This is a genomic window from Paenibacillus sp. LC231 (assembly GCF_001860525.1).
In the GTDB taxonomy this organism is placed as follows: Bacteria; Bacillota; Bacilli; order Paenibacillales; family Paenibacillaceae; genus Paenibacillus_AQ.
The window spans coordinates 1-57,671 of the sequence record NZ_JFOM01000009.1; the positions used below are offsets into that span (position 1 = coordinate 1).

Below are 57,671 nucleotides of genomic sequence, written 5' to 3' on the forward strand. Positions count from 1 at the left end.
CTGTCTGAGATAGAAGATCAGAGTCATACCCTTGAATTAATGCCAATTTGCTATCCTTAGTAAATTTAGTCATAAAAAAACTGCACCTCCACCTGTTAGATGTGTCTAACAATTGGGGTGCAGTTCATAATCGCGGCTTTTTTTATAAAGGATCGCAATCTATTATCTAAATGGATAGAAAATATTCGAAAGTAGAAGCTTGGAATGGTAAACAAACTGGAATTCTGTTGTATGCCATAAATTCAGTTGCCATAACCAACTAAATTCAATTATAATGTATATAGTTGGTTAATAATACTATTGGGGTTGAATATGATGAAAAGGATTGAATTCCAGAACGAATCGTACGGAAAAGAAATAACCGCAATCAATCGACATTTGCATATGCTGCTTACTCCGCGTCTTGCCCCGCTTCGCTTGGGATTTGGGCAACACATGTTTTTGCTGATGCTCTCAATGAAAGAGGAGGTGAATCAGAAAACACTAAGCGAGCAATTGATGGTCGACAAGACAACGACGGCAAAGGCGATCCGCAAGCTTGAATCTGAGGGTTATATTCGCAAAGAAATTGACCCCATCGATCTACGGAACCAAAAGATATATCTAACCGATTCCGGAAGGGCTGTCGTTCCGAAGATTGAGGAAGCGCTAGCAGAAGTAATGGAGATTGGAACAGAAGGGATCTCAGCAGAAGAGTACCTGGAATTAATGAGGTTGTTAAAAATCATATTAAACAATTTGAACAAACATGTACAAACTTCAACTCGTCAGTGATTCTAATGAGCAGGGGAGATGGATATGAGAATAACCGTCATAGGTTCAACGAGTCCGACAGGACTGGAGGTTCTAAAGTACGGTAAGACGCGTGGGCACGAGCTTATTGCGTTTACAAGACGCCCGCAGTTGTTAAGTATGGATCAGAGCTTTGACAAGATCGTAGCTGGAGATGGACTTCATAAATCTGACGTTCTTCAAGCGATTGATGGTAGTGATGCAGTGATTGCGATTATCGGTGGCAAAACCGATATAGCCGGGGTTACGAAAACAATGATCAGCTCGATGCAGGAAAGCAAAATCCGGCGTCTCATTTTTGTCAGCTCTTATTTACTAGAAGCCAAAAGCCCCAAAATCTTCGCTTCGCTCGCAAGATGGATCTTTCGTCACGAATTGGTGGAACTTGAGAAAGCCGAGAAAGTCATCCGGGAGTGTGACCTTGATTGGAGTATCTACCGACCAGCTCAATTAAATAATGACCCTTCAACCGGAAAGATAAGGGTTCAGGAACAACGTCATGGTTTCCCTTCCGGTCCATATCAAATTTCTAGAGCAGACTTGGCTAAGGTATTAGTTGATGCGCTTGATAACAATGCGAACTTCAGGAAAATATATTGTGTTACTTGGAGCAAGGAATAGAGAGGGGGTGATGAGATGTATTACCTGTATACTTCACTGTTAGTGTTCCATATTCTATCCGCAATTTTTGGAGTTGGACCGGTGTTTCTGTTCAATATGATTTTGAAGAGGGCGAAGTCGGCGGAACAGTTGAAATATGCTCATCATATCGTTGAAAAATTGAACCGAAATGCCAATGTTTCCTTTGGTGTTATCCTCATATCAGGATTATTGATGGGCTGGATAAACCCTTACTTATTTCAAACGGAATGGTACATCGCTTCGCTAGTTTTGTTTTTTATCTCAGGCATGTATGCGATCTTTGCGGTTGAACCCATTCTGAAACAAATGCAAGGAATCGCGTCCAATCCGTCAGGGCCTGGCGAGATTTCCTCAGAATATAAGACGTTATTTCAGAGAAAGCAATCCCGAGATATGGTGGCAAACCTAATAGCAGTCATGATTATCCTTCTTATGGTGATTAAGCCCGCATTTTAAGGAATGAGTATATACCTGGGAGGGCCTGTCGATCCAATAGGCATACAAAGTCGCAGAAATCGCGCCAATATAAATAGTTGGTTTTATATGAATTAAGGATTGACCTAGAGTTAACTGTAGGTGATAGACTACATGTAAGGAGGGATCTTCATGGAATATGTGAAACTAGGGAATACCGGGCTCGACGTATCCCGCATCTGTCTTGGATGCATGGGATTTGGCGAAGCAGAGCGGTGGGTGCATCAATGGGTGCTTAATGAGGAAAACAGTCGTCCTATTATTAAAAAGTCTTTGGAGCTCGGCATCAACTTTTTCGATACGGCGAATGTGTACTCAGACGGTACAAGTGAGGAGATTGTGGGCCGCGCATTGAAGGATTATGCCAATCGGGATGAAATTGTCCTCGCGACCAAAGTTCACTTCCGTATGCACGAAGGTCCTAACGGTATGGGTCTGTCACGGAAGGCGATTATGAGTGAAATCGACAAAAGCCTCAAGCGCTTGGATACAGATTATGTCGATCTGTACCAGATCCATCGATGGGATTATAATACGCCTATCGAAGAAACGATGGAGGCTCTGCATGATGTGGTGAAAGCCGGAAAGGTCCGCTATATCGGAGCTTCAGCCATGTATGCATGGCAGTTTCTAAAAGCGCAGCATGTTGCCGAGATGAATGGCTGGACTCGGTTCGTCTCGATGCAGAACCATTATAACCTCATTTACCGCGAAGAAGAGCGCGAAATGATGCCGCTGTGCTTATCCGAAAAAATCGGTGTGATCCCCTACAGCCCGTTAGCATCGGGACGATTGACACGCGATTGGTCGGAAACGACGCACCGTTCCGAAACAGACATGGTTCAAAAATCCAAGTATGATGCTACTGCCGATGCCGATCGGGTAATTGTGGAGCGGGTTGCAGAGATTGCGGCAGAGCGAGGCATTCCCCGTGTTCAGGTTGCTCTTGCCTGGTTGCTGCAAAAACAACCGGTTACAGCACCTATCGTTGGTGCGACCAAAATTTCGCATCTCGAAGATGCAACAGCTGCTCTTTCGGTCAATCTCACACCGGAGGAGATTGCCTCCCTTGAAGAGCCGTATGTACCTCACCGGGTTGTGGGCGCGTTATAACCTGTCACGACCAAACCATCATAAAGAAAAACACGTAAACGCCAGCGGACTAACATTGGATAAAACCGGGTTGCGGGAACTCTTCCTACAACGCGGTTTTTTTTGATTTTACGGGAAAATAAAAAAAACTTGGCAGATGCGCCAAGGAGTACAAAAAACAATTGAACACAAAAAAGCGCTATGCTATAATCAGTAGCGCAATTGAAAAGTCATGATGAAATCGATATTATAATTTATTATCCTAATCTAATTGTACATCGGTGACCCTGATTTGTCAATGCACATTTTTCGGACCAGATTGAGAAGGAGTGTGTTCAGAAAAACATGGAAGAAGCTCAGGAATGGCAGTTAGAACAAGAACGGCTGGATCAGGTAAGGGGTAAGATGAAAGCGAGGATCGACCAGTTGGAACCTAGCGTTACCGGGATGCGCGATCAGGCTGCTGAGATTCGCAGGCGATTCTGGGAAGAGGTTACGGTCAACACGAGCTCGGACGAAGAGTTTGAAGAAACATTTTATACGATTAAACAACAGGCTGCGGTGTTATCCGAAAGGGAGCGTCGTCACCGGCTTCTGACGCAGCAATGGAGGAGCTTACATCGGCTGCTGCCGTCTCCTTATTTTGGGCGTGTTGATTTTCTAGAGGACGTCCTGAATGTGAGCGAGCAGATTTATATCGGCGTATCATCCTTCGTCGATGAAGATGAATTGAGCTTCCTGGTATATGATTGGCGCAGTCCCATCGCGAGTCTTTACTACGATCATTCCCCCGGTGCAGCCTCTTACGTCACGCCGGTCGGGCAGATCACGGGTATGATGGAGTTGAAACGGCAGTATCAGATTCACGATGGACAAATTCGTCATATGTTTGATGCGAACGTAACGATCGGCGACGAGCTGCTCCAGCAAATGCTGGCCAAAGGCGCGGACTCCCAAATGAAGAGTATCGTATCAACCATCCAGAAGGAACAAAACGCCATCATCCGAAACGATTTTAGCCGGCTGCTTATCGTGCAGGGGGCGGCTGGCAGTGGGAAGACCTCCGCAGCCTTGCAACGTGTGGCGTATTTGCTATACAAAAACCGCGATTCGCTTAAGGCAGACCAGATCGTACTTTTCTCGCCAAATCAAATGTTCAACAGTTATGTATCCACTGTCCTTCCCGAGCTCGGCGAGGAGAACATGCAGCAGACGACTTTTCAGGAATATCTCGAATATTGGCTGGGTTCATCCTTCCATGTCGAGGATCCCTTCAATCAGATCGAATATGTGCTGACCGCACAATCAACTCCGACTTACGAGGCTCGTCTTCAAGGGATGAAGTACAAGGCATCCGAAGCTTTCATGAGGGCCCTGCAGAATTATGCGAAGTGGCTGGGGCGGGAAGGCATGCTGTTCAAAGGCATTCGGTTTCGGGATCGTGTTCTGATAACGTCTGAGCAAATGAGAACCCAATTCTACAGCTACGATCCTTCCTTGAGCTTAGCCAATCGTGTTGATCTCTTACAAAAGTGGCTTCTGAAGGAACTTTCATTATTAGAGCGCAAAGAGCGGAGGGCGTCCTGGGTTGAGGAGGAGCTTCAATACCTCGACAACGAGCAATATGCGGAAGTTTTCAGCGAGCTGCATAAGGATAGGGAAGTGTTTGATATCGCCGAGCGTTATGCTGTTGTTTACGAGAAAATAAGCAATAAGCGCAGAGAAGATGAAGGTGACTTTGACTTCGCCGAGCGGGAGGAAGACATGCTCAGCCAAAGGATTGTGAAGATGAGCTTCAAACCGCTAAGGCAAGGCGTGAGGAGATTTTCGTTTATCGATGTCCAAAGCTTATACGTCCAATTGTTTGATGATGAAGCTGCTTATCAAGAGAAGACGAATGAGACCGAGATCCCCGTTCTATGGTCTGAAATTTGTAGGCAAACCAAAGAAAAGCTGGACCGGCTCGAATTATTCTATGAGGATGCGACTCCGTATTTGTATTTAAAAGAACTGATCGAAGGCGTTCGAACGAACACGGAGATTCGGCATGTGTTCGTCGATGAGGGGCAGGATTATTCGCCGTTTCAATATGAGTATCTCAAAAAACTATTTCCGCGTGCCCGCATGACGGTACTCGGTGATTTCGGGCAGGCGATCTTTACGCAGTCTACCAAGCTGCATGAGTCCGATTCGCCGCTGGTTCGACTTTATGGTGAAGCCGAAACCTGCTTGATCCGCCTTGTGCGCAGCTATCGTTCAACACGGGAGATTGTGGAATTTACGAAAACGCTGCTCTCTGCTGAGTTGGAAATCGTCCCCTTTGACAGGAGCGGACATAAGCCGCTTCTTGTGAAGTTAGATGACAAAGAAATGCGTGATGCACGAATACTGAAAGACATCGCGGCACTTAAAGCCGAGGGCTTAGACTCTATTGCCGTTGTTACGAAGACTGCGGCTGAAAGCCGCACAGCCTTTGAATCTTTAAGGGAGCAAGGAAGCGAAGCATTGCAACTCATTACGAAGGAGACGGTCACCTTTGAAAAAGGAGTTATGGTTATTCCCGTATATCTCGCCAAGGGTGTTGAGTTTGATGCTGTTCTGATTTATGAGGCATCACCTCAAGCTTACAGCCGGGATAACGATCGCAAACTTCTGTATACAGCATGTACGCGGGCCATGCACCGACTTCATGTATACACAACGGACGATTGGTCACCGTTCGTGCAGGCATTGCCTGCTGATTTATATGAGAAAGCAGCATATTGACGGATCGGTGATGATGCCCTCGAGGAGAAAAAAAGCAGGGATCATGTCAGCTCCTGTGCAAACAAAGGCGCTGATTCGCTCGTATGAAAACATGCAAACAGCCTTAGCCGTTAGTCGGCCAAGGCTGTTTTTTTGCGCTTATAAGGCTGAACCGTGCGTCATTCATTACAAGGGTAGGGGATTTTCCTTGCCGGCTCAGAATTGTGGAGCTTGTCGATAGACATGACCTTTTATCGTCTTAGTCGAAGTTAAACGCTGACTGTAGGTTCAACCGTAGTTATTCTATTATTGACGGAATCGAGTTGTACTGTTGCGCCAATTGGCAAAGCGGCTTTATACATCCCATGTCCTGTAGCAAGATTTGTTATAAGCGGCTTGCCGAGAGGTACAACAAATTCGTTGATTAAATCTTCATAGGATATGCCATAAGCCGCCTGGCAGCCTGAGCATTCTCCCATAATAATGCCGATGCAGTCATTAAATTTACCGGCAAGCTTTAAATCGTTCAAGTATCTGTAGACGGTATTGGTAGGTTCATGCGTTTCTTCAAGAACGAGAATTTTACCCCGTGTATCGATTTCGAATGGCGTGCCCAGTGTATCGACAAACGATGTGAGATTCCCCCCCACAAGCTGCCCCGTCACTTTGCCCGGAATACGACTTATCAGCGGCATCCCTGGCGGATTCAAGATTGGCCGGGTTAGTGAATATACGGATGTCGCGGAAAAAAACTGATCGAAATTATAAGCGGGCGTTTCGGGTTTGAAGTCAATAAGCATCAGACTATGGAATGTTATTAAATCTACATATTGATGCAGTACATTTAATAGTACCGTGATGTCGCTGTACCCCGTGACGATTTTTGGATTATTTCGTATCTCATTATAATCAAGGTACGGAAGAATTCCGGCCACGCCTGTACCGCCTCTGGTAGGCAGAATCATTTTTACCTGCTCATCTCGAAACATCCTCATTAAATCGGAGGCTCGCTGCTCGTCTGTGCCGGCAAGAAACCCGTTTTGCGCATATACATATTGACCCAATACAACATTAAGCTCCATTGCCCTCAAAAATTCGATTCGTGCATTAATGATGCCTGCAGCGAGCGGGCTGCCCAAGGTAACGATTCCAACGGTATCGCCCCTCTGCAATATTGGCGGAGGTATCGGCATATTCTTTTTTCCCTTCCTGAGAATAGAAGAAGCCATCGTGATCATGTCTTTAGAATATATTGACTAGATTCGCAATGCAGTACTAAAAAAGAATTTTGAAATGTTTGTATTCTTAGTTGAGATAGTGGAAGGGAGAAGGCTTGAGCAGGTTTGATACTGGTGGTGCTACCTTCTACGAAGACTTGGATTGATGAATAGCTGTGTCGATGTAGGCTCTCAAAGTCTTGATAAACGTGCGCATGGCGTATCCGACATACCTGTCGCTGCGGTAGATCAGACAAATGTCCTGTGAAGGCGTAGGGTTCCTGAGGTGCACGACCTTGATGTCCGGATTGTGAAGATTCTCCAATAGAAGTCGCGGCAGAACACAAGCGCCGACTCCGCTCTGTACCATCTGAAGGAGGGAAGATAACGTTGTCGTCACCAAATGCGACTGTAGTGTAAACCCGTTTTCCATGCAAAAGCGGTCAATCAGCTTGCGGCATTGGTGGTCTCCTGGGAACATGACCATCTTTAAGCCTTGCAGCCTGTTCAAGGGAATGAAATTCTCCGTGGCAAGGGGATCATTCATACTTACAGCCAATGAGAACTCCTCATGAAACAGGGGAATTGTCGTGAGACGTTCATCGATAACAGGTCCAATGGTTACGCCCACATCGATGCTTCGATCCAGGACTTGTTCGGTTACTTTCGTGGTTTCCAAAAGGGACAGTGAGAGGGTGGGGTAGGTCTGATGGAAGTTTAATAGCATGGCATTGAACATGAGATCCGCGTCACCGGGCAAGACCCCGATGGAAAGGGAGCCGCCTTGCATTTGCTTCAGATCTGCAATGGCGTCGCCCGCTTGCTGCAGATGTCTGAAAACGGCAGCACCGTGTTCACGAAGAATGGCTCCAGCGTCAGTAAGGACAATGGTTTTTCCCACACGATCGAACAACAGAACTCCGAGTTCTTCTTCCAATCTTCTTATCTGCTGGCTAATGTTGGGTGCGCTGACTCCTAATTTTTCGGCAGCTCTCGTGAAATGAAGCTCTTCACAAATGGCCATGAAATATTGCAGTTGTTTTAACTCCAATGCTCGCACCTGCTTTCTAATGCATCGTGTATCATGCTCAATCCTTATTGTTGCTCCGGCTTCTTCTTCTGTCAACGAATAATCGTTAACTGATACTTAACGTTCCGGTAACGCCCACTGCATTGATGGTTAGTTCCGTAAGACATAAAATGGGAACATATCAAGCGGTTCTCACGATAAAGGAGGAATTAGCATGTCGGAAATGATTATCAATACGGCAACAACCGCACGTCAAGTGCTGCGGCAGCAGGTGCAGGCGATCCCGGAGGAACTGTTCGATATCCAACCGGCTGGATTCAGCAATACGATCCGTTGGAATGTCGGACATATGATTTATTGGATGGATAAGTATTCTCCCTTGATCTTCGACTCCACGCCTATCGTACCGGGCTCTTATGAAACGCTGTTTAACTCTGGAACAAAGCCCTTGGATTGGACGGTTGCTCCTCCATCGAAGGAAGCGATGGTCGAGATGTTAACGGCGCAGCTTTCCCGTATCACTGAGTTGAAGCCTGAAATGCTGGGCGAGGAGCTTTCGGCTCCGTTTGACTTGGGACCGTTCCATTTCAACACCTCTGGTGAGCTGTTAAACTTTATCCTGATTCACGAAGCTTTTCACCTTGGAACGATTTCGAGCCAGTTAAAGGTTCTTTCGTCGAGTTAACCAATGTTAAGCAAGATTCCTATTTTATGACGTCGAACCATTCAAAACGATGCAATGAAATCTCAATATTTGGAGCGACCAATAAACCATAATGAGGAGGATTCTGTGATGGAGAAATCTCTAGACTCAGTCCAATCCCGAACATGTGAAGGGTTTGATGCCTTTAGGCATGCGTTGGAAACGGGGGATACGGCTGATTTTCTTAATAAGGTTACGGAAGATTTTCATTTCTCTGTTCCGCTCCCGCTAGATGGGTGGAATCATGAACAGCAAGGCAAAGAGCGGTTTGAGGAATTGGTCAGGTTCGAGCGCTTCGTATTTCAGATGCAGCTCACTCCGCTCATCGTTCTTGAGAATGAGGACAACGGGATGGTGGTATTTCGCTCGGAAGGCTTGTTGAATGGGCGGCCTTTTCGTAATGAGCTTGCAATCGTCTTCGAATTCGAAGCAGGGCGGATCCGCTCCTTCCGCGAATATGTAGGTATGCCGTTAAAAAACTACGAGAACCCATAATAGATACAATAGCTGCAGTGTATATTGGAAGCCAGACTCCATTCGGATCAGGCTTCCAATACATGTTCCAGACGTACACGCTCAATTAAACGCTTTCGGCCTTGTCAGTATGCTTTATGAGCTGCAATTCTACTTATCCTTCAGATTAATTCTAAAAACATCCCCCGCGTTACCACCAAAAACCATCATCCCGCCTTCAGGCAGTACTACCGAGTAATTGTTGCTTGCCTCCCGCGAAGAGCTCGTTGTCTCATTCATAACCGAAGTGTATCTATGCGTGTTAAGAATATATTATATTTATGGGCCGCCTTCGAATACAATGTACGTATAGCCAAGCACGAGATCAAGCCTGAAGCAGCGATCCGTCCCCAATGCCTTAGAGCGCGACTAGGGGCCGGTGTTCATGCGTGAATCAAACCAAATACGAGTATATCGGAGGGGATTCGATTGGGAAAACAGTTTCCGGCCATGCTCCCCGAGCATATGGCCTTCATCCGAAAGCAGCAGCTGTTCTTTGTCGGAACGGCGCCCATGTCGAGGGATGGGCATGTTAATCTGTCACCGAAGGGATATGACACGTTTCGGATATTGTCCGATCGTAAGGTTGCGTATTTGGATTTGACCGGAAGCGGCAATGAGACCAGCTCCCATCTCGAAGAGAATGGTCGTATCACGATGATGTTCTGCGCATTCCAGGGGCCGCCGAACATCCTGCGCCTATATGGAACTGGAACGGTGATTCTCCCAGAGGACAACGAGTGGGAGCAGCTATACGGAATGTTCGAGCCGCTGCCTGGAGTCCGGCAGATCATTATGGTCGATATACACAAAGTCCAGACGTCCTGCGGCTATGCGGTTCCATTCATGTCGTTCGAGAAAGAGCGAGAGACGCTCCAGCGGTGGGCGGAGCAAAAAGGAGAAGAAGGCTTGCACAGTTATTGGCAGGAAAAGAACTTGAGCAGCCTCGACGGATTGCCGACGTCTCTTGGGAAACGTATAAGGAGATAGCGGTTGGTATCTCGCGGCTGGACGATGGGACAAGAGTGACTTGAGGAGGTTGAAGATGGAACATGGAACATTCCCAAATCGTACATACAATCCTTGCTAAATTAGGTAATGAACGTTTGATTACGGAACTGACAACAAAATTGTCGCAATCGGAGATGACTACGCTTCTTCTCGCGCTTTCACAAGAAATGACGGCTCAAAGTTCTCCCGTCGACTTGTTAAACAAATATGCCACGAATCGTTTTGTGAAGCCTTCCGAGCTCAGTCCAATTAAACTGAAGAAAATAGAGCTTGATATGCTCGAATTGGCCGAAAATAGCGGATTTACCTCATTGGAGCTTTCTCCAGCTAGTCCGTTGGGAAGCTGTTCAGTGATTGCAAAGGTTGATCAAAACAAGGTGATATCAGCAACAAGAGGCGTTGAATTGATGTCGGACAGCACCAATATGCTTGCGATTTATCTGGCGAATGGCATAAAGAACAAATCAATAAACAACAGCATCAACGATGTGCATGTTTGCGCAGCCAGCAGAGTCACTCGAGGGCAATGGTATAAACAGGCCAACGTCCTGCCTCATTTCGGTTTATTTACCTTGGTTAGTTCAGGAAAAGATACCGGTTCATATCGCTTCGAGAAAGATACACTGACCCGGCACATCGCATTCTATCTCCATTATTATGGTGGGAAGCTTGGTCAGGAGACAAAGGTATTTCTTCATATGCGCAAGGGCTATACCGATTCAGAAGGTTTCCTGGACAGAATGGTCGATCATTTGAATGTAGAGTTTCCCTCCTGCTTATTTATCGAAGACAGGGTAGAGAGCAGCAACCAGTATTATAAAGGCCTGAACTTCGAAGTGAATGTGAATGGAGTGAATATAGTAGATGGTGGTTTCGTGGATTGGACTCAGCAATTGCTCGGGAACAAGAAGGAACGATTGTTGATTAGCGGGACGGGCATGGATTTACAGTTGATCACCGGAATGATTCAATGAACGAGGCAGTTACAATCAAAAAAAGGTAGGACAACAACATATACGAATACGAAGTCGCTGAAATCGCGGCTTTTTTGTTATAACATGCAAGTTAGAGAATGGGAGTTTTAATATACTTCTATACCCGCTTTTCGTTGTTTGTCTCGGATCGACTGCTTGATGTAAGGAATGTGTTTTCTGAAACAACATTTTTAGCATTATTTCCATTAATTGAGAGTCATGAATGATGTCCTTTTGTGAAAAAATAACAAAGAGTTTTAGTTTTCATCGTTTCCTCTGGCATATTATCTTTTATCTCTATTGTAAACTATACGAATGATACATCAAACGGAAAAGGTGAATTCTATGGATGACAATATCAATCTGAAAGTGATGTCCTACAGTATACGTCACGGAAAAGGATTAGATGGGAAAGCAAGCTTGAGCCGCATAGCGGAAGTGATCACAAAAGCTCAACCGGATATTGTTGCATTGCAAGGTGTGGACCGTTTTATGCCCCGAAGCGGCTTTCGAGATCAGCTGAAAAGGCTGGCTAAACTGCTCGGGATGCACGCTTGTTTCTCTCCTAGCGTAAATCTCATTTTTGTTCAATATGGAAACGCCATTTTAAGCCACTATCCGATAATTTCAAAAGAAATTCAGTATATTGGCGGGTCTAAAGAGAGAAGGAGCATCTTAGTGGTAAAACTGCAAATCAATGAAAATGTGGTTACAATAGTAAATACCCATTTGGGGGTACATATGAAAGAACGGATAAAACAGAACCCAATTCTTTGGAGTGCTTTAGAGAAACTGGAACAGCCGACGATCCTGGCAGGGGACTTTAATATGAGTATGGACGATCCTTTCATGAAACGGTTGAGCTCCCGGTGGACAAAAGTCACTCTTCAGAACAACCTGCCTACCATGGAAAATGGTATGGAGATCGATCACATCTTTGTAAACATGCCGACAGAACTGGCCACAGCCAAGGTTCTTCCTTATGGTGCTTCGGATCATTATCCGGTCATTGCAGAAATTCGCTGGCAGTAATCTAAAAGTAAGGCTGAGGTCGGCGAGAACTCTTCTAACCTGTTATAAAAAACAATGACAAGGGTCCAGTTTACCGTGTAAATAGCGGGCTTTTTTATTTTTAAGTCTAGTTTATATACGTTATTGACACGACACCAAAAATTGGCCTACAATTGAATCGTCACTAAATGGTGTCCTATTAGTGAATCAACACAATGCTTTGGATAAGGTCATCCTTAACTGAGAATGAGTTTAACATTATCATGGATTTACAATTCAAGACATAGATCGAGAAGCTTTAATTTCGCACGGAGCTGGCCGCCCCGGTGCTCGTAAACGGATTGGGATTGGCGCATCCCATTTAGATTATAGAAGTATCGGTTGAACAAAACAGGACCGTACGAAGCATGTGAAAACCACAGGCTTTTAGATTTATCGTAACGCAATCGAGCAAGTTAAAACAAAAAAACAGAAGGGGGTAGCTTATGGTAAAAGGTGAAAGGAATTCAAAGATTGATCCCTATTTTAACAAGCTTAAGAAGTGGAAGGAAGAATTTGAGCTGCTGAGGGAAATCGTTCTTGACTGCGGGTTGACCGAGGATTTTAAGTGGATGCATCCTTGTTACACGCTTGACGATAAAAACATCGTTTTGATTCATGGCTTTAAGGATTACTGTGCGCTTCTGTTTCACAAAGGAGCGTTGTTAAAAGATCCCCATGGGATCCTAATCCAACAAACGGCAAATGTTCAGGCAGCGCGCCAGATCCGGTTCACGAATGTTCAGGAGATAGATGAGATGCAACTTATCTTGAAGACATACATTGATGAAGCCATCGAGGTTGAGAAAGCCGGTTTGCAAGTGAACTATAAAAAGAATACGGAATACATCATACCGGCAGAATTAGAAAATAAATTCGTAGAAATGCCCGATTTAAAAACGGCTTTTGAAGCATTGACACCGGGACGACAAAGAGCGTACATTTTGCATTTTTCTTCACCCAAGCAATCCAAAACCCGTGAGTCAAGGGTTGAAAAATATATCTCGCATATCCTCAGTGGCAAGGGATTAAATGATTAGTATATGTTATCTTTTTTTGGAAGGAATAGAACATACATAGATTAAACTCCGCGTTAAACGCGGAGTTTTTTGTTTGCAATTAACCGTTATTAGGGGTGATTTCCCTATCCTATGGATCACTGCTTTAGATAAGAGAGCAATCCAAACAAATTTCAACAAAAAATAAATTTCGGTTGCACCTAACGTAACGTCATCTTTTATAATTAATCTACCGGTACATAGTTAGCGCTAACAAAGGAGCTCTTATGAAACGATATTGGAAAGTGGGGGAGCTTGCTAAACAAACGGGACTCACCGTGCGGACTTTGCGATTTTACGATCAAATCGGTTTGTTCTCGCCATCGGGCAAGACAGAGTCCGGTCATAGGCTGTACGACGAATCTGACCTGTCACGCCTGCAGCAGATTATATCGCTTAAAGAATTAGGCTTATCTTTGGAGGATGTAAAGCTCATCCTGAAGGACGAGCAGATCAGCCCACTAGAGATCGTCAAGCTGCAAATAGCCCGAATCAAGGAACAAATCAAGGTGCAGCAGCAGCTTCTTGAACAGCTTCATCATCTATCCAAGTCGATGCAGGGGATGGCGCCATTAGCGGTTGAAGACTTCACTGACCTCATGCAAGCGATTAAAAAAAGCCATGAGAAGTTAGTCATCGAGCGGAGAACGAGCTGGGAGCACCATTTGGATGTATTGGGTAATTTTATTGCCGAGGAAGAGAAAAAATCGAAATCTAGGGAGGATTAATTATGAACGAACGATTTGTTAAACATGCCACCTTCGTCGTCGAACGGACTTATGCAGCTTCGCCTGCGAAGGTCTATCAAGCTTGGGCCGATCCGGCTGCCAAAGCAAAGTGGTTTTCAAAACCCGATATTTTCGAGTTTCATGTCGGGGGACGCGAATATAGCAGCGGTGGCCCGCCAGAGGGGCCCGTCTTTACGTTTGACGCGTGCTACCAAGAGATTGTGCCGGAAGAGCGCATCGTCTACAGCTATACCCTGGATTCGGATGACAAACGTATCTCCGTTTCGCTCACAACGGTCGAGCTTATCCCGACCGAGGATGGCACAAAGCTGGTCTTCACGGAGCAGGGGGCATTCTTAGACGGGAATGATACGCCTGAAGTGCGTGAGCATGGGACGAATGAGATGCTTAATGCACTTGGAAAGACACTCGAATAGCGGCTTCCAGCATGTTAAACCCCACTGTTAAAAAAATCAGTGGGGTTTAACCACAACCTGGATAATAGAGGCTAGAGTGAAGAATTGTTAAATAGATATCTATTACTCTTTCCGACTTATAAACTCATTCGGAATATCTTCACCTTCCGGGTTATTGTTTTTAATTTGGCTAAGACGTCCATTGCGATACTCACCACCATGAACCTTGTTCTGGCGCTGACCATTATTATCCGTACGATCATGCTGATTATGATTATAGTTCTTGTTATTTGCCATTTCGCATACCACCCTTTTTTCTAAGATGTACAATATAGAATGTGTATTGAGATCAGATTTATGCAGATTGGCGGCTGCGAGGACTCTAATGTAGTTGCCTGGTTGGTTCCGCCGTGAAGTAAATCTCGTTATATACCATGCACTTTGTAAACTTCTTAAGTACCTCACATCGGTATTGCCCGTTTTGGAATAAATTTAGGTAGCTATTTTCGCTGCGGATATACTTTCCATCATCGTACCAGTTCATAAATCGATTGTTAAATCTTCTTTTCATACAAAAATACGGCTCCATGACGATAACCTTGCCACCTGGTTTCAAAATGCGTTCAAACTCGACCAAATATGAACGAATCTGCTCATCTGATATATGGTGAAGAACAGCAACGACAAAGATATAGTCAATGGAGTTGTTTTCTATAGGGATCTGGCGTTCATCAAATATTTCAAATGTATGGTTGGGGTACAGTCTTTTGGCCAGACGAACCCGATCCATATTGGGCTCAATGCCAAGATACCGATCTGAATGACAAATAGAGCAGTTGGCTCCAGTACCCGACCCAAAATCAAGGATGAACTTATTCTCCAATTGGAAGTGCTTCTGAATATGGTCATGGATATATTTTTTGGTAATCCATTGGGGACGGACAAACCAGTGATACAAACGCGGAGACAGAGGCATTTCTAACAAGTCACCACCCTTTTTATATAGCACAAAGGTTAATCTGACTCATCGTCCCATTCCTTATACGTAGAAAAATTAACCGGTTCCCATCGATAAAGACAAATAAACTATTTTTATAAATAAAGCAGCCGGAGTTTGTCATCCGACTGCTTTATTAAGTTTACTCTTCAGGAAAATTATCGAATAGACCTGAGCATACGACTCCATGCATTTCCGTTGAGCCTGCGTCTATATGCCATTCCAATCAGTGTAGCACCCACCCCAACAGCCAATAAAGATATAACGGTTTTCTGATTATTGATTTTGAAAGGGATCATCCGCTGCATTTCATTCACTCCTTTATCTGAAATATTTGTTCGAGCTCCGAACCATCGTATTATGGGTACGTTATGAACTCTTCATTCAGAAAAAGGATGGGTATAATGATGCTCTGCAATTTGTTTCCTTGTATGATTAAACGTTCCCCTTACAATCGTTTACGAAACATGCGATTTCGTTTGATATCCGCTTGACCTTTATGCTTTAGGATTTTAGAGGATAAAAGCATAAAGGAGGAGCACATGAAGCGAAAATGGATCGCCGGTTTATTATCCGGCATACTGATCGGCAGCAGCTTATTTGAGCTTGCACTTGCAAGCACCCCGGCCTATGCTGCGCCTTCGGGAGCGATGCCCGTATTTATCTCGGAAGTTTATCCCGATGACCGGTCGAATCAGCAAACAATCGATGGCGCGGGCGGGGCTGATCTATTCGAATATGTTGAGCTTTACAATCATTCGGGAGCACCGATCTCGCTTAATGACGAGTTCAACATTCGTTACGACTATAATACGGGCGTGAAGACGTTGACGGTGACGGACACGGTTTACGGCAGTCCGGATGGGGTGGTCATCCCGGCAGACAGCCCGGCTGTGCTCTGGGTGGAACGGACAAGCTCGTCCATAACCGGGGCGGCCGCCGCCCTGACCGAATCCGATTTTCGCCAGTATCACTCGGTTCCCGGCCATGTGCCGGTATTCAAGCTTCGGGGGCAGGACGGCCTTAACAACACGGACCGCGGTTTATACATAACCCGAAAAGGCGATGACGCCGCCGTGATCAGCGGCTTCTATTATACCGCCGAGGATGTCGGTGACGGCAAGAGCGTGCATCTTCAGCCGCCTGCCGGCGGTACAGGAATGATTCCTTACGCCCGGGAAGCTGCGCCTTCCGCCGGATTCATCGATCCGGGGCAGCTATCGCCGCCTGACAATCGCGTGCCTGATATCAGCCACACGCCGGTCGCTTCGGCCGATCGGACGCAGCCGCTGACCGTAAGCGCAAGTGTCTATGACGCAGATGGAGATGCGCTAAAGGTAAAGCTGTATTACAAAGCGGACGTCAGCAGCCCTTACAGCATGATCGACATGGTCGGTCGCGGGGGTGATCAATTTGATGCGACCATTCCGGCCGATCAGTTGATCGGGGAGAAGCTGCAGTATTATATCGAGGCAGCGGATGGAATTCAGCAGGCGAGATCCGTCGATTATGAAACGGCTTTAACCGGAGGAGCTGCCGGCGGGACCGTTCCGCGCATCCTGATTACTGAGCTTCTGCCGAATCCGGCCGGGGATTACCGGTGGGGAAGCGGCAACCAGTACGAATACGTTGAAATCTACAATAATTTGAATCAGGTATTGGACCTTAAGGATTACACGCTCTGGTACCTGTACCCGAGTCAGACGGCACCTAAGAGTTGGATGATCCCGGATCATACCGCAATCGAGCCTTACAGCTCGGCCGTCATCTGGTTCGCGAAGGAAGCCGTGGCCAACGGCAAAGGATACACAACGACGGCCGACTTCAACCTGCACTTTAACAGCACACTGAACGATAACGACATTATTTTCTACGATAATTCGAAAGCTTCGGATTTCAATCTTCCGAATTCCCTGCATCGCGGGCTTGCCTTGTCCGCGCCGGGACAAGCCCATTCGTACATCGTACAGGCCTGGTATGATCCCAGCACGCCGGACAGCCCGGACAGGCTGGTCAACGACGTACGTAATGCAGTCGTTCGATATGCCTATCCGGATGCAGGAACGACCATGAGAAGATTGGATAACCGGATGTACGCCAATCCAGGCAGCATTGATCCGGGTCAGGTGCCGCCTGTAACAGGCGTCGACATGATAGCCCCGACGCTCGAGCATGAGCAGACCGCCTATAATTTGGGCAAGGGTCAGGCATATGCAGTTACCGTCACTAGCGACGAGCCACTTGCTTCCGCCGAGGTGTTAATTGGAGAAGCCTCCGAGGAGCTAACGGCTTTTACGGATAAACACGCGCTGACGCTTGCGTCCCAGGATAATGGACGTTATGTCTACCAAGGCTCGATCACGCTGAATGAGACCGGGGCCTATCGTTATATCATCGATGCCGTCGACGGCAGCGGCAACCGCACGCGGGTCCCATATAACTCCAGAGGCGGGCTTTTGACAGTTAACGAAGAAAGCACGGGGACGGAGCTGCCGGATCCGGGGTTATCCTTAGCAAAAGGCAGCATGCTGAACGGGAAGGCATCTTTCTACGCTTACGGCTCCCATGCCGAGGACGATATCGAAGTTCGCTTCGACGGCAATCCGCTGCCGCTTCGCAAGGCGCTGCCGGGCAAGGTAAACCTGGGCATGCAGACCCGGGGGATCGATCAGATTTATCAAGCGTCGGCAAGCGCACTCAATGCAAGCGGAGAGACGGAGTTTTTCGGGCGCATACTGCCCAAATATATCGACGGCGCATGGTCGATGTTCGATATGGCTCCCGACCTCTTCGTGACCGGAACGACTGTTTCCGTCCATACCGGGAATGAGAATGCGCCGTATCAACTCAAAGATCATGACAAGGTATTCGGCAAGAACAATCATGACGATTTCGAAGTGATGAATCTCCATCTCGTGCTCCCGGACGGTTCGGTAGTCAAACCGGATAAGGTGCTGAACTACCTGGGCAATCTCGGACAGTCGACCGTGAATTACCGGGAGGATACGTATTACGGTTTCGGCGATGCGGATTACGGCAGCAACCCACACAAGCCGATGATCAGCGATTTCCATTTTCCGATTCCGCAGGACAAGTTCACGGCAAGATATGCAGAGCTCGACACCGCTTCCGTAAAGGATGGGGTGTATCCTCTAAGCATGTCAATGAACGGACAAGTCTTCCAGTCCATCGACGTGACTGTGGACAATACCGCTCCCGAGATTGAAGGAATATCGTATGGGGAAGGGCAGTTGTTGACCGACGCCATGCAGCTCAAAGGGCTGATCATGCTGGATGTGGTCGCATCGGACCGTTTAAGCGGTGTAACCGACATTACGGCGGAGCTTGATGGTGAGCCAATCTCACTTCCTTACGAAACGTCTTCCGCGCTGCTTGCACCGGGCGAGCATAATCTAAAAGTGACCGTACACGACGGAGCCGGCAATTCGGCGGACATCTCCCGTACCTTCATGATTGAAGAGGAGAAACCTCTTCTTCCTGGCGAAGTTTCTCCAGCCGATTTCGCGGAGAACACAGGGTTGAATCCGAGCCTGAGAGCGCGACTCAGCGATCCGAGCGGGGACTCGATGGACGTCCGCTTCTTGGAAGGGGATAAATACGATTTTGCCCGTGAAGACGGGATCGACGGCCATATCAACGTTGCAGACCGGGAGCCGCCGCTTGTACTGACGCCGGACGGCGAAAAGGGAATCGGCACGGAGGAGGCCGACAAAGTTGCTTACCCTGACGGGGAGTTTCTTGTTACGGATACGGATTCCGGCTTCCCATATCATCGATTCGAAGTCCAGCTGGACGAAGCATGGTCGGAACAGGATACGGTAGAGCTGCACTGGCAAGGACGTACGCTTCCTGGACGCATCGTGACGCTGTATGCATGGGATTATGAGACGGGCAAGTGGACCGCGCTGAAGTCGGCCACCGGTGACGAAGCCGAATCCGACATTGCCTTGACAGCAGAAGTGGATCCTAAGCGTTACGTGCGAAACGGTAAAATTCAGGCCATGGTTCAGGATGAAGTGAAGAGCGCGAACGCGCCGTTCAACATTTTGTGGTTTACGGACACGCAGTATTACGCAGAATCGTACCCGGACATTTTCGATAAACTGGGCGATTGGATCGCAGAAGAATATAAGAAGGGCTTGTTCAGTTATGTGATCCATACCGGCGATATCGTGAATGTGGCCGACGACGAGAAGCAGTGGGTGGTAGCCGACCGCAACTTGAAGAAGCTGGATGAAGCGGGCGTACCGTATGGCGTCCTCGCGGGCAATCACGACGTCATCATTGACGGTGTGGATTACTCCTACTACGGTAAGTATGTCGGGGCCGACCGGTACAAGAACAATCCTTGGTATGGCGGCGAAATGGATAACAACCGCAATCATTACGACCTTGTGTCGTTTGGAGGTCATGACTTTATTTTCCTGTATATCGGCTTTGGACTAGAGGACACACCAGAGACGATCGCTTGGGCCAACGAGGCGCTGAAGAAGCATGCGGACCGCATCGCGATCGTCGGTATGCACGCTTATCTGGAGAGCAACGGCACCTTGTCCAATATGGCGCAGAGCGTTTATGACCAGGTCATCGCGCCGAATAAAAACGTGCAGCTGGTGCTAAGCGGACATTATCATGCTGCGAACCGGGTCGTGAAGACGGTGACGCATCCGGACGGATCGACAAGGCAGGTCATCGAAATGCTGGCGGACTATCAGGGAGGACCGAACGGAGGCAACGGGTATCTGCGCCTGCTGAAATTCGATCCAACCTCCGGTACGCTGGACGTGGATACGTATTCACCTTACTTAGACGATTATAATTTCTTTGATGATGCCATCGAGGATTTTACCGAGCCGTTTGCGTTCAGGGACATTCAAAAACGGGTGGCAACCGATTATTTTGCGGTTAACGTGTACAAAGATACACTGATTGGCGAGCAAAAGGACGTGAAGTCCGGGGAAATCGCCTCTACCGTATGGAATGGACGCGAAGCCGGTGAGACGTATTACTGGTATATGGATATTACCGATGAATTCGGCGCCAAGCAGCTTAGCCCAATCTATCGCTTTACGACCTCGAAGAAAACGTCTCCTCCGGGCGGCGGGAATGACGGAGGCGGAAACAATGGGGGCGGCGGCAACAACGGAAATAACGGAAATAACGGCAACAATGGCAACAACGGAAACAACGGCAATAACGGAGGCAGCAGTAATCATCCGGGTCAAAGCAAGCCAGGAGGAACGCCGCCGACCACCGGACCTTCCAGACCGGGAATGATTACGGCGAAAGTTGCCATCAATGGTCAGAGGGCTCAGGCAGCGATTAGCGAAGCAGAGCTCAGCCGTGCCTTCGACAGCGTCGCAGCAAACGTGCGCGGAATCAAGACCGTGACAATTCAACTGGACGAAAGTGCCCAGTCGTTCAACGGCGAAATCGTCATCCAGGTTCCGTCAGCTTACTTGAACCGCAATCACGCGCGGGAACGGATCGAGATTGCTACTCCGCAGGCAACTATGAAGCTGCCATCCGATATGCTGAACCGTCTACCAGAAGCAGGGAAGTTGACGAGCCTCGTAATTCGGCCGGGTAATCGAAGCGGGCTTTCGGCGGACCGACTTGTCGAGATTGGGAACAGACCGGTCGTCGAGTTGCTGCTGCAAATCGATGGCAAGACGGTGGAAGGGTCGGGAAGCGGCACCCCTGTAACGGTATCGCTCCATTATGAAGCCAAGGCTGACGAACGAGTGGATCAGTTAGTCACGTGGGAAGTCGATGCGATGGGCTCCGTATCTGCTGTGCTGAACGGATATTACAATGCCAATACTCGTACCTTGACTTTCGAGACGGACAAGCTTGGCACGTATGCAGTCGCATATAAGCAAGTATACTATCGGGATGTAGAACCGGGCAGCTGGTATGCAGACGCCGTACATTTCCTCTCTGCCCGAGACATAGTTAAGGGGACAGGGGGAGGTCTGTATCTCCCGCAGAAGGAGATCAGCCGGGCCGATTTTCTGGTCATGGCCATGAACGCCTTCGGCATCAAACCGGAGAATACGGATGATGACAGTAATTTTGCCGACGCGGGCAGCCGGTACTATACGCCGTATTTATCCGCAGCGAAGAAGCTGGGACTGGTCCATGGAACGGGAGATAACCGGTTCAGACCGGAGGACTCGATCACGCGTCAGGATATTGTCGTCATGCTCCATGCGATCATGGAATCGGCCGGTAGCGAGTTGCCGGGCGGAGATGATAACATCGAACGCTATACCGATGCGAAAGACGTATCCGGTTATGCGAAGGAAGCGATGGACTTCATGCTGGATGCCGAATTGATTCAAGGCACAGGTGGAGGCAAGCTGTCACCGAAGTCCGTTACCGATCGGGCAATGGCAGCAGAGCTGATGTACAACTACCTGGTCAAAAGCCGGGAAGCTTCTTAAGAATGAGAGTAAAGACGAGTTAGTATCATGTTAATGGATTAACGTAATTAGAGCGGGAGGAGCCTCCCGCTCTTTTTGTTGCCGTTCGGTTGCGACTGTGGTTTCAGGCTGTTGTTAAACTAACTGGCAGATTAGTTCAATTAAGTTACTATACTTTAGGCACATCAACCATAAGATTTGGTATAAAGTAGAATGAGTCGAGGGGGGGCGAAATGATGAAAGTGGTCAAAGTTGCTTTTGTATTTGTACTGTTGTTTGCTGGATGTAGTTCAAGTGACTCAAGGGAAATTATCTCCGATTCCATAACCACACCAGCGATTCATACAGTAACCAATAATGAGTTGAATTCCCGGCACATCATCTATAATCACAACTATGACAATATGGATCGAGGAAATCATGATTTAGAAGGACAGGTTGTGATTGATTTGCAGTATTATAATGAGCACGCGATTAGCCGAGGTGATATCGTATACTTCAAAAATCCTGAAACTAAAAAGAATCTTGGTGAGTACAGTATTTCTAGAGTAATCGGGCTACCTGGCGAGAAAGTAAAGATTGAAAAGGGACAAATCTTTATTAACGGAAAATTGCTTGATACTTTTTACGGAAGAGCACATCGACTGGGTTCTGATCTCGAAAGTTTGAAAAAGGCTTTAGAGCGTAATGACTTAGAAGAGAACATCCGAAAAAACATTGAAAATGTTGTGGATTATTTTCAACAATATAGTATGAAGGAAATCGAGATCCCCGATAGCAGCGTATATCTTGTAGGTGATGATTGGTTCCGCAGTAATGATAGCCGATTGTTCGGTCCATTACCCAAAGATAACATTGTGGGGAAACTGGTGGGTGTACTTGGTAGTTGAGGCATGTAGCCTTGCTCGCTTATAATCCGAATAGTCGATGTAATTGAGCGGCAAATGAGGTTGAGTTCCCTTTAAAATATCTTCCTTGACATGTTCTGGTTATATTTTGTAATCTGTTTTTGGAGATGAAGGAAAGGGGACTCGTATTCAAATGTGGACTTCCTTGTAATGGTTTGATTGTAAGTGATCGCGTGATTCGACCTTGGCTAATTGCCATAGGTTTGGTGAATCATGCCATCCTCAACCATTTCAAGGGATGCGAGAGACCGTTTATTTCACCCGCTGCGCGAATACTGGATGTATCCGCTTTTTTTGGTTAGGCAGCGGAAGCAATTCATCTCCGAAGATGAACGATTCTCTTGTCTTCTCTTAATAGTAGGAGGTATTTCTAATCATGAAGAGACTGCAAGGGAAAATTGCCATCGTCACTGGCGTAAGCCGTCCTGGGGGGATCGGAGCCGCGATATGCCGGACATTGGCTCGCGAAGGTGCCGATCTATTCTATACTCATCTATATGACTATGATAAAACAATATATCCGAATGATGCAGACAAGGGTTGGCCAAATTTATTTGCCGACGAGCTTCGCCAGTTGGGCGTTCAAGCCGCACATGTGAATTTGGACTTAGCCGATTCCGGTTCGGCTGTCAAACTGCTGCAAGATGTCCGAACTACGCTCGGGCTTCCGACAATCCTTGTCAATAATGCTACGTATAGCGTCGATGCCGATTTTCGTCAATTAAATGAGGCTCTTATCGATGCCCATTGTGCTGTCAACATTAGGGGGACTTTCATGCTATGTGCCGAATTCGCTCGTATGCTTGAGTCAGAGCAACGTGCACATACCGACGGGTTACCCGGCGGAAGAATCATTAATCTTACTTCTGGCCAAGGAAAAGGCCCAATGCCTGGTAATCTCATCTATGCTGCAACGAAAGGAGCCATCTCCGTTTTCACCGAATCATTGGCTGCAGAGCTGGCTCCGCTTCATATCACTGTGAACGCTATCGATCCCGGCCCTACCGATTCGGGCTGGATGTCCGAAGAGGTGAAGACAGCCCTGCTTCCGAGATTTCCGATGGGGAGGATCGGTCTTCCCGAAGATGCGGCCCGTCTGATCGCTTTTCTAGCAAGTGAAGATTCAGAGTGGATTACCGGACAAATTATTCATTCCAGAGGCGGTTTCTAAAGTGGATTTCTTTTACTGTCTAGCATTGTAACGTACGAGTTACGAGTTCTCATTGTATTATCAGAGAAACATAGTTTAATCAGACAGAAGAAGGCAGCCGATCATTGTGATCGGTTGTCTTTTTTAAGCTAACGGGCGGCATGGACTGATAAAATACTTTTATGAAATAAGACATAAGATGACATAATTATAATTTACAATGAGTGATATATCCCGAAAGGAGCTACAAATCGTGAAACGTAAAATCATTTTAGATTTAGCCGTTACTTTGGATGGTTTTATTGAAGGGAAGAATGGGGAAGTAGATTGGTGCATTATGGACGCTGAGATGGGGTTTGCGGATTTTTTAAATCAAATCGATACGATTATGTATGGAAGAAAAAGTTATGATTTATGGGGGCAGTTCACGCCGGATATGGATCCGTCGGATGCTGAGCAAGAATTATGGTCAAACTATCACAGTAAAGAAAAATATGTGTTCTCTAGGACGCAAACAGGGCGCGATCATAAAGCGACATACATCAATGATCATATCCTTGAAGAAGTACATGCATTAAAGAATAAGCCGGGTAAAGACATCTGGTTATATGGGGGAGCAAGCCTAATTACAACCTTTATTCAGTTAGGGCTGGTTGATGAATTCAGATTATCGGTTCACCCTGTCATCTTGGGAGAAGGAAAACCGTTGTTTATGGATATCAAGCAAAGGTTGAATTTAAAGATGGTGAATACAAAAACATTCTCCTCCGGGGTCGTGCAGCTCATTTATCATTTGGATAGGAATGCAGTTAACCATGTTAACTTCGAGAAGACGCCTTAGTTAAAACATAGCTCTGTCTGATCATTTCACGGATTTCTTCTTCAGGTACGGTGCCGTCAAGAATAATCGAATTCCAATGGTCTTTATTAAGATGAAAGGCCGGGACTACTGCAGTGTATGCCTGCCGTAAGAACTCCAGCATGCCGGATTCACACTTAACATTGATCCAGATATGATCCTCTTTTTCAAAAATCCACGCAAAAACTTTATTTGTATCTTTATGTCGAATCACGGTCCAATTCTTATCACGAAATGGTTGATCCTCATACGAATGGTCCAAACTCAAGCAGTAATCGATGGCTTCCTGTCTACTTCTCATCCCTAAATCCCCCAACCTATAACATATAAAAATGCCGTGAGTTTAACGGCATTTTTGTGCTCTCCTAATCAACAGCAAGCGTAGGACTATTTATAACATAACAAATATGATTGTCGGAGGACAAGCCGTAACTGAGGTGAAATTTCATGGGCATCAAACAAATTCAACGCACACAAGCCTTAGAAACAAACATTCAAGTACATTGCTAAGCTATTATAAATTGATATGGGAAGGATCAACGGTGTGCCGATTTTAACTTAGCACTTGCATCCATGTTGTACAATCCAACTAGATACGTAAAGGAGGAGATCTTTTTGGGAATGGATTATCTTGCTTCCGCGCCGTTCCGAAGCGCAAAGCCCGGCGACATCATTACTTTCGGCACTTACCCGCAGTCTTCTGACGGTGCAGACAGATCCCCGATCCTGTGGAGGGTGCTGCAAAATTCAGGAAGAGAGCTGTTCCTGTTGAGCGAGTACATTTTAGACTGCAGGCGGTATCACGGCGAAAGCGTGGATATGAAATGGCGTGATAGCGTGGATATTACGTGGCATGACTGTGATTTGCGCAAGTGGCTGAATAATGAATTCTACAACACCGCATTTAGTGCGACAGAAAAGGAATTCATAAAGACGACGCATTGTGCGGACAACGGAGAAGGCAGCCCGGACACGGAGGATAAAGTTTTTTTGCTTAGCGTTACGGAGATCAAGGAGTTATCTGAGATTCACGGAAAGGAGTTACGGCGCGCCGTTGGAACGGATTTTGCCAAATCGAAAAAAAACGATGGATGCAGCTTATATGTATACGATAAAGCAAATCAGGATAACTACATCATCAGAAACGGCGAAGAAGTCGGCTGTTCCTGGTGGTGGCTGCGAACGCAAGGAAACAAGCCCTCGCGTGCGTTTTTTATCGGTCCAAGATGCAGTATTCGCAGCTATGCGAATGTAAGTCTCTCCCGTGACGGCGTGCGTCCCGCTTTAAAACTTACTCTGAAATAGAACGGGGCTTTTCCAGATTGGGGAGGCGCTCTAACCCGGCTCTTAAAGAATCGCCGTCGGAAATGTCACAAATCAGCGCCCTATATTGTTTTATGTGCAAAATGCAAAGGAGCTGAGGAATGATGAACGACTTGACATGCATCATTATTGGAGGCGGCCATGCAGGGCTTTCAGCGCTTAAAGCGATAAAAGAAACAACCCGGAACATGACGAATGGACGGCGGATTCGGTTTGTTCTGTTTGACAAGCAGCCCGGTCATGTGCGCAAAATACTGTTGTTCCGTCCGGCCGTAGGTGAGGAAGAGATTATGATTCCTTGGACGCATTATAGTTTTTCAGAAGGAGTCGAATTCGTGCAAGGAACGGTTACGTCTGTGGATAGCGGGGGGAAGCAGATTCAATATAAGGATGCGCAAGGAGATGAGGCCTGGATTCGTTATGATCTTTTAGTCGTAGCGGTCGGCAGCGTCGTGCGGCGCCCTGATCCTGATCGGGGAGGCATTTCTTTAACCGATCAGCAAACCGCAGCAGTCATCCGGGAGCGCTGGCGCGCCAATCTACGGCAAGCTGTTCACGAGACAGATGTTAAGGAACGTAAGCGACTGATGAGCGTCGCAGTTGCGGGAGCGGGTATCAGTGGCATTGAGACATCGGCTGAGCTGGCGCTAGAGATGCAGAAGGAAGCAGCTTTACTTGGAATTCGTCCGAAGTCTCTGTCTATTTAATGAATGCGCAGGAGCGGTTATTCCCAGAAGCACCCGAGAAAGTGGGACATAAGCTGGAATTGACGCTTAACAAATGCGGAGTGACCGTGCTTCATAATCGCAAGGCGATAAGAGAGGAAGCAGGCGTGGTGACGGTCAGCAATGGTGATCGTCTGCCGGTTGGCCTGTGTATATGGACGATTGGGCTGATTCCGAATCCTGACCTTCGCAGTATGGGCTTGCCGCTTTCTCCGGACGGTCAAGTACTGGTGGATGGATCCTATCGCGTGCAAGGGGCAACGGGTGTGTACAGCATCGGCGACTGTACGAGAATCGTCGATCCGAGAAACGACATCGCAGATCAAATGACGTGCAAAGAAGGCGGCCTGCAGGGAGAACGATTGGGGAAAATCGTTATGGCCGATTTGGAGGGACGCCCCGCTCCGGTTCACAAGAAGGTTCCCTTAGATTTTTTCTGCATTGGACTTGGGAAGAACCGCGGGTTGGTGTGGGGACGCAAACGGGGGATCAACCTGATTATAACCGGAAAACTTGCATGGAAATTTAGGAATATTGCATGGAAAGCAGGCAGTAAACTTCTTTAGAAAGAAGAGATCTAGCTTGCAGATAAGAGAAGGTGAGAAGACGAAGTGGAAGAACTGTACGATCAATATAAAGCGCTCCTGTTCACGCTGGCCTATCAATTAACAGGTTCTGCGGCAGACGCGGAAGATGCGGTGCAGGACGTGTTTGTTAAGGCGCACGACGTACATCCCGAGCGTTTGGAGGAGCCGAAGGCATATTTGTGCAGAATGGTAACCAACCACTGCCTTAATCAGCAAAAATCAGCACGGAAGAGACGCGAAATTTACGTTGGTCCCTGGCTCCCTGAACCGATTCGGACGCCTGAGGCGGATACCGTCGAAACAACCGTTGTCCGCTTCGATCTGCTATCTTACGCCATGCTCGTACTACTCGAGCGGCTGTCCCCGACAGAGCGGGCGGTTTTCGTTTTGCGTGAAGCGCTTGGCTTCGAATATGCCGAAATTGCCGATCTGATCGGGAAGCGAGAGGCGAATTGCCGCAAGATGATGAGCCGGGCAAGAAGCAAGATGGGGGTTTCCGAGAAGGAGCCCGTAAAGAACGACGCAGATGAAAAGGAATGGATAAACCGTTTCCTCGTGTCCCTCGAGCAAGGGAATATCGATCATTTGTTGTCCCTGCTTACCGAAGACGTCATGTTCGTTGCCGACGGAGGCGGCAAAGCCCTGGCGTACAAGCGCCCAATTCAAACGCGCGATTACGTGGCCCGAGTCTTGCTCGACGGGTTCCAGAGCATACAGGGGAAACTTCACCTCGAACCCGTACCTCTTAACGGTGAGACCGGCTTCGTCATCCGTTCGGGGAATGAAATTTTGGCGGCGATATGCATACAACTCCGGCACGGAAAGCTGGCCAGAATGTATGCCGTGCGGAACCCGGATAAGCTTGCTCGGGTTTAGGTCGTCGAGTGCAGCTTCAATCTAATGACCATTTCGATGAATCAGGACATTTCATTGAAGTGGTCGTTTTTTTTTTATTGCAAATACAACATTTTTATATTAAAATAAACATGCGTTTTATTGCATTTACAACATAATTGAAAACGAGGGAGTCAATGGATGAAAGGAATTCTTCGTGAAATTGGAATGATCGCAAGGGCATTAGATTCGATAAGCAATATAGAATTTAAAGAATATGACCTGACGAAAGGGCAGTATCTGTACCTTGTGCGAGTATGTGAAAACCCAGGAATCATTCAAGAGAAGTTAGCTGAGATGATAAAAGTAGATCGAACAACTGCGGCCCGGGCTATCAAAAAGCTTGAACTTCATGGCTTTATTGAAAAGAAAGAAGATCAACATAATAGAAAAATCAAAAAACTCTTTCCAACGGAGAAAGGGAAACATGTTTATCCTTTTATACAAAGAGAACATGATTACTCCAATACGGTTGCATTAGAGGGATTTTCCGAAAGTGAAGCAGAAGCCATGTTTAATCTGCTACAAAGAGTCAGAAAGAACGTTGAAAAAGACTGGGAGTTTGTAAAAAAGGGCAACAAGAGATTGTATTGAATTACTAAATGGAGGAGAAACCCATTGACTTTAAAAATAAGAAAATGCACGTTAGAGGACCTAGGATTACTTCAAGACATTAGTGTTGAGACGTTTTATGAGACATTTAAAGATCAAAATTCACCTGAAAATATGAAAGCCTATTTAGAAAGAGCATTTAACTTAAACCAATTAGAAAAAGAGATATGCAATAGCTCTTCGGAGTTCTATTTTATTTATTCTAATGGGGAGATCGCCGGGTATTTAAAGGTCAACACCCATGATGCCCAAACTGAAATCATGGGCAATGATTCGCTTGAAATCGAGAGGATATATATTAAGGGCATATATCAAAAGCATGGGCTTGGCAAGTTTCTGCTGAATAAAGCCGTGGAGATCGCGATGGAACGAAATAAAAAGAGTGTCTGGCTAGGCGTATGGGAACGAAATGAAAATGCCATTGCTTTTTATAAAAAAAGGGGGTTTGTTCAAACAGGAACCCATACTTTCTATATGGGGGATGAAGAACAGAAGGATTTTATCATGACCAAAACATGCATAGAGCACTGAAAAGAATTTTAGCTAAAAACGGGTATTGGGCTCGTGATATCGGATGTGGGTTCAAGGCAAACCTAAAGGCAGCTAATCTGCGGATTAGCTGCCTTTGTTTTTGTTCAAGCAACGTTCTTGGATGTGCATATGGCGATATAGAGAGGATTAACCCAAATCCACGAAACTATCGTGCAATCTGCGGAGGCGATAAGCGTTCATGGCGGATTCGCGCAGCTCCTCGAGAATGGTGTAATTGGCCCACGCGCCTGCGACAGCCCCGATCCCAGGGACCATCTGCAGCATCTTCCGAAAGTCCATGGCGTCGCGATACTCGATCTGAAATGTCTCCCAGTCCATATTCTGGGCGTAATCGGCGTCAGAGAGCCATTGTTCCTTTTCCATATGCCAATGTTTGATGGAATGGAGCAACCTCGCACGGTTTTCCTGCCCTGAAAAGGTCATTTGAAATACCTTGAGAATGAACACCCGTTCGGAGAAGTGTTTTGTGTCGTAACCGTAAACGTGGGACAGCTCAAACAAAAATTTCATTTTGATCGCAATTAAAGCTGGAAAATCCACCATGCTGAACATAATGCCGCCAGCACCCGTTCCAGCGCCTTCGGCAACCGCAACTTTCTGGTACAGGGCAAACAACTCTTTCGCTTCTTGATCGGCATTCTCCAATTCCAGAGTATGCTGAACCGGACGGTTAGGCGTATATTCCGCACCGAACAGGGATGTGCGCACGATCGATCGTATGGTGGTCGTAATGATGCTGTGCACCTTCGGGGGAATCAAATGATTGATTCGATTACCGATGGTTTTCGATGTCTTTTCCAGCCATCCCGGCGGTTTGAACATTTTTTGTTCCCAGTCGGCAATTTCCCTCTGTACTTTATGTTCGTAATTCATGATCAATCGCTCCTCAAAAATACTTAGCTATATTGTAACGAATATCTCCGTGAATCGAAACAGACTGCGGAAGGGAGGGGACCTCGACTAAAGTCCAGTTTCACATTGATTTTATGATTTATCAAATGTTATTCCTGATGATTTCGGTATCCAGCAGCTTGTTAGAAGACAACTTTTTTGATATTTCTAATTGGCAGTAAATAGAAATCTATGATAAAATATGAATATGTATTATTGATTTAAGTAACTCAATTCAATGGGGTGACTTGGCAGTGGAGGATGAACAATTCAAGATCGGTCTTTCTAAAAAAGACGGTCAGCTCGGCTTCGTCTTTGATCGTGGAGGGCCTCGCGAGGGGGCGGGAAGAAAGGGAATCGGCATAACAAAGAAGATATCCTTGACTCTGACAAAAGATATTTGGGAAGAAATTGATCGGGAGTGTGAAGAACGAGCGATCTCTCGGTCTTCATTCTTTAGAAATATTATGGAGTCCTATTACGCCGCCGCTAATAAGAAAGACAGGTGAATAAGTTGTTAGTGCACATATCAAGGGATCTACTTGCTAAGGCTGTTCAACATGTCTATAACTATACTTCGCGAAGTTTAAAAAAGGAGATACTAGATGGAAAATAATCAAGCTGTTCGTTTGGCCATTGAAGAATCTATTCAGTTTCTTGAATTTGCACCGCATTTTACGATGGCTCACGGCGAGTACACTCGTCGAAAATGGGATGGAGCTTGGTGGCATATGGCTGCTCTTTATGAAATGGGAGAAGTGAAACGAATCCCCCAGTCCGCTATTGAAAGAGCGATACACCTTCTCAAAACCCAAGTCTGGCCAACTTTTATTATATCCGCCGATGATCATCCAACAATTGAAAGTGATAAGATAAAGTTGGATTGCTGCCATTGTGAACTTGCCGTATTCTATATGATTCTTATGGCGTATGGCTGTGATTTGGACAAGGAACTGCCTTGGATTCGTGAATGGCTCTTAAAGCATCAGCTTCCTGATGGCGGACTGAATTGCGATCCTGATGCTTATACTCATTCTAAAAAAAGCTCGATTGTCTCAACATTGCCTCCGCTTGAAGCTATTTTATGGCATACTGACCGGGAATTCACCGAACAGGAAGCTGTTTTCTTAGACGAAGGTGCACGTTATTTAATTGAGCATCGACTTGTATGTTCTAAACAAAATGGGAATGTCATCGATACCGATTGGCTGAAACCTTGCTTTCCGAGGTTTTTTGAATATGATATATTGCGCGGCATGTCCTTCTTAGCAGAATGGTCTCGGCGTAGGAACAAACTGCTTCCGGTTGGGTTAATTCATGAAGGATTGGAACGCTTGAATACATCAATGGCAGCAGAGGGTTTGCGAATCGGTAGACAAGTCTTTGATCCACAAGGCCCGTGGGGTGGGCAAACTTTTTCCTTGTTAGAAGCAACGGCCGGCATTGGTGTCGTTTCGCCTTATCTAACCAAACAATTGGATCGAGTAATCGAACGCTTGGGACCGGAATATACCTTACGATCAAAGACAATGGGAAGAGTACCACAGTAATGGATGTTTCCAAAGGCATAACTTACGGACAGTAGTGGCTTAATCGCTCTTTTAAACCTGAAACGACTTCATCCGGTATCTCCCTGATCTTAATATCTCGACCTAGGAAAAGCAGCCAATTGGTCATTTCGTTTAATTCTTCTGTATGAAGAACATTGATATAAGTCTTTAGAGTTGCGGTGGTTTGGTACGGATTCGTATAAGAAATCGAAACTTTTAAAGGATGGTACTTTTTGAACTGAGCAATTGCCTTCGGGCCAAGATCAAGGACAAGATTGATGATCTCTTCCTGCTTACTTAGTAGCTCTAGAATCTTTTTCTTGCTTATTCTTTTTTTCTCAGGGTATGGGTGTACATCAGTGAGATTGTCGACAGGAACAATCCGCCTCTTTCCTTCCTCTAAGTCAAAACCTTCGATTTGCCAGAGGCTTTTTTCACGATAAAGATGCAAGAGATAAAGGGGATAAGACTTTATGATCTTCTCTTCCTTAATGGAAACCAATAAACACCTGTCCACCAGAAGGATCTGGATGAGTTTTTCTAACATCGGGTGGGGCAGGTCAGACAAATCAAGCAGGTCTGGATTATGAGGGTTGGTCCCTTCAAAAAGCAATATTTGATTTAACAGAACAAGGTCATCTTGCTGGTTTTCCGAGATGAGACCCAACAATTTTTCTGCTAAAGATTGACGACTCTTCAGATAAGGGAGTTGTTGATTTCTTGTGGCCATAAAGGCTATAAACAGAGCTTTAATTTCATTATCGGTAAAGCGGACCGTGGGCAGGACAGAGTTGTTCATGACAAAATAACCCCCATCCCTCCCAACTTCAGCGACAAGCGGCATCCCCATGGCTTCAATCTCTTTAATATCTCGAATCGCTGTCGAACGAGAAATGTTAAATTCCTGCATGATTTCAGAAATGGTAAAGTGGGCACGGTTGTTGATATAGCGCATAATGATATTGATCCGTTCAACTTTTTTCATCGGTGCTCCTCTAAACAGTATCATTTTTTGACATGATTTAAGGTTATTATAAACCCATCAAGTGAAAAGACAAATCATTTGATAAAAATAAAAAAAGAGGTAGGGATTGAATATGACAAATTATACGCTTGAGGAAAAAGACAGCTTTATCGTTTTGGGAATTGGGACTGAGCTTCAGAGCGATTACACAGACTATGCTGGCATAAACAAGGAGAAGGCAGACTTTTGGGAAGCAGTGAAACAAGATGGAAGCCTTGATACGTTAAAGGCTGTCGCCGCAAATGACTACATTTTTGCCGTAAACGAAGCGGTCAATAACAAGATGATGTATTATGCTGGCGTCATGACAGAGACATCTCTACCCGAAGCAACGAGGGTTATTCAGTTTCCTAAAGGGGAATACCTCGTAGTAAAAGGGGAAGGGAACACGGCAGATGAGTTGAGTAATAAACTTACTGGCATTGCCTTCGGACAAGTCTTGCCGGAAGCTCAGAATTTTGCCTATGTAGGCGGGCCAAACGCAACGGTAGAGATGGGGCAGCGAGACGGGTTGGTATTTGGTGAGCTGTGGATTCCTGTTGTCAGGAAATAAGTGCATGTTTCGATGCAAGCTTTGCTCGAAGTAGGTCCATGAACCTACGCTCACCAAACTTTTAGGAGGGATGAACATGTCCAATATCGTTGATTTTAACGATGTGTCTACGGCGGGTTTAGAATCTTCACCCGTAGTAGAAGCGCTTGCTGGTTTACGAGCGAATGAAGCCCGTTATTTTATGAACAAATATAAGCATGAATTTACGGTTGTACCAGCAAGCGAAAGCCAGGAGACCCTTGATTATGTAAACCGAATTCTAAAAGAAGAACGTGATATCGAGTTTGCGGCCAAACCGCTAGAAACGTCGCGTTTTCAGGTGGAAAATATCAAATGGGCTTTCGTATTTTATGAGGATGGTCTTGCGGTCAATGTCATGTATACGATTGATGATCCGAAGAAGCGTGCTGTCGGTTTTAAGCTTTCTGAGGGGATGGAGGTACCGCAGGAGTTAGAAGGGAAATTTAAATTTGCTAGGCAGAAGTCTAAACTAGCTGGAACCATTCGGGGTTCGTTCTTTGTGATAAAAGGAGAATACTGAAGTAAGCAAAAGTGCAAGTGGAGGATTCCAGCCATTTTGAATAATAGTAGTGAAACTAAAAAAAAGAACCTGGCAGTTTTATCAGGTTCTTTTTTATTGCATATAAACAGACGCGATGATATAATCGGATCACGACTGAGATTTTATGTATGGACATAATTATCTTATCTTACAATCTAAGTGTATCATGCAGAAAAACTCTTGTCAAATGTTTTTTCTCAAATTAATGGTTAGGAGAGATGTTGAATGCGTTCGTTGGTTCTCGATTTTCAGGAAATGGACAAAAAGCAGCTTGGGCTCGTTGGTGGAAAAGGGCTCCATTTAGGGGAATTATCAAAAATTGAGGGAATACGAGTTCCCGAAGGATTTTGCGTGACAACCATAGGATATCAAAGAGCCATCGAACAAAACGAAACGTATCAAGCTATGCTCAATCGACTAACCATGCTATCAGCAGAGGATCGAGATCAAATGGTTGAAATCAGCAGGAAGATCAGACAAACCATTATGGAGGTAGAAATTCCATCCGATGTAGTGACAGCAGTAACTCGCTATCTCTCCCGGTTTGGCGAGGAACAGGCTTATGCCGTACGATCCAGTGCAACTGCTGAAGATTTACCGCATGCCTCTTTTGCGGGTCAACAAGACACCTATCTAAACATCATCGGCGTCGATGCCATCTTGCAGCATATCAGCAAATGCTGGGCTTCCTTGTTTACAGATCGCGCGGTGATCTATCGCATGCAAAATGGATTTGACCATCGTCAAGTTTATTTATCCGTAGTCGTTCAAAGGATGGTTTTCCCCGAGGCTTCAGGGATATTATTCACCGCTGATCCGATGACTTCTAATCGAAAGCTGCTATCCATCGATGCCGGTTTCGGACTTGGAGAAGCACTGGTCTCTGGCTTGGTATCTGCCGATGGTTACAAAGTACGGGAAGGAGAAATCATCGAGAAGCGGATAGCAGCCAAAACATTGGCGATCTACGGACGAAAAGAAGGCGGAACAGAAACAAAGCAAATCGATCCCGATCAGCAAAAGTCACAAACACTTACGGATGAGCAAATTTTACAACTGGCACGCATCGGGAGACAGATTGAGGCTCATTTTGGCCAACCCCAAGATATCGAGTGGTGTTTGGCCCAGGATACCTTTTATATTGTCCAGAGTCGGCCAATCACGACGCTATACCCGATACCTGAAGCGAATGATCAAGAAAATCACGTATACGTATCTGTCGGTCATCAACAAATGATGACGGATCCCATGAAACCGCTGGGATTGTCTTTTTTCCTGCTAACGACTCCTGCACCCATGCGTACAGCTGGCGGAAGGTTGTTTGTTGATACTACGGCTATGCTGGCTTCACCGGTTAGCAGAGAAAATGTATTAAATACCCTGGGACAATCCGATCCACTCATCAAAGACGCTCTTATGACCATCTTAGAGCGAGGAGATTTTATAAAATCGCTACCCATCGCTGAAAATGAACAGACTCCCGGAAAAAACAATATATCGTCTGCGGGTTATCAAACGCCAATCGACCACGATCCGACAATCGTTTCTGATTTAATGGAACGTACTCAATCATCGATCGAAGTGTTGAAACAAAACATCCAAACGAAATCCGGATCCGATTTATTTGATTTTATATTGGAAGATATCCAGGAACTGAAGAAGAATTTATTTGACCCACAAAGCTCGGCTGTCATCATGGCTGCAATGAATGCTTCAACCTGGATCAACGAAAAAATGAATGAATGGTTAGGCGAAAAAAACGCAGCCGACACGCTTTCTCAATCCGTACCGGGCAATGTTACTTCGGAAATGGGTCTGGCGCTGCTGGATGTTGCAGACGTCATTCGTCCTTATCCGGAAATCATTGATTATTTGGAGCAAGCAAAAGATGATCACTTTTTGGATAAGCTGCTTACATTTGATGGCGGGCAGCAAGCTCAAGACGCGATCCTAGATTTTCTTGACAAATATGGCATGCGATGTGCTGGAGAAATCGATTTAACAAGAACTCGTTGGAGTGAAAAACCAATTGCGCTTGTTCCGTTGATTCTGGGTAACATCAAAAACTTCGAGCCTAATGCCAGCCATCGGAAATTCGAGCAAGGGCGGCAGGAAGCTTTGAAAAAAGAACAAGAGCTATTAGATCGATTGAAACAATTGCCGGACGGTGAAGGAAAAGCCCAAGAAACCAAACGAATGATTGACCTCATTCGGAATTTCATGGGTTATCGGGAATACCCGAAATACGGTATGGTGAATCGTTACTTTATTTATAAGCAGGCTTTACTGAAAGAGGCTGAACGACTCGTACAAGCGGGCGTTATTCATCATAAGGAAGATATATATTATCTCACTTTTGAAGAGCTTGACGAGGTCGTACGCACAAATAAACTGGATAACCCGGGTTCCATGGTCGAGCAGCAAGCAAAGCTTGCGATCAGACAGATGATCAGCAAACGAAAAGAGGAGTACAACGTATTTGAAAAACTAACTCCTCCGCGCGTGATCACGTCGGATGGTGAAATCATCGCAGGGGAGTACAAACGAGAAAATATCCCAGCCGAAGCTATTGTCGGCCTGCCTGTTTCTTCCGGAACGGTCGAAGGACGAGCGCGTGTCATCTTAAACATGAAAGACGCCGATCTCGAGGAAGGAGATATATTAGTCACCGCTTTTACCGACCCTAGCTGGACGCCTCTGTTTGTATCCATTAAGGGCTTGGTCACCGAAGTGGGCGGACTGATGACCCATGGAGCCGTTATCGCGCGTGAATATGGCTTACCGGCCGTTGTCGGCGTTGAGAATGCTACCAAACGGATAAAGGACGGGCAGCGCATTCGCGTACATGGGTCCGAAGGCTATATTGAAATATTGTCATAGCTCAATACGACAAGCCGTGGCATTCGCCACGAGACCACAATCAACAGTATGCAAAAGAAGTCGCGCAATCCGCGGCTTTTTTTTCATTTTACGCTGGAAGCTGTATACGTCCCGGCATTTTTTATATTTATGACAATAACTGTCACTATTATCAATCATAATAGGTTCAAAGCCTAAATGCGCTTAGGTACTAGCTCGATGTTACCTGTTAGAATCCAAAAAATGAAGCTAAAGGAGCTGTTTAGAAATGACGTTACAATTCATTCCCTACATTATGCTGAACGGAAACGCCAATGAAGCGATTGCATTTTACGAAAAAGCTTTGGATGCTAAAGTCTTGTCAAAGCAAACTTTTGGACAGGCACCCGAGAGTATCCAGAACACCATGCCATCAGATGTAAAGGATAGAGTGGCTCACTCCGTTTTAAGGATAGGGGAAATTGAAATGTTTGTAGCGGATACGGAACCTGGACAACAAACGCAACCGGGAGATCGATTGAGCATTTGCATTACGACAAACGATATTGAAAAATCAGAACAATTTTATGGGGCTTTACAACAAGGAGGTCAAGTGATTACGCCATTGCAAGAAATGTATTTTAGCCCAGCTTACGCAATGGTAACGGATAAGTTCGGAATTACTTTTCAGATTTTCACTACTACGTAACACAAAAGAAGAGCTGACCTGCTTTCAATCTTCCGGTTCATGTCGGCGCGTAACCAGCTTTCACCTATTCTCCTGATCCGGATTTTCGTATATATCCTTCTCGTTACGGGTAATTAAATTACTGACAGCACACACACCAACCGTGTGACTATGAAGCGGGAAAGGGGATCGAAACGAATGAAACGGAAATTGTTAATAACGGGAGCGGCAGGCACCATTGGAAATGTCATTTACAACAGGCTGCTCAAAGACAACCGGTATGAGGTTGTTGGAGCGGATATACAGGCGGACGAGAAACTGGGCATTGTACAAATGGACATCGGAGACGAAGCGCGGCTGACGGAGCTGACGCAAGGAATTGATACGGTGCTTCATTTTGCCTGGATCAAGGACAAGGGGGATTTTCTTGGTAAAGTGCTCGGGGGAAATGTGAGCGGTGCCTACAAGTTATTTGAGGCGGCGGTGCAAAATGGTGTGCGCCGTATCATATTCGCCAGCTCGAATCATGCCACCGGGTATTACAAGACTTATGAGATGGTAGGGCCCCAAGATCCATACCGTCCGGATAGCTTTTACGGACTCAGCAAATGTTATATCGAGCTGCTGGGCCGACTGTATTCGGACCAAGGCAAGATCTCTTCGTTCAATATTCGGATTGGCAACTTTCCTGGGGACAATCGTCCTCATTCAGAACGTGCGGGGCATATCTGGATATCCGAACGCGATATGCTCCAATTAATCGTTTGTTGCATTGAAGCAGATGACGAACTGAAATTTTTGAATCTGTACGGCACCTCTGCCAACAGTGATAACTACTACAACATCGATTATCTGGAGGAACTGATCGGATACAAACCTCAGGATGATGCGACAAAGCTGCTTGAGCTGGCCAAGGCAGCGGGACGCAAAGTGCGTGAGGATGAGACGATCTATCAGGGGGGACAGCAACAGTAGCAATTGAGCAATGTGACAATGTTGTCACTCGGAATGAAATAATGTTATATGAATCGATGGGAATATATAGATGTCCCCCTTATACTGGAAATGTTAGATTTCCAAAGGGGGATATCCACTGATGACTGATATAGTTAAAGCAATCATACTCGGCATAATAGAGGGTTTAACCGAATTTTTACCGGTATCGTCTACTGGACATTTAATTTTGGCAGGCCATTTGCTAAGCTTTGAGGGAGACGCTGCCATAACTTTCAAAATTGTTATACAGTTGGGTGCAGTAATGGCCGTTCTCATTCTGTATTGGAAAAGGTATTTGGCGATTGGGACTAATCTGATTCGAATGGACTTTTCCCGTAGTCGCGGATTAAATGTTATACATATGATTTTGGCTATGTTACCGGCATTAATTGTATATCTTCTGCTCAAGGACACAATAAAAAGCCAATTATTCGGCCCAACTCCAGTCTTGATCGGGCTAGTGGCCGGTGGCGTGTTAATGATCATTGCAGCACGGAGTAGGAGAACCGAAACCGCTGATACGATGGATCGGATTAATTATAAACAAGCTTTCGGGATTGGCTTGTTTCAGTGTCTGGCTTTATGGCCGGGATTCTCGAGGTCGGGTTCGACGATTTCAGGCGGACTTTTACTTGGCACCAGCCAAAAAGCTGCCGCAGATTTTACGTTCCTAATCTCCGTGCCTGTTATGTTTGGTGCAAGCTTGCTAGATTTATATGATAGTCGGGATTTGTTGAGTTCTGATGATTTCGTCCTAATGTTTATTGGCTTTGCAACATCCTTTCTTGTGGCCATGATTGCCGTCGTGACGTTTATCAAACTGATTAAGCGACTTCGGTTGGAATGGTTTGCTCTATATCGTTTTGTCTTAGCGGCTCTCTTCTATTTGATTATTTTGCGGTAACATAGCAAGATGAAGCGCAGCTGAGATGGTGCGTTTTCCCATATATACCGATAGTCATTACTACCAAGAAATCAGCTGGATGTTTGAACAAGACGGTGAGGCGATCATTTATCGGTTAGGAAGCGACTCGCCTGCTATGACAAAAGAGCAACTAATGAAAGCCGCAAAATTGTTTCTATGGTGATAAGCCTTTACATTAATACTGAATGGCGATAATCCAGATTTACAGGCTGCTGTGGCAGCCTGTTTTTCGTTTACCAACCACTTTCTTGTCAGAGGCCTAATTTGTACTAAAGTATCTGTTTTATCTTACCTATTCCTGTCATATTAATTCTAAAAGGTAGGTGTTATAAGGAGGTTGTTCATGTTGAGGAAGCGTACAAATTCAGGTAGAAGGTCTGCAGTAATTACTGGGGTGTTATTAATAGTCGGATTGGTTACAGGTATATTTAGTGTGGTTCCTGTTATAGATGGGGTAGATTACCTTGTCCAGGCTTCTACAAATGAAAATGAGCTACTAACAGGAGCGTTTTTTCAGTTGTTGATGGTTGTAGCATACGTTGGTGTTCCTATTATAATGTATCCGATTTTAAGTAAGCATAATAAAGGTTTAGCTCTTGGATCGGTTGCTTTCGGCATTATTGCGGGTGTGTTCATTATTATTGGTGTAATCATACTTCTGTTGCTATTGACATTAAGCCATGAATTTGCAAAAGTTGGAACGCTGGATGTATCGTCTTTTCAGACCCTGGGTGGGTTGTTAAGAGAAGGACGAGATTTGGTGAATCATGTGGCAACAACACTGGCGTTCGTTTTGGCTATGCTCTTGTTTAACTGCATATTTTACCAAACGAAATTAGTTCCACGCTGGTTGTCTGTCTGGGCTCTTATTGGCTCTACATTGTCCATATTGGCAAGCTTATTATTAATGATCCACTTCATCGGTCTGGATACAACCTATATGATGTTGAACATTCCAATAGCCTTTCATCAATTGGTTTTGGCTATATGGCTAATCATTAAAGGATTCAACCATAATACTATCGGATAAAATTACGGATCAATCCCAATTTAAAAGCATAGAGCTATACGGTGATCCCATGTATAGGATGAGATGGTTAACAAATAATAAGTAAATTCATGACAGCATGAGATACCTTCGTAAGCAACTGCTGGGAATGAATGCTCTTGAAAATGTCAGATCAATTTAGCAATTTCCTTCATCATTGAATTGGTAATAGCCATTAGCTTGCAAGAGGGGGATTAGTTTGTTTCGTTGGTTGATTCGCAAGATGACGAACGGTGTGATGGACGTGATTGTGGACCATTATATGAAGGGTATGATACAAGATCCATATACGGAACATGCGTTTTCCATGTTTACAACCATGCAAAAGCTGACGCCGCGGGCAATCATTGAAGCCGGGATGCGGGCGGAAAGCGGGAAAGCAATCAAGCGCACTTTGGGGAGTCCGATAATGTTGTCCGACTGGCATAAAATTTTGCTTAACCCCGTACATATGTTCCGCCTGCCCACGGAGGACAGCGTGCAAATCCAAACAGGCGTCACAATTGGTCCTCAAGCGAAAAAGCCACTAAATCTAGAAATTCCTATTCTCATCAGCGGCATGTCATATGGTGGAGCACTAAGTTTGAAGGTGAAGGTCGCTTTGGCTCGTGGTGCCAGTATCGCAGGTACGGCAACCAATTCTGGAGAAGCGCCTTTAGTCGATGAGGAACGAAGGGAAGCCAAGTTTTTCATCGGCCAGTTTCATCGCGGCGGGTGGATGAACGACGATAAATCTCTCCGGCAATTGGACGCTATAGAAATCCAGCTCGGTCAAGGGGCCCTCGCGGCCGCTCCGATGTCGATGGCGTCGGAGCAGATTGAAGAGGATTTGCGGATCGCCAAAAAGCTGAAACCCGGGGAAAATGCCGCGATTCATACCCGTATCTCGGGAGTAAACAAAACGGAGGACATGATTACACTGGTGCAGGACTTGAAAAATAAATACGGAGTGCCGGTTGGGATTAAAATCTGTGCGACTCATTTTATGGAACGGGAGTTGGAGGTCGCCATTCAAGCGGGAGTCGATTATTTTGTCGTGGACGGTGCGGAAGCAGGAACGCAGGGAGGTCCGCCGACACTTCTGGATGACGTCGGGCTCCCAACGTTATTTGCGCTCGCAAGAACGGTTCAGTATTTGGAAGAACGCGGGGTTAAACAAAGCATTTCGGTCATCGCTAGTGGGGGGTTAACGACGCCGGGACATTTCCTAAAGGCAATGGCGTTAGGGGCGGACGCGGTCTATATCGGTTCAATCGCCTTAATAGCCCTACAGACGCAAGCGGCTAAGGCGCTGGCGACCGAACAACCGCAGCAAGTTCCTATGGATTGGCGTAAGTTCAAAGAAGGATTGGATGTTGATAAGGGCGCCGAACATTTGGCTAAATTCCTCAAATCGTCTGTCGAGGAAATGAAATTAGTCGCTTATACCCTTGGGAAAACGGATTTGGCACAAATCAACAAAATGGATCTGGTTACAGTGGACCGGGATTTAGCCCAAGTACTGCGGATCGATTATGCCGGTTTCCCTCCAGGAAAGCCAAAACCATCCACAGCAACCAACGTTATACCGGACGTAACGGAAACGATAGATCCGGATGAACCTCTGCCTCTACAGTAAACTCCCTTATTCATTGGGGGCTCCCACTATAGTTGATTAAACAAAACCCGCTCAGCATTTGGTTCTATCCCAAGTCAAAGAAAAAATGAGCTAGGCCTTCATTGCCTGAGCTCATTTTTCTTTTTTGGTGTATTTTTCGAACATGAATATATGTGTAGTGGCTTATATGTTTGTTTTCGATAAAGCAAGCTGATCTTCAGGCAGCGCCTTCGATGAACCATCGTTATGAAGAACACTACGCCATGAATACCTCGGTTCATATCCAAGTATATCCCTTGCCTTATCAATTGCCATCAGCGTCTCATGTCCCTGAACCTCTCTCTTTAAGGACACATTGGGAAAAAATCGTTTGACCAAATCCTGGCTAAGATCCGGCATGATGGTGTCCGGGGCTGTGATATGGAATACCTGATTTCCTAAATTGTCCTTCTCTATTGCAAGAAGACAGGCTTTAGCTGCATCTCTTACATCGCAATAGGCCCAGGCGTTTTTCTTTTGAATATCCTTTTGTTCATCATTCCAATGCATGATAGGGATTTTTTCATACTCATCCGGTTCATACATATTCGCGAAGCGAAGCGTGACGAGCTGTTGATTCGTAAGTTTATGATACATGCCTGTTAGGTGTTCCGTCAGCAGTTTCGCCATGGCATAGGATGACTTCGCGGTAGTTGGATGCTCTTCATCAACAGGGAGGTAATCCAGTTGCTCCGGTACAAACGGATAGCCCAAAACCGTTTCGCTTGAAGCCCATACCAGCTTGGGAATTTTAAAATCTTTACATGCTTCTAGAATGTTAAAATTAACGAGCATATTATTCTCGAATATCGCTTGGGGTGTATTCCTTACATCAGTTGGGATATTCCCAAGATGGACAACGGCATCACTTCCCATTAAAAGCTGACAGACTTGACCATAATCACGCAGCTCAGCTTGAATAAAGTTTTTTGATGCTGATTCTTCCCGTAGTAATCGATCGGTGGCTACTACATCATGGCCAGCTTCCAATATGGTTCTTACCGCCCAGCGGCCGATTTTTCCGGCTGCTCCTGTCACCACTACTTTCATCATTTCCCACCCCTTATCATATTTCCGTCACAGCAAGTTGACCTTAAATCGCTGTTAGACTTCCCGTTACTTTATGGTTTTATTACTCTGCAGTTACAGAGCATACGATATTTTTCGAACTTCATGTTCTTAATAACCCCGTCTTGCCCTGAATCGAGGACAAAGTTGGGACCTCACTGGCTGTTATGATAATAAATTCGGCGAATTCCACTTATAATCATGCGAAGCAAGGGAACGTCAATTGGGTGGTATTTAAGCACTCAACCTCAGTTAAGAAGTGATTTTGAATAATCGTCCCAATTATAAAACAACCTCCGTTTGTTGTGTCCAACTCAATGGCAAGAAGTTACCAGATTAACCTAAGTGAAAACGAAAGAGCTAAATTCAGAAATCCACATTCTGCATGACAACTTTTATTGTGAGAGTAACTTTTCTAAAGATATTCGCGTCTCTATTGTAGCTTCAAAAAATTACAATAAGTAGGTGAGAATTCTTTGAAAATAAAACATTGGAAATATGCGGTTGCCGTTTTATTTATCATGTCCGTGCTTTTACCGCTGGGAGCTCAAGAATCTCATGCAGCTTCCAAGTACGTCGAGCTGGAAATGCAATGGGAAGACGGTCGTAACAGTCATATTGAGACGCTTCATAAGGACGGAGTGACTTATGGGAGTTTTTTCTCTCTAGGCAGCATGGCAGGTCTCCATTGGGGGATGGAGAATGACAATACGGCGGTACTGAAGAGGGATCAGAAGCGCATTGTTGTACACTTGGGAAGCAGCATTGCCGATGTAGATGGGGTTAAAGTGGATATGGGCAGGGAACCTGTGTGGTATATCAGTCACCTTTATGTGCCGATTAGATTCCTTGCAGCTGCTTTGGATGGGGAAGTGGCCAACCGGGATACAAAGACGGGGAAGGTAACCGTAAAAGGACTCAATAATTACACAGATACTTTTTATGGCAGCATGATGGGATACAGCTATACCATACGCGCAGCAAAAGGGGATCTTGAAATTACGAATGCTTATACCGGGCAGAAAAATACGATTCCGCTAGGTATGAAGGACATTAATGTGAATAGTCATGATCTCACCTTAAACTTCAAGTGGACTTCCAAGAATCTACTTATTGCATTTATTGAATATTCGAATCGAATGACTGAAGAATATGATCTATATACGTTGGTATTCAAGAATCAAGGGCTGATTCGCAAATCCATTGCTCACGGGTTAACGGAGCAGCATGAAACCTTGAAGTCGGACGGTACCATTCAGCTCATTGATGATAGAAGTATCCGTATTATTGATGATGGAAGCGGCGAAGTACTTAGCGTGATTCCTCGGTAAAACACACAATCGGTTGATTCCCTATGTGGCGTTGACCGGAAAGGAGGTTTTTTTGTGTGGTGATAGTTGTGTGAAAGATTTATCGTTTCAGCCGGATAAATTGCGAAGAGAGGGATGATGTAATAATGACAGGACCGAATCCAAATGAGAGATATCCTATACCCGGAGATAACAATCTTCAGTTTATCAAGAACACGATTACAAAACCTAATATTATCGCAGGGGATTATTCATACTACTATGCCTTAAACGGAGAATCATTTGAGGATCAAGTATTGTATCATTATGAATTCATTGGAACTAAATTAATGATCGGCAAGTTTTGTTCCATTGCTTCCGAGGTCAGATTTATGATGGATGGAGGGAACCATCGGATGGACGGTTCAACCTTTCCATTTAATATCTTTGGAAACGGCTGGGAGAAATTCACTCCATCTTTGGATCAATTGCCGATCAAGGGAGATACGATCATTGGAAATGACGTGTGGATCGGAAGGCGTGCAACGATCATGTCGGGTGTAAGGATTGGCGATGGAGCTATCATTGCCGCTGAAGCTGTCGTTGTAAAGGATGTGGAGCCTTATACGATCGTTGGAGGCAATCCAGCGAAGGATATCCGCAAGCGATATTCCACCGAAGTCATTCAAGAGTTATTGGATATTAAATGGTGGGATTGCGATATCGAAGTCATCAATCAATATATTGGCGCAATTGTAAGCGGAGATATGGACTTGCTTAGAAAAATGAGACAAAATTAGCGCCCTTTTTTATTGAAATATGGCCGTTTGATATGATGAACGTCATGGGCGAAAAAAGGTTCTTAAACGAATGTAGAGACCTATGTTGTCCTAGGGGTTTAGAGATAAATGACCGGTTGAACCGCCGGTCATTTTTTTCGTTTAGGATGAGATAAAGGCAACGACATTACAGAACGTGAATGGCGGAAAGCTCAAACATCGGGGAAAAGCCACGAACAGGTTTGTGTTCTCGCAGCCCCTGAAAAGGGTTCTATTTATGGTTGTTTATCTAGGAATGTTAACTCAAACTAACAACTCATGTTACCGATGATTGGTAGATAATCCGAATGAGAATAGTATAATGCGAAATAGGAGGAGGAGTAGAGAGAGTGATACATAGTGAAGGAATAATTTTACTGGTACTCGCAATCATTGGTTTAATTGTTGCAATTACCCTAGTCATTTATGCTTATCTAAATATGAATTATGATAAAAAACCGTTAAAGCAAACTTATTATGCCGGCTATATAGAAAAACAGGTGACTCTTGATGATGGAACGATATTAAATTACGCTGAAGGACCGGATCATGGACCGGCTCTTCTGTTAATACACGGGCAGTCCATGCAGTGGGAAGATTATGCTAGAGTACTTCCGGAGCTCGCTCAATATTATCATGTATATGCAGTTGATTGTCACGGGCATGGAGAGTCCAGTCATGATGCTTCAAAGTATACGGCTGTTGCTATGGGAAAGGATTTTGTTTGGTTTATTGATAATGTCATAGGTGAACCAGCCGTGGTATCAGGTCATTCTTCCGGCGGTATTTTAGCAGCATGGATTGCAGCTAATGCACCCGAAGTCGTGCAAGGCATTGTTTTGGAGGACCCGCCGTTTTTTAGTGTAGAGCCGCATGAAATGCAGAAAACATTTGTCTGGCTTGATAGTTTTGAACTCATCCATAACTTTAAGAATCAAACCATTGAAGATGATTATGTCGTGTACTACATGGAAAACAGTTATTTATGGGGAAAGTTTGGTGATTTAAGAAAACTTACTGCAAGGAGTACAAGAGGGTACCGGAAAGCACATCCTGGTGAGCCGTTGAAGTTATGGTACGTCCCCTATAAATGGATACATGGCACACATTATTTAGATCAGTTTGACCTCGATTTTGCTGAGACTTTTTATACAGGTGATTGGTTTAAAGGATTTAATCAGGAGGAAACCTTGTCCAAAATAAACGCTCCTTCTGTATATATTAAGGCAGCCACACAATTTGGTGAAGATGGAGTGCTTTATGCGGCAAACCGTGATGAGGATGCTGAAAAGGTACACAGCCTTTTAAAAGGAAATGAGATGATCTCGATTAAATCCGGGCATGATATTCATTTTGAGAAGCCGGATGAATTTATAACGATTTTGGTTGATTTTTTGAAGAAAATAAAATAAACCATGGTTACATTGAAAGCCGGTACCCAGGTTAATCCTGAGTAACCGGCTCTCTATTTATATATACCCGTTCAGGGAGAAGAGCTTTTTAAAAATAATCGCACGTAAATTTTGAAAACTCAGCCATAGAGCCTTCTCCAAAGGCATATAAACCGATGAGTACGCCTGTAAATCCTCCCGCAACCTCAGAGGAAAGGTATCTGGTTTGCGCCGTTCCCAAGAGAATGTCCTTGCCGTTAGCGTGAATGAAGAAGCTGTAGCGCTCATGACTTGCCCGTATCTTTAAGGTCGCATGATTGACATTCCCCAGTTCTACTTTAGATTCGATGGATTTAATGTCACCGATATTCAAGCGCTCGATCACTTTATACCCGGTCTCCTCTTTACGTACGGCTAAATCGTAATGATGATGTTCATCCAAATAAAGCGTGATGCCGGCTTCTCCGCTCGTAAGCTGTACATCGCATGAGATTTCCGCGTTGAAGTCTCTTTGGCGAATGCCGATAAATGTGGGGGACACCGGCATATCCAAGCTCACCCCGGTCCCTTTAAGCTGAACCTTATCGATTTCTAACCGATAGTTCTCTGCAGCAGGATGGCGGAGGAAGCACCAGTCCAGATTCCAGTCCGTGTTCTCGAACCTAAAGGTTTTTTTCTCCTGCTGGACGACATGATTGGAGATCCGATCGGTCTCAAAACTCGTAAGGACGGTGCCGTTATGTCCTGCCGTAAACCAGCCATCCTCGCCAAAAGTAACCGGTGTTAAGAAAACTTCGCGACCAAGATGGTGGTAGGTAAGCCATTGGCCGATTTGACGGAAACCCAGATGGAGCATCCACCAATGGCCTTCGTTGTCTTGAATCAAATCGCCATGGCCAACTCCCTGCAGCTCATATCCACCCAGATTGCGATTGGTCAGTACGGGATTGTTCGGATAGGCTTCGAACGGGCCGGAGATCGAATCCCCCCGTGCATAAGTGACCATATGTCCATATTCCGTACCGCCTTCAGCTGCCATGAGATAGTACTGGCCATTGATTTTATACATATGAGGGCTTTCCAAATATCGTCCGCCCGTTCCTTGCCATATGGAACGACTTGGCGACAGCTTGTCGCCCGTTTCAATGTCAATTTCACACTGAACAATGCCGCCAATCCCGTTATCGTCTTTTCCGTTGCTCATAAAGAAGACTTTCCCGTCTTCAAAATACAAATCGGGATCGATCCCCCCTTGATCCACCTCAATCGGTTCGGACCATTCACCGTAAATATCGTCCGTCCATACATAGAAATTTTGACGTGTGGTGTCGTTGGTCGTGGTCATGTAGAATCTCCCGTTGTGGTGCCGTATCGTGGGGGCGAAAACCCCGCCGGAACTGCTTACCTTGCCGAGCTGAATCTGACTCTCTCTGGTTAGGCAATGACCGATTTGCTTCCAGTTAATCAGGTCTTTGCTCTCAAAAATCGGAACACCGGGGAAGTACTGAAAGGAACTGCATACTAAATAATAAGTATCTTTTACTTTGCATACACTGGGGTCAGGATAAAATCCTTTGATGACCGGGTTATGGTATTTCATAAGTCCACCTCTTTCATAAATTAACATGTATATAAATTTAAAGTGATTAGCAACTAAGGAAATTAAACACCATGGGTTAAAGTCTTGCAATGGATTTGGTTTGAAGATTTATGTTGATTCTATTAAATTAATATATATGTGATTTCAACAGATACGAGGAGATTATGATGATCATCAAAGCAAACGGGGAACCGAAATTCATGCCGCTATATGAAGCCTTAGCCAGCGAGGTCAGATGGAACATCATGAGTCTCATTGCCGATCACGAGCTGAATGTGAAGGATATTGCCAATCGATTGGAACTTAGTCCATCGATCGTCACCATGCACATCCGAAAACTCGAACAAGCCGGACTCATCGGAAGTCGTAGGGTACGGCAGGGCGGGGGAACGCACAAAATGTGTTTCCTCAAACAAAAAACCATCGAGATTGAGCTGCCTTTTGCCAGCCAACCCCCAAAGATCAGAGAGCAGCGTATTTCAGTCGGTCATTACACCGCTTTTGAGGTCCATCCGACTTGCGGGCTTGGTACGCGTGAGAAAGAAATCGGAATTTGGGACGACCCGCGATACTTTCTCGATCCCGAGCGGGTACACGCCGCCATTCTGTGGTTTGGGTGGGGCTATGTTGAGTACAAAATGCCTAACTTTTTACTAGCCGATCAATCCGCCGAATACATTGAAATCTCCATGGAAATTGCTTCAGAAGCTCCAGGTTTAAGAGACCATTGGCCATCGGATATTGATTTCACATTCAACGGGATCCCTCTTGGGACATGGACAAGTCCGGCTGATTTCGGAAGAGCGGCTCGAGGGAGATTTACACCTGATTGGTGGCATCGAAATGTGAATCAATACGGGTTATTGAAAACGATCCGGATTGATGCATCGGGTACGTACATGGATAATGAACGGATGTCAGAGGTGACCCTCGGGGATATCAAGCTGTGGGAACCGTTCTGGACAATTCGTTTCGCGGTTGATGAGCATGCGGTTAACGCAGGGGGATTGACGCTTTATGGAGCCGGATTCGGCAATCACGACCAAGACATTGTCATTCGCGCATACCTTAGCGACGAGCATTATTCGGCATCAGAAGGATAAAGATGGGAGTTATTGCTGTGTAATCTCGTGGAGACTTAATGAAATTGAGATCCGCCTCATTGCAGACAGATCTGTAACTTTACATGCAGTAGTCACGTCTATCTAAGAAGAGGGGGGAGAGCCGACTATTTGAATGCATTGCTCGATATTTTGGAGAATTCGACCACGTTTTTTGCGTTTCGACACCCTTCCTTGGGTAATGACTCATAACGGATCACATTAATCAATGACTCAAACCGATTGCCAATATCGTGAAATCAGTGGCTGAGTGATCATCCATTGCAGTCATGAAGCGTATGAACGAAATACAGAAAGGCGTGAACTCATGTGAATCCAAGACTCTCTGCATTCATAAAAATTTCGATGTTCGTCATGGTTCTATCGCTCACGGCATGTTCAGGAACGGCTGAGCCACCCGCCAGTCCTGAAATATCGACACCGGCCAATGAAGAGGCCACGGCCCCTGAAACTGATAACGAGCAAGCACCCGAAGTGACGCGTCCCCAGAGCGAGAATTTTGAGTTGATGACGGGTGAGGGTAACCAGTCACTTCCAGCCACCTTGCATCAAGGCAACGGCTTTTCCTTATACGTATTCGAAAAGTTTGCTTTCGACGCTGACAAAGGACGTCTGTTTCTTAGCGGCAATCCGGAATACGAGGTCACCATCGAAGCGCTGCCGGCAAATTATGACCTAACGCAGCTTAAAACTGAAGGAAACAAGGAATTGGAAGAGCGTGGCGAAGTATCCGATTTTAGCGGAGAGCTCGTTGAGCATCCGCTGGGTTCCGCAGAACTTTATCTTCAAGCATCGGGTAGTGAAGGGATAAACGATTATATGGTGTGGAAGTCTGAAACAGGCGCCGCTTTCCTGTTCCGTCTTCACAATCCAAAAGGCGAGGAAGCTTCGGATTTTGCCGGTCCGGTCCTCGTTTCGTTATCTACGGTTAAAAGCGATTCCTAATACGAGGCGATGCATGAAAATCGCTCCATATAAGCTGCAAGAAAGAGGCTGTCTCAAGAACAGCCTCTTTCTTCTGACGAATGTATGGTTTTTTCTGTTTAGAGTCAGATTGTTAACAGAGCACCAACGTTGCAAATATCAAAGGAGGCAATAACAGCATGAAAATAATGGTTACCAGTATATTCGTGGAAGATCAAGACAAGGCACTGGAGTTTTATTCAGAAAAGCTGGGTTTTGTAAAAAAGGAGGACGTTCCCGTCGGAGAATTTAGGTGGATAACGCTTGTTTCGCCCGATGAGCAGGACGGTACCGAGCTTTTACTCGAACCGAATAACCATCCTGCCGCCAAGGAGTATCAAAAGAAGATATATGCCGATGGCATCCCAGCAACCATGTTTGGCGTTGCAGATATTAATAAAGAGTATAAACGATTGTTGGAACAAGGCGTAAAGTTTACTATGGAGCCGACAAAAATGGGCGAGCTTACAATAGCTGTCTTCGACGATACGTGCGGTAACCTAATTCAGATTGTGGAGAAGTAACTTTTACGACGAATTCTCAAGTAATGTGAAGTCCTTCCCGAGAAAGGTCTTTCTACGCATCTGATAATAAATTTCTGAATTTCGCTTGAATTTCTTTTAAAAACAAATCGGCAGCTGACGAAAAGACCTGATGTTTTTTCCAAACCATATTTAAGCCTGATTCAATCTTGGCTCTAGCGGTCTAAAGCAAAGGCTGCTATCACTAGACGTATTCACTATTTTATCAAGCGCTATTGCATAACCAATGCCTTCTTCAACCATAATGGCAGCATTATATGCAAGGTTATATGTAGTTACGACGTTTAATTTATCAAAACCATCACCAAACCAAGCCGCAAATTCATTTTTAGAAAATGTCTGCTTCATGGCCTGTCTTGAACAGATTAGCGGAACATGTATTAAATCTGCTGGTTGAATGGTATCTTTGAAAGCAAGAGGACTGTCTTTCCTCATAACAACGCCCCAAACATCCTTGGCGGGAATATTGATATAGTTGTATTTTGATAAATCAGCTGGTTGAATCAAAATACCAAATTCAAGCAGTCCCTTGTCAAGCCGTTCAGTTACATCATCTTCGTTTCCGCAGTAGAGGTGATACCGTATATTTGGATAGCTTGACTGCAAGTCTCTTACTACCCGTGCAATCTGCTTCATGGCGTCTGTTTCCCCACCGCCTATATAAACATCACCACTTATTGTTTCTTCCATGGATCTAAATTCTGCCGCTAATCTATCGACCATATCAACGATTTCTTCTGCTCTCTTTCTTAACAGCATTCCTTCAGCTGTGAGAATGATATTGTGACTACTACGAATAAATAGTTTCTTTCCTAACTCTTGTTCGAGATCTTTTAATTGCCTTGACAAGGTTGGCTGTGTAAGATGCAAAAAATTAGCGGCACCCGTAATACTTCCTTCACTTGCAACCGTTAGAAAGTAACGCAAAACTCTAACATCCATTCATACTCCTCCTTTAGTCTTAACAATAAACGTTTCAGAAATGCTTATCAAGCATATCTAGGTATAAGATATGAGTATTTGCTATGCGCACAAAGCACGTTAAAATAAATAACAAAGGTAACGGCTTTATCGCCGGATCTGATGCCGTTAGTATTGCAGAGCACAAGATTGTCGGCCTCCAAGATCAGATAAACCACAACATAGACATCTCGACGTCTAAAACCGGGTCGGGGAATTATTCCTTAACCCGGTTTTTGGACAAATGAAGATAGGAGATAAATATGAAATCCCAACGAACAAATTTGCTTATATTCATTTTGACTTTTGGGGTTTTCGGTATTCTAAATACCGAAATGGGCGTTATTGGGATCATGCCGTTAATTGCGGATGACTTTAATGTCAGTATAACCAAAGCAGGGCTGATCGTGAGTCTCTTTGCACTTGCGGTTGCAATATCTGGTCCAACCTTGCCTTTATTGTTTTCTGGCATGAATCGGAAGAAGGTCATGCTCCTTGTACTCGGTATTTTTTTTCTGGGTAACGTTGTCTCCGCAATCACAACAAACTTTACAATATTATTAATTGCTCGTGTGGTTCCAGCATTCTTTCATCCCATTTATGTTTCATTGGCTTTTACAGTGGCTGCTGCATCGGTTAGCAAGGAAGATGCGCCAAAAGCTGTATCCAAGGTATTTATTGGAGTATCCGCAGGAATGGTACTTGGAGTTCCTGTTACAAGCGTAATAGCGAACGCTACTTCGTTAGGAATGGCGATGTTATTTTTTGCGATAGTAAATGCGGTGGTTTTTATTGCAACACTCCTTTTTGTACCGTCTATGCCTGTTGGTGAAAAAACTTCATACGGAACACAATTAAGTGTACTAAAAAGATCAATTACCTGGCATTCCATTGCCGCCGTCATTTTCATGAATGGAGCCGTATTCGGTGTTTACAGTTACCTTTCGAAGTATCTTGAGAATATTACGATGATGACTTGGAACACGATTAGCCTAATGTTACTGATATACGGAGGGGCTAATATTGTAGGAAACATTCTAGCCGGGAAGCTGCTTACTAAAAATGCCATTAAATCTGTGGTCATTTTTCCTTTTGCGTTAGGAGCAATATATCTCATCTTGTTCTTCTTGGGACGCTTTAGTGTACCAATGTACCTAATCATTTTACTCTGGGGAATTTTGGCCGGAATAGGAGCTAACATCAATCAATACTGGATTACGTCCACAGCTCCCGAGGCTCCCGAGTTTGCGAATGGTATATTCTTGACATCGACAAATTTAGGAACAACCATTGGAGCCACAGTGTGTGGACTATTTATATCAAGATTAGGAATCCAATACGTTGTCTTTGGGGGAATTCTATTTTTGGTTTTAAGTTCTGTATCCATATTTCTGAGGAACTCCATGTATAATCCTACAAAACATTCCTAGTAATCGATTTTTATTCACTTTTTAAACATACATGTTTCAAAAGTTTTGGAAATAAGATATTCTATATGCAAGGAATTCGCATGATATTTAAAAATGGAGGCGTTTTCATGAATGGTTGGATTCAGGCGGGTACGGTGGATGATCTTCGAGAAGGACCGAAGCTGATTAAGGGGGGCATCGTAGTATTTTATCACGAGGATGAAGTGCACGCGCTTGACAACCGGTGCCCTCACCTCGGTTTTCCGCTCCACATGGGAAGTTTATGCAACGGAATTTTGACATGCCATTGGCATCATGCCCGGTTTGATGTATGCAGCGGCGGAACGCTGGACCCTTGGGCGGACGATGTACCGGTACACGATATAACCGTTCAAGACGGATTGATATGGGTCAACCCAAAATCCAGGAACAGCAATCAAGTACAGCTGTATAAAGACCGACTTCTGAGCGGCCTTGAGCAAAATATCGGTCTTGTCATAGCCAAGGCCATAGTCGGATTAATGGAGGCGGGCGTTACAGATACGGAAATTGCCGCGATTGGGATCGAATTTGGGGTCAAACAGCGCAGGCAAGGGTGGGGCTCTGGATTAACGATTCTGACCGCGATGGCCAACGTCTTGCCAAAGCTTGATAAACAAGGCCGGATCCTTGCGTTGTTTCAAGGACTCCTGCACACGGCGCGCGAATCAGCCGGTAGCGGAACGCGATTCTTACTCGATCCACTTCCGGATGCAGGCGTATCCGAAGAACGGTTGACGGGATGGTACCGCGATTGCATTGAGGTTCGGGATACGCGCGGTGCGGAACGGGTACTGCTGACTGCCGTGCAAGCGGCGGGGACCGATAAGAAGCGATTATTCTCTATGATGAGCATGGCCGCAACGGATCATTTCTATATTAATGGAGGCCATACGCTAGACTTCCATAATAAGGCATTTGAGAGCTTGAAGTACATCGGGCACGAGCAACACCAATATGTACTCGCTTCACTCGTTCCGATGTTTGGGAACGCATCGCGGAGCGAAGAGCTTCATAGCTGGCAGTCCCCGGTCAATTTGGTTCAACCGATAAAAGAAGCGTTTGAGGAGCTGTCCCAAAAAGGCGTTTCAACAGGAAGCGGGGGGTCTGGCATCGATGACGAGGCACTGCTTCAAGCGCTGCTTGGCGATGATCCGCTTCGGACAGTACACATGTTGAAGGATGCTTTACTCGGGGGCGTTTCTCCAGTGCGGATCTCGCAAATTGCCGCATTGGCTGCGGCAGAACGGATCGTCCGCTTCCATATGCATAACGATTTCGGGGACTGGATCTCGGTGCTGCACACCTTTACGCATGCTCACGCCGTTCACGAAGGTTTGATCCGCTCCGCTGATTTATGGCTGGTTCGGGGTATTTTCCATACTGCGGCTACGATTTACCTCGACCGGTTTTTGAACGTCCCAGCTGCAGCGAGACCAGATGCAATGGGTGCAACAGAGGAAGTACCGCAGCCCGCCGAGCTGCTTGAGATTCTCAACAAGCAACAGCAAGTGGCGCCGGCGGCGGAATGGGTGATCCGTTATCTGCGCAGCGGCGGAAAGCCAGAACCTTTATTCAACGTATTGGGTCATGCGCTCCTTCGAGAGGATGCAGAATTCCACACCTTCCAGATGTACGAGGCGGCCGTGACGGAATATGACCGCTGGGCTTCCGAGTCTGGACCGTTCGCAGAGAAGGCCCGTGAAACGCTGATCCTTGCGGTTACCCGTTATTTGGCGTCGCATGCTCCAACTTCCCGTGAGACGCCACATACGGCTAAAATTGCATGGCGGCTCCATCGCGGCGAGAAGTTGTTCGAAGAATAATATAGTGAGAATCCCGCTACAACGACTGCAGAGTAGAGGTGTTAGCAGAATCGTCCTTAATCAATATTCATAGCATTGACCTAAAAAGGGCTCTCTTTGAGGGTCTTTTTATTATGATACATATAACAAGGCTGTCGAGGTCTTCTCGACAGCCTGATCTTAAGAAGCTGAATAGCTCTTCGCTTTATCTTGTGAGTATTACCAAGGTTGCTTTGTCGGTCCAATTGTAAATTCATTAACGTTCGTATCTTCTGGCTGATCAATCGCGAATGCGACAACATTGGCAACCCGGTCGGGTGTAATACCATATTGTTCGTACAACGCAGTCATTCCTTCAGAAATATTCTTATCCGTAATCGTATCCAACAATTCCGTGTTAATTGCTGCGGGATATATCGTTGCTGTGCGGATGTTCGTACCTTCTTGGGCTGATTCCATGCGCAACACTTCCATCAAATCCCGCACAGCCCACTTTGTTGCGCCATAAACCGCACCGCCTGGGTAAGCTTTGAGCCCGGCCACGGATGAAGTAGTGATGATATGTCCAGACTTTTGCGATGTGAATGTTGGCAATACTGCGGCGATACCATTCAATACACCTTTAATATTAACGTCAACCATCTGGTGCCACTCGTCTGTTTTTAATTCGGACAGGGGGGAATTAGGCATTAGTCCAGCGTTCAAGAAGATTACATCGACACCGCCAAAAGTGTCTTTAGCTAGCTGAACAAGTTTATGACTATCATCTGGATTAACAACATCTGTTACACGATAAGCAGCATGTCCACCAGCTTTTTGAATTTCCTCAGCCAAGGCTTTTAATTTGTCTTCGCGGCGTGCGCCCATAACAATTCTGGCACCCTTACTTGCCAATAATTTTGCAGTAGCTTCTCCAATTCCGGAAGAAGCTCCAGTGATTATAACTACTTTGTTTTCAATCGTCATCTCGATTCCTCCTTTGAGTATAAATTGAGTGTAAACCATAGAGTTAACTCTAAAGCAAGAGAGGATTTTAACAATTTAGAGATCGGCTAATGTATAAGAAATAAAAGAAAGAGCCACCCGTATTTATTTAATTACAGGAGGCTCATCTATTAGTTAGAAATAGGGATTTCTATTTTATTGTTTTTATGAATTTCTTCAGTTCCGGCTTCTAATGCCGTTTTGTAGTATAAGCATTTATGCTCGACCAGTTCCATTGTTTGTTTTAGTTCTTCCATCTGTTTTTCCACTATAGCTTTTCGTTCCATAAACATGTCAAATCTTTGCTGCAACGTGGTATCTCCATCTGTCACCCAATCTATGAAGGTCTTTATTTCCTTAATTTGCATACCAGTGGATTTCAAACATTCAATTACCTTTAAAGCGGCAATATCGGATTCTTTAAACAAACGTTGTCCACTTGCCGTGCGTTCAACAAAAGGCATAAGTCCTTCCTTGTCGTAGTAACGTAGCGTATAAGCTGTGACATTTAATACCTTTGCTGCTTCACTGATCGAATATGTCTTCATCATATCTCTCCTATTAACTACTATAGACTTCGAGTTCACTCTATGAATAGGAAGGATAGTATCATAAGGTTTGTATGGATGTCAATTTGCTACCATTGGCTATACCTTCCTTAAAGACAAACTCTGAAGTATGATGACAACATTATGAGATTTACAGCCATCCCCACAAGGATTATGGGTATATCAAACGAGGACTTGCATGAATGTTGTATGATCGAAGTTAGCAAGAACAAACGAGGAGGAGAGCTTAATGGAAAAGGGTGAACTTGGGTTTAGCAAGGTATGGGCAATTCCGAAAGATATCATAGCAGCGGGTTGCCGTCATACCGTAGGACTTAATTCGGACGGTACGGTAACAGCTGTAGGGGATAATAAATATGGCCAATGTGATGTAAGCGGCTGGCGCGATATGGTGGCGGTAGCGGCGGGGAATGTTCATATGGCGACGAACACAGGTAATGCTCATACCGTCGGGCTTAGAACGGACGGCACCGTGGCAGCTGTGGGTTGGAACAAGCATGACCAATGCAATGTAAACGGCTGGCGTGACATCGTGGCGGTTGCGGCGGGTTGGCGTCGAACCGTCGCGCTTAAATCGGATGGCACGGTGGTGGCTGTGGGTCGAGATCATGAAGGCCAATGCAATGTAAGCGGCTGGCGTGATATGGTTGCGGTTGCGGCTGGTGACTGGCATACCGTCGGGCTTAAATCGAATGGAATGGTGACAACTGTGGGTAACAATCGTTATGGCCAATGTAATGTAAGCGGCTGGCGCGACATTGTGGCTGCAGAGGCGGGGTACCTTCATACTGTAGGGCTTAAGTCGGACGGCACGGTGGTGGCTGCGGGTTTAAATAAGCATGGCCAATGCGATGTAAGCGGCTGGCGCGATATTGTGGCGATAGCGGCGGGTAGTCATCATACC

Annotated in this window: 53 protein-coding genes and 1 pseudogene (1 of these 54 running past the window's edge); 42 read left to right on the top strand and 12 right to left on the bottom strand. The window is 45.5% G+C overall.

Going from position 1 to position 57,671, the window contains the following annotated elements; all coding sequences use genetic code 11:
- The first annotated feature begins 312 nt into the window (after window positions 1–312).
- The 5 genes from AK95_RS05135 (at window position 313) to helD (ending at window position 5,766) form a co-directional block, all read left to right on the top strand.
- The gene (locus AK95_RS05135) at window positions 313–774 is read left to right on the top strand and encodes a MarR family winged helix-turn-helix transcriptional regulator (protein WP_235612997.1); all 462 of its coding nucleotides are present in this window, start codon (window positions 313–315) and stop codon (window positions 772–774) included.
- Window positions 775–798: 24 nt separating this feature from the next.
- Complete coding sequence (locus AK95_RS05140) at window positions 799–1,413, top strand: NAD(P)-dependent oxidoreductase (RefSeq protein WP_071218909.1); 615 nt, start codon at window positions 799–801, stop codon at window positions 1,411–1,413.
- Window positions 1,414–1,428: 15 nt separating this feature from the next.
- Window positions 1,429–1,890, top strand: coding sequence for a DUF2269 family protein (locus tag AK95_RS05145; protein ID WP_071218911.1), 462 nt, complete (start codon window positions 1,429–1,431; stop codon window positions 1,888–1,890).
- Between the two features lie 150 nt (window positions 1,891–2,040).
- Complete coding sequence (locus tag AK95_RS05150; RefSeq protein ID WP_071218913.1) at window positions 2,041–3,021, top strand: aldo/keto reductase; 981 nt, start codon at window positions 2,041–2,043, stop codon at window positions 3,019–3,021.
- 324 nt (window positions 3,022–3,345) lie between these two features.
- Window positions 3,346–5,766 carry an RNA polymerase recycling motor HelD gene (gene helD / locus AK95_RS05155; RefSeq protein ID WP_071218914.1) on the top strand — a complete coding sequence of 807 codons (2,421 nt, stop codon included), beginning with the start codon at window positions 3,346–3,348 and terminating at the stop codon, window positions 5,764–5,766.
- 248 nt (window positions 5,767–6,014) lie between these two features.
- On the opposite strand, the gene AK95_RS05160 is transcribed toward helD, so the two are convergent.
- Entirely contained in the window at window positions 6,015–6,938 is a 924-nt protein-coding gene (locus AK95_RS05160; protein ID WP_071218915.1) for a S66 peptidase family protein, read from the bottom strand.
- A gap of 172 nt (window positions 6,939–7,110) precedes the next feature.
- Entirely contained in the window at window positions 7,111–8,013 is a 903-nt protein-coding gene (locus AK95_RS05165; protein ID WP_071218916.1) for a LysR family transcriptional regulator, read from the bottom strand.
- 193 nt (window positions 8,014–8,206) lie between these two features.
- On the opposite strand from AK95_RS05165, the gene AK95_RS05170 reads away from it, so the two are divergent.
- The 8 genes from AK95_RS05170 to AK95_RS05205 all read left to right on the top strand — a co-directional run bounded on the left by AK95_RS05170 (window position 8,207) and on the right by AK95_RS05205 (window position 14,466).
- Complete coding sequence (locus AK95_RS05170) at window positions 8,207–8,677, top strand: DinB family protein (protein ID WP_071218917.1); 471 nt, start codon at window positions 8,207–8,209, stop codon at window positions 8,675–8,677.
- 108 nt (window positions 8,678–8,785) lie between these two features.
- The gene (locus AK95_RS05175; protein WP_071218918.1) at window positions 8,786–9,190 is read left to right on the top strand and encodes a nuclear transport factor 2 family protein; all 405 of its coding nucleotides are present in this window, start codon (window positions 8,786–8,788) and stop codon (window positions 9,188–9,190) included.
- A 447-nt stretch (window positions 9,191–9,637) separates the two neighbouring features.
- A complete protein-coding gene (locus AK95_RS05180) occupies window positions 9,638–10,198 on the top strand; it encodes a pyridoxamine 5'-phosphate oxidase family protein (protein WP_071218919.1) in 561 nt (186 codons plus the stop codon).
- Between the two features lie 62 nt (window positions 10,199–10,260).
- On the top strand, window positions 10,261–11,193 hold the full coding sequence (locus AK95_RS05185) for a hypothetical protein (protein ID WP_071218920.1): 933 nt from the start codon (window positions 10,261–10,263) through the stop codon (window positions 11,191–11,193).
- A gap of 345 nt (window positions 11,194–11,538) precedes the next feature.
- On the top strand, window positions 11,539–12,225 hold the full coding sequence (locus AK95_RS05190) for an endonuclease/exonuclease/phosphatase family protein (RefSeq protein ID WP_071218921.1): 687 nt from the start codon (window positions 11,539–11,541) through the stop codon (window positions 12,223–12,225).
- Between the two features lie 464 nt (window positions 12,226–12,689).
- Window positions 12,690–13,283, top strand: a complete 594-nt coding sequence (locus tag AK95_RS05195; protein WP_071218922.1) for a YdeI/OmpD-associated family protein — start codon at window positions 12,690–12,692, stop codon at window positions 13,281–13,283.
- A 245-nt stretch (window positions 13,284–13,528) separates the two neighbouring features.
- Window positions 13,529–14,029, top strand: coding sequence for a MerR family transcriptional regulator (locus AK95_RS05200; protein WP_071218923.1), 501 nt, complete (start codon window positions 13,529–13,531; stop codon window positions 14,027–14,029).
- Between the two features lie 2 nt (window positions 14,030–14,031).
- Window positions 14,032–14,466 (top strand): SRPBCC family protein, encoded by a 435-nt coding sequence (locus AK95_RS05205; protein ID WP_071218924.1) that lies wholly within the window; start codon window positions 14,032–14,034, stop codon window positions 14,464–14,466.
- A 102-nt stretch (window positions 14,467–14,568) separates the two neighbouring features.
- Here AK95_RS05205 and AK95_RS34460 read toward each other — a convergent pair whose 3' ends face one another.
- On the bottom strand, window positions 14,569–14,742 hold the full coding sequence (locus AK95_RS34460) for a hypothetical protein (protein WP_201259355.1): 174 nt from the start codon (window positions 14,740–14,742) through the stop codon (window positions 14,569–14,571).
- An 85-nt stretch (window positions 14,743–14,827) separates the two neighbouring features.
- The gene (locus AK95_RS05210) at window positions 14,828–15,421 is read right to left on the bottom strand and encodes a class I SAM-dependent methyltransferase (protein ID WP_071218925.1); all 594 of its coding nucleotides are present in this window, start codon (window positions 15,419–15,421) and stop codon (window positions 14,828–14,830) included.
- Between the two features lie 563 nt (window positions 15,422–15,984).
- On the opposite strand from AK95_RS05210, the gene AK95_RS05215 reads away from it, so the two are divergent.
- The 4 genes from AK95_RS05215 (at window position 15,985) to AK95_RS05230 (ending at window position 24,787) form a co-directional block, all read left to right on the top strand.
- Window positions 15,985–21,909 (top strand): S-layer homology domain-containing protein, encoded by a 5,925-nt coding sequence (locus AK95_RS05215; RefSeq protein WP_071218926.1) that lies wholly within the window; start codon window positions 15,985–15,987, stop codon window positions 21,907–21,909.
- A gap of 212 nt (window positions 21,910–22,121) precedes the next feature.
- Window positions 22,122–22,778 carry a signal peptidase I gene (gene lepB / locus AK95_RS05220; RefSeq protein WP_071218927.1) on the top strand — a complete coding sequence of 219 codons (657 nt, stop codon included), beginning with the start codon at window positions 22,122–22,124 and terminating at the stop codon, window positions 22,776–22,778.
- Window positions 22,779–23,172: 394 nt separating this feature from the next.
- The gene (locus AK95_RS05225; protein ID WP_071218928.1) at window positions 23,173–23,967 is read left to right on the top strand and encodes an SDR family oxidoreductase; all 795 of its coding nucleotides are present in this window, start codon (window positions 23,173–23,175) and stop codon (window positions 23,965–23,967) included.
- Window positions 23,968–24,199: 232 nt separating this feature from the next.
- Window positions 24,200–24,787 carry a dihydrofolate reductase family protein gene (locus AK95_RS05230; RefSeq protein ID WP_071218929.1) on the top strand — a complete coding sequence of 196 codons (588 nt, stop codon included), beginning with the start codon at window positions 24,200–24,202 and terminating at the stop codon, window positions 24,785–24,787.
- Here AK95_RS05230 and AK95_RS05235 read toward each other — a convergent pair.
- The gene (locus tag AK95_RS05235; RefSeq protein WP_071218930.1) at window positions 24,765–25,106 is read right to left on the bottom strand and encodes an MmcQ/YjbR family DNA-binding protein; all 342 of its coding nucleotides are present in this window, start codon (window positions 25,104–25,106) and stop codon (window positions 24,765–24,767) included. The genes AK95_RS05230 and AK95_RS05235 overlap by 23 nt on opposite strands.
- A 320-nt stretch (window positions 25,107–25,426) precedes the next feature.
- On the opposite strand from AK95_RS05235, the gene AK95_RS05240 reads away from it, so the two are divergent.
- From AK95_RS05240 to paiA, 6 genes are all read left to right on the top strand, one after another.
- Window positions 25,427–26,110 carry a DUF6273 domain-containing protein gene (locus tag AK95_RS05240; RefSeq protein WP_071219091.1) on the top strand — a complete coding sequence of 228 codons (684 nt, stop codon included), beginning with the start codon at window positions 25,427–25,429 and terminating at the stop codon, window positions 26,108–26,110.
- Window positions 26,111–26,229: 119 nt separating this feature from the next.
- Window positions 26,230–26,835 (top strand): FAD-dependent oxidoreductase, encoded by a 606-nt coding sequence (locus tag AK95_RS35100; protein ID WP_268801953.1) that lies wholly within the window; start codon window positions 26,230–26,232, stop codon window positions 26,833–26,835.
- Window positions 26,835–27,419 (top strand): FAD-dependent oxidoreductase, encoded by a 585-nt coding sequence (locus AK95_RS35105; protein ID WP_268801954.1) that lies wholly within the window; start codon window positions 26,835–26,837, stop codon window positions 27,417–27,419. Before AK95_RS35100 ends, AK95_RS35105 begins: the two co-directional genes overlap by 1 nt.
- Window positions 27,420–27,464: 45 nt before the next feature.
- A complete protein-coding gene (gene sigJ, locus AK95_RS05250; RefSeq protein ID WP_071218931.1) occupies window positions 27,465–28,316 on the top strand; it encodes an RNA polymerase sigma factor SigJ in 852 nt (283 codons plus the stop codon).
- Between the two features lie 159 nt (window positions 28,317–28,475).
- A complete protein-coding gene (locus tag AK95_RS05255; protein WP_071218932.1) occupies window positions 28,476–28,928 on the top strand; it encodes a MarR family winged helix-turn-helix transcriptional regulator in 453 nt (150 codons plus the stop codon).
- A gap of 24 nt (window positions 28,929–28,952) precedes the next feature.
- A complete protein-coding gene (gene paiA / locus AK95_RS05260; protein ID WP_071218933.1) occupies window positions 28,953–29,477 on the top strand; it encodes a spermidine/spermine N(1)-acetyltransferase in 525 nt (174 codons plus the stop codon).
- Between the two features lie 147 nt (window positions 29,478–29,624).
- Here the strand turns inward: paiA and AK95_RS05265 are convergent, their stop codons facing one another.
- Window positions 29,625–30,371 (bottom strand): EcsC family protein, encoded by a 747-nt coding sequence (locus AK95_RS05265; RefSeq protein ID WP_071218934.1) that lies wholly within the window; start codon window positions 30,369–30,371, stop codon window positions 29,625–29,627.
- Window positions 30,372–30,643: 272 nt separating this feature from the next.
- Here AK95_RS05265 and AK95_RS05270 point away from each other — a divergent pair, with 272 nt between their 5' ends.
- Together AK95_RS05270 and AK95_RS05275 are read left to right on the top strand one after the other, a co-directional pair.
- Entirely contained in the window at window positions 30,644–30,898 is a 255-nt protein-coding gene (locus tag AK95_RS05270; RefSeq protein ID WP_071218935.1) for a hypothetical protein, read from the top strand.
- Between the two features lie 96 nt (window positions 30,899–30,994).
- Window positions 30,995–31,939, top strand: a complete 945-nt coding sequence (locus AK95_RS05275) for a prenyltransferase/squalene oxidase repeat-containing protein (protein ID WP_071218936.1) — start codon at window positions 30,995–30,997, stop codon at window positions 31,937–31,939.
- Window positions 31,940–31,961: 22 nt separating this feature from the next.
- On the opposite strand, the gene AK95_RS05280 is transcribed toward AK95_RS05275, so the two are convergent.
- Window positions 31,962–32,924, bottom strand: coding sequence for a helix-turn-helix transcriptional regulator (locus tag AK95_RS05280; protein WP_071218937.1), 963 nt, complete (start codon window positions 32,922–32,924; stop codon window positions 31,962–31,964).
- Window positions 32,925–33,036: 112 nt separating this feature from the next.
- On the opposite strand from AK95_RS05280, the gene AK95_RS05285 reads away from it, so the two are divergent.
- From AK95_RS05285 to AK95_RS05320, 8 genes are all read left to right on the top strand, one after another.
- Window positions 33,037–33,516 (top strand): GyrI-like domain-containing protein, encoded by a 480-nt coding sequence (locus tag AK95_RS05285; protein WP_071218938.1) that lies wholly within the window; start codon window positions 33,037–33,039, stop codon window positions 33,514–33,516.
- A 76-nt stretch (window positions 33,517–33,592) separates the two neighbouring features.
- Window positions 33,593–34,057 carry a phage tail protein gene (locus AK95_RS05290; protein WP_071218939.1) on the top strand — a complete coding sequence of 155 codons (465 nt, stop codon included), beginning with the start codon at window positions 33,593–33,595 and terminating at the stop codon, window positions 34,055–34,057.
- A gap of 246 nt (window positions 34,058–34,303) precedes the next feature.
- Window positions 34,304–36,958, top strand: a complete 2,655-nt coding sequence (gene ppsA, locus AK95_RS05295; protein WP_071218940.1) for a phosphoenolpyruvate synthase — start codon at window positions 34,304–34,306, stop codon at window positions 36,956–36,958.
- Between the two features lie 247 nt (window positions 36,959–37,205).
- A complete protein-coding gene (locus AK95_RS05300) occupies window positions 37,206–37,625 on the top strand; it encodes a VOC family protein (RefSeq protein ID WP_071218941.1) in 420 nt (139 codons plus the stop codon).
- 177 nt (window positions 37,626–37,802) lie between these two features.
- A complete protein-coding gene (locus AK95_RS05305; protein WP_071218942.1) occupies window positions 37,803–38,579 on the top strand; it encodes an NAD-dependent epimerase/dehydratase family protein in 777 nt (258 codons plus the stop codon).
- A 121-nt stretch (window positions 38,580–38,700) separates the two neighbouring features.
- Window positions 38,701–39,504 (top strand): undecaprenyl-diphosphate phosphatase, encoded by an 804-nt coding sequence (locus AK95_RS05310; protein WP_071218943.1) that lies wholly within the window; start codon window positions 38,701–38,703, stop codon window positions 39,502–39,504.
- A 364-nt stretch (window positions 39,505–39,868) separates the two neighbouring features.
- Window positions 39,869–40,555, top strand: coding sequence for a DUF4386 domain-containing protein (locus AK95_RS05315; protein ID WP_071218944.1), 687 nt, complete (start codon window positions 39,869–39,871; stop codon window positions 40,553–40,555).
- 217 nt (window positions 40,556–40,772) lie between these two features.
- Complete coding sequence (locus AK95_RS05320) at window positions 40,773–42,191, top strand: FMN-binding glutamate synthase family protein (protein ID WP_071218945.1); 1,419 nt, start codon at window positions 40,773–40,775, stop codon at window positions 42,189–42,191.
- Between the two features lie 162 nt (window positions 42,192–42,353).
- Here AK95_RS05320 and AK95_RS05325 read toward each other — a convergent pair whose 3' ends face one another.
- The gene (locus AK95_RS05325) at window positions 42,354–43,262 is read right to left on the bottom strand and encodes an NAD-dependent epimerase/dehydratase family protein (RefSeq protein WP_235612998.1); all 909 of its coding nucleotides are present in this window, start codon (window positions 43,260–43,262) and stop codon (window positions 42,354–42,356) included.
- A gap of 491 nt (window positions 43,263–43,753) precedes the next feature.
- On the opposite strand from AK95_RS05325, the gene AK95_RS05330 reads away from it, so the two are divergent.
- From AK95_RS05330 to AK95_RS05340, 3 genes are all read left to right on the top strand, one after another.
- On the top strand, window positions 43,754–44,608 hold the full coding sequence (locus tag AK95_RS05330) for a stalk domain-containing protein (protein WP_071218947.1): 855 nt from the start codon (window positions 43,754–43,756) through the stop codon (window positions 44,606–44,608).
- A 125-nt stretch (window positions 44,609–44,733) separates the two neighbouring features.
- The gene (vat(I), locus tag AK95_RS05335) at window positions 44,734–45,366 is read left to right on the top strand and encodes a streptogramin A O-acetyltransferase Vat(I) (protein ID WP_071218948.1); all 633 of its coding nucleotides are present in this window, start codon (window positions 44,734–44,736) and stop codon (window positions 45,364–45,366) included.
- A 368-nt stretch (window positions 45,367–45,734) separates the two neighbouring features.
- Window positions 45,735–46,796 (top strand): alpha/beta fold hydrolase, encoded by a 1,062-nt coding sequence (locus tag AK95_RS05340; RefSeq protein ID WP_235613001.1) that lies wholly within the window; start codon window positions 45,735–45,737, stop codon window positions 46,794–46,796.
- 88 nt (window positions 46,797–46,884) lie between these two features.
- On the opposite strand, the gene AK95_RS05345 is transcribed toward AK95_RS05340, so the two are convergent.
- Window positions 46,885–48,375, bottom strand: a complete 1,491-nt coding sequence (locus tag AK95_RS05345) for a glycoside hydrolase family 43 protein (protein ID WP_071218949.1) — start codon at window positions 48,373–48,375, stop codon at window positions 46,885–46,887.
- 170 nt (window positions 48,376–48,545) lie between these two features.
- Between AK95_RS05345 and AK95_RS05350 the strand changes: the two genes are divergently transcribed.
- The 3 genes from AK95_RS05350 to AK95_RS05360 all read left to right on the top strand — a co-directional run bounded on the left by AK95_RS05350 (window position 48,546) and on the right by AK95_RS05360 (window position 50,983).
- Window positions 48,546–49,478 carry an ArsR/SmtB family transcription factor gene (locus tag AK95_RS05350; protein ID WP_071219093.1) on the top strand — a complete coding sequence of 311 codons (933 nt, stop codon included), beginning with the start codon at window positions 48,546–48,548 and terminating at the stop codon, window positions 49,476–49,478.
- 327 nt (window positions 49,479–49,805) lie between these two features.
- Complete coding sequence (locus AK95_RS05355) at window positions 49,806–50,441, top strand: hypothetical protein (protein ID WP_071218950.1); 636 nt, start codon at window positions 49,806–49,808, stop codon at window positions 50,439–50,441.
- A 158-nt stretch (window positions 50,442–50,599) separates the two neighbouring features.
- Window positions 50,600–50,983, top strand: a complete 384-nt coding sequence (locus AK95_RS05360; protein WP_071218951.1) for a VOC family protein — start codon at window positions 50,600–50,602, stop codon at window positions 50,981–50,983.
- A 52-nt stretch (window positions 50,984–51,035) separates the two neighbouring features.
- Here AK95_RS05360 and AK95_RS05365 read toward each other — a convergent pair.
- Window positions 51,036–51,943 (bottom strand): annotated as a pseudogene (locus AK95_RS05365) (LysR family transcriptional regulator).
- A 281-nt stretch (window positions 51,944–52,224) separates the two neighbouring features.
- On the opposite strand from AK95_RS05365, the gene AK95_RS05375 reads away from it, so the two are divergent.
- Entirely contained in the window at window positions 52,225–53,391 is a 1,167-nt protein-coding gene (locus AK95_RS05375) for an MFS transporter (RefSeq protein WP_071218953.1), read from the top strand.
- Between the two features lie 107 nt (window positions 53,392–53,498).
- Window positions 53,499–55,235 carry a Rieske (2Fe-2S) protein gene (locus tag AK95_RS05380; RefSeq protein WP_071218954.1) on the top strand — a complete coding sequence of 579 codons (1,737 nt, stop codon included), beginning with the start codon at window positions 53,499–53,501 and terminating at the stop codon, window positions 55,233–55,235.
- Window positions 55,236–55,433: 198 nt separating this feature from the next.
- On the opposite strand, the gene AK95_RS05385 is transcribed toward AK95_RS05380, so the two are convergent.
- Together AK95_RS05385 and AK95_RS05390 are read right to left on the bottom strand one after the other, a co-directional pair.
- Window positions 55,434–56,180 carry an SDR family oxidoreductase gene (locus AK95_RS05385; RefSeq protein WP_071218955.1) on the bottom strand — a complete coding sequence of 249 codons (747 nt, stop codon included), beginning with the start codon at window positions 56,178–56,180 and terminating at the stop codon, window positions 55,434–55,436.
- A 149-nt stretch (window positions 56,181–56,329) separates the two neighbouring features.
- Window positions 56,330–56,746: a MerR family transcriptional regulator gene (locus AK95_RS05390; RefSeq protein ID WP_071218956.1), complete on the bottom strand. Its 417-nt coding sequence runs from the start codon at window positions 56,744–56,746 to the stop codon at window positions 56,330–56,332.
- A gap of 250 nt (window positions 56,747–56,996) precedes the next feature.
- Between AK95_RS05390 and AK95_RS05395 the strand changes: the two genes are divergently transcribed.
- Window positions 56,997–57,671, top strand: the 5' portion of a protein-coding gene (locus tag AK95_RS05395; protein WP_071218957.1) for an RCC1 domain-containing protein. Its footprint extends 216 nt past the window's final position; only the first 675 of its 891 coding nucleotides appear in the window; it begins with the start codon at window positions 56,997–56,999; its stop codon lies off the right edge, out of view.

Excerpts from the sequence above, each read along its gene's own strand:
- AK95_RS05325 (WP_235612998.1), bottom strand. The coding sequence starts at position 43,262 with ATGATGAAAGTAGTGGTGACAGGAGCAGCCGGAAAAATCGGCCGCTGG.
- AK95_RS05280 (WP_071218937.1), bottom strand. The coding sequence starts at position 32,924 with ATGAAAAAAGTTGAACGGATCAATATCATTATGCGCTATATCAACAAC.
- AK95_RS05195 (WP_071218922.1), top strand. The coding sequence starts at position 12,690 with ATGGTAAAAGGTGAAAGGAATTCAAAGATTGATCCCTATTTTAACAAG.
- AK95_RS05255 (WP_071218932.1), top strand. The coding sequence starts at position 28,476 with ATGAAAGGAATTCTTCGTGAAATTGGAATGATCGCAAGGGCATTAGAT.
- AK95_RS05240 (WP_071219091.1), top strand. The coding sequence starts at position 25,427 with ATGGATTATCTTGCTTCCGCGCCGTTCCGAAGCGCAAAGCCCGGCGAC.
- AK95_RS05140 (WP_071218909.1), top strand. The coding sequence starts at position 799 with ATGAGAATAACCGTCATAGGTTCAACGAGTCCGACAGGACTGGAGGTT.
- AK95_RS05135 (WP_235612997.1), top strand. The coding sequence starts at position 313 with ATGATGAAAAGGATTGAATTCCAGAACGAATCGTACGGAAAAGAAATA.
- AK95_RS05310 (WP_071218943.1), top strand. The coding sequence starts at position 38,701 with ATGACTGATATAGTTAAAGCAATCATACTCGGCATAATAGAGGGTTTA.
- AK95_RS05375 (WP_071218953.1), top strand. The coding sequence starts at position 52,225 with ATGAAATCCCAACGAACAAATTTGCTTATATTCATTTTGACTTTTGGG.
- AK95_RS05215 (WP_071218926.1), top strand. The coding sequence starts at position 15,985 with ATGAAGCGAAAATGGATCGCCGGTTTATTATCCGGCATACTGATCGGC.
- helD (WP_071218914.1), top strand. The coding sequence starts at position 3,346 with ATGGAAGAAGCTCAGGAATGGCAGTTAGAACAAGAACGGCTGGATCAG.
- AK95_RS05225 (WP_071218928.1), top strand. The coding sequence starts at position 23,173 with ATGAAGAGACTGCAAGGGAAAATTGCCATCGTCACTGGCGTAAGCCGT.
- AK95_RS05345 (WP_071218949.1), bottom strand. The coding sequence starts at position 48,375 with ATGAAATACCATAACCCGGTCATCAAAGGATTTTATCCTGACCCCAGT.
- AK95_RS34460 (WP_201259355.1), bottom strand. The coding sequence starts at position 14,742 with ATGGCAAATAACAAGAACTATAATCATAATCAGCATGATCGTACGGAT.
- AK95_RS05205 (WP_071218924.1), top strand. The coding sequence starts at position 14,032 with ATGAACGAACGATTTGTTAAACATGCCACCTTCGTCGTCGAACGGACT.
- AK95_RS05185 (WP_071218920.1), top strand. The coding sequence starts at position 10,261 with ATGGAACATTCCCAAATCGTACATACAATCCTTGCTAAATTAGGTAAT.
- AK95_RS05390 (WP_071218956.1), bottom strand. The coding sequence starts at position 56,746 with ATGAAGACATATTCGATCAGTGAAGCAGCAAAGGTATTAAATGTCACA.
- AK95_RS05285 (WP_071218938.1), top strand. The coding sequence starts at position 33,037 with ATGACAAATTATACGCTTGAGGAAAAAGACAGCTTTATCGTTTTGGGA.
- AK95_RS05145 (WP_071218911.1), top strand. The coding sequence starts at position 1,429 with ATGTATTACCTGTATACTTCACTGTTAGTGTTCCATATTCTATCCGCA.
- AK95_RS05175 (WP_071218918.1), top strand. The coding sequence starts at position 8,786 with ATGGAGAAATCTCTAGACTCAGTCCAATCCCGAACATGTGAAGGGTTT.
- AK95_RS05265 (WP_071218934.1), bottom strand. The coding sequence starts at position 30,371 with ATGAATTACGAACATAAAGTACAGAGGGAAATTGCCGACTGGGAACAA.
- AK95_RS05160 (WP_071218915.1), bottom strand. The coding sequence starts at position 6,938 with ATGCCGATACCTCCGCCAATATTGCAGAGGGGCGATACCGTTGGAATC.
- AK95_RS05235 (WP_071218930.1), bottom strand. The coding sequence starts at position 25,106 with ATGAGAAGTAGACAGGAAGCCATCGATTACTGCTTGAGTTTGGACCAT.
- AK95_RS35105 (WP_268801954.1), top strand. The coding sequence starts at position 26,835 with ATGAATGCGCAGGAGCGGTTATTCCCAGAAGCACCCGAGAAAGTGGGA.
- ppsA (WP_071218940.1), top strand. The coding sequence starts at position 34,304 with ATGCGTTCGTTGGTTCTCGATTTTCAGGAAATGGACAAAAAGCAGCTT.
- AK95_RS05380 (WP_071218954.1), top strand. The coding sequence starts at position 53,499 with ATGAATGGTTGGATTCAGGCGGGTACGGTGGATGATCTTCGAGAAGGA.
- AK95_RS05275 (WP_071218936.1), top strand. The coding sequence starts at position 30,995 with ATGGAAAATAATCAAGCTGTTCGTTTGGCCATTGAAGAATCTATTCAG.
- AK95_RS05385 (WP_071218955.1), bottom strand. The coding sequence starts at position 56,180 with ATGACGATTGAAAACAAAGTAGTTATAATCACTGGAGCTTCTTCCGGA.
- lepB (WP_071218927.1), top strand. The coding sequence starts at position 22,122 with ATGATGAAAGTGGTCAAAGTTGCTTTTGTATTTGTACTGTTGTTTGCT.
- AK95_RS05305 (WP_071218942.1), top strand. The coding sequence starts at position 37,803 with ATGAAACGGAAATTGTTAATAACGGGAGCGGCAGGCACCATTGGAAAT.
- AK95_RS05315 (WP_071218944.1), top strand. The coding sequence starts at position 39,869 with ATGTTGAGGAAGCGTACAAATTCAGGTAGAAGGTCTGCAGTAATTACT.
- AK95_RS05150 (WP_071218913.1), top strand. The coding sequence starts at position 2,041 with ATGGAATATGTGAAACTAGGGAATACCGGGCTCGACGTATCCCGCATC.
- AK95_RS05170 (WP_071218917.1), top strand. The coding sequence starts at position 8,207 with ATGTCGGAAATGATTATCAATACGGCAACAACCGCACGTCAAGTGCTG.
- AK95_RS05300 (WP_071218941.1), top strand. The coding sequence starts at position 37,206 with ATGACGTTACAATTCATTCCCTACATTATGCTGAACGGAAACGCCAAT.
- AK95_RS05200 (WP_071218923.1), top strand. The coding sequence starts at position 13,529 with ATGAAACGATATTGGAAAGTGGGGGAGCTTGCTAAACAAACGGGACTC.
- AK95_RS05290 (WP_071218939.1), top strand. The coding sequence starts at position 33,593 with ATGTCCAATATCGTTGATTTTAACGATGTGTCTACGGCGGGTTTAGAA.
- AK95_RS05190 (WP_071218921.1), top strand. The coding sequence starts at position 11,539 with ATGGATGACAATATCAATCTGAAAGTGATGTCCTACAGTATACGTCAC.
- AK95_RS05360 (WP_071218951.1), top strand. The coding sequence starts at position 50,600 with ATGAAAATAATGGTTACCAGTATATTCGTGGAAGATCAAGACAAGGCA.
- AK95_RS05210 (WP_071218925.1), bottom strand. The coding sequence starts at position 15,421 with ATGCCTCTGTCTCCGCGTTTGTATCACTGGTTTGTCCGTCCCCAATGG.
- AK95_RS35100 (WP_268801953.1), top strand. The coding sequence starts at position 26,230 with ATGATGAACGACTTGACATGCATCATTATTGGAGGCGGCCATGCAGGG.